Genomic DNA, 57,671 nt, shown 5'->3' with positions numbered 1-57,671 from the left:
CGCCGGGCCGAAGTTCTACAGCAGCTTTGAAGCTCAAGAGCGGGTCTTCAAGCGGATTCTGAGCGCCTGCTCAGAGCAGGGGGGCAAGATTCTGACCGTTCATAGCGTACGCACCGCAGCCAAGGTCTTGGGGCACATCGAGCGCTGCTTGCCTCCTGATAGAGGCAAAGTGGTGTTGCATTGGTTTACGGGGAGCATCTCTGAAGCAAGGCGAGCATTGGATTTAGGGTGTTACTTTTCCGTAAACGTGGAAATGCTGAAGTCCACCAAGCACCGCGCCCTGGTTGAATCCTTACCTCTTGAGCGGTTGCTCACAGAGACGGATGGCCCATTCGTGCAAGCAGGTGATCGGCCCTTGACTCCGCTCGACGTCAAAGACGCGGTTCAAGGGATTGCAGCCCTCAGGGGCCTAGACGCTGCCACGGTTGGTGCGCAGATTGTTCGTAACCTCGGGACTTTGCTGCGCGCGTGAAGATCGCAGCACCGTTCAGTCACTTTGGCAGTGATAGCCGGGGTATGCGCCCCCCAACATAGTGCGTCTTTCGCGCAGCTCAAAAGCTGCTTTTGCGGTGGCGCTCGATGATTGGATGATCCGCGGCGATCTGCCAGGCAGCATGGAGCGGCGAGGGTAGGCGCAGAAACCCATCCCACAGCGGTGCAAACTTGCACCAGAGTCCAACCTGCAAAGCCATCTGATCGGAGTGCGCGAAATCCCCCGATTGAATCATCACAAACTCCGTGACGCCCAACTGTTGCCATGAATCGCGCAGGCGCGCCTGCACCACGTCATACCGAGTCTTTTGCCGCTGAGAAAGCATGCGGCTGTAGTGCTTCGTGTAGGAGGTGAAGTAATAGACACTGGGTTGATGTTCGGCTTGATGAACACCGATCTTAGACCCTATGTAAGCCGGCGCTGTTGGAGACTTGCTATGCACGCCCGTCATCTGCGCGGTCTGGTTATCTGATCGCACAGGCAGAGCCCAGGCACCCTTGGGCAAAGGGGGGACGCCAAGGCCGGCTCCGTCATTCAGACCGGGATAGAGCCTCTTTAATCCTGCATTTCACCTGCAGCAGGGGCTGTGGTGTGTAGCCAGTGCTGCGTATCGCATCAAGCAAACCATTGATCGCTGGATAGTCGACACTTGGCTCAATGTCATCGCTAGCAGCTTGACGTTTAGCAACCAGCTTCTGAATCCGATTGCCCATCTTTCTATCCATTGCCCCGGGCGCAGGGCCCGTCGAGTCGGCAGTACCTGAGGCTGGAGTAGGGGGAATGTGCATCAGAAATTGAGTGGCTATGCCGTGCTTTGCAAACAGCGCGCGCAGGATGTGCTTAGGATCGGTGTCTGTCTTACTCGCAACGGCGGGAACGGTCTCAACAATCGCTACCGCGGCACCCATGGGCTGTACGACGGGAAGTACCTCACTCTCAAACCATTGTTTGACGTGAGCGTAGGATGTCTGCGTGGTGAGCGCCTGAAGCGCCCCAGGGCGTTGTACCTGTTGCAGGGTCAGAACAGGCTTGCGCCCTTCAAGAAATACCGGTGTGAGGTCATCCAGGTGCTCGCCGACCTCGGCGATCCTCGCCATGATATCGGTGTGAGCGGTGATCACCGCTACCTTGATCGGCGCCACTGGGATGTCGTCAGTCTGCTTGCGAACGGCAATCATCTTGCCGACACGCCGCGCCAGCATAGGTTTGGCACTCGTCACAGACCTCTGGAAGTGGAAGCTGGCCTGATCTAGAAACAGTGGGCCGGCACCGTTTCCGACCGGCCAAAACGGCGGTAGATGTGCATGGATAGGGCGCAAATTACCGGCCATTTCTAGATCGCCGTCACCGAGTTTGGGCAGCTCAAGGGAGCCCAGCTGTTTGAGCACCTTGTGAGCTACCGTGGTGTACTGGGTGGTGAACTTCCCGTCCGTCATCGGCGGGATATGGATTGCAAACTTAGAAATCCCGCGACCGGTGTTGAACCAGACCTTGTTCGTAGCGTGCCGCCACTGCGGCAATATATGGCTTAAGTGCACTCCGACTGCCGCGTAGGGCAGCTCGCGACGGTGCACCAAGACCAGCTGAGTCGTGATCGCATGCATCGCGATCGCTCGACGTCCTTCATTGGCGTAGGTCAGTGGGTGATCCCATGCAAGCAAGGTAGCATCGCTGCACAGGCTGAGCGTTAACGGCTTGGATGACTCCATGGGTTGCTCGGTCATCCGACTGGACAACATCCAAGGCACGACCTTGTACATTGACTCTGACTGCTTGGGATCCGCAAACAGGGTCGACGCATGGAGGGGCTGGGCGTCGCCAGGCCGAAGGTAGTGCGCCAACTCCTCGCCACCCTCTGCCGTCTCTTGAGCCCAGAAGCTGATCGCATTGCACAGCTGGTCGTACGAAAGGGCATTGGCTGAGGCAATGGCAGGCACATGGCCCTTCGGGTCAGGTCGATAGTTGACCCACACTGGCCCGCCAGAAACCGCACTCAATATCTCCTCAAGTCCTGCGGTCGGCAGATTTGGCTTGTCGAACAGTTTCGTGAGTTGCTTCCACCCGTGGCAGTACTCATCGGTCGCCGCAAACTGATAGACCGGCATTAGCTCCTCAGGATCGAACTGGAAAAGGTTAGTCCGCAGTTGGAGGGTCATCGTGATACCTCTGGGTCAGGTCAGGTTGCGACTGCTCTATGTACAGATTCATGGCTTCCACGAGCCCGGCGTGATGGCGAGAGAACTCCCCCCACTGGCCTGCCTCCTCCAACGTCCCGATGGTGGACTGAAGTAATTGAGCCCATGTCGTCCGGCTGTCAAAAAACGCCGCATCCGCCAGGTAGCAGGTCACCGGCGTTCCCCCTCGGCGTGCGCGGCCCACCAACTGCGTAAGGGTCACCAAGACGTTCATGATCGTGAAGTGCCGGATCGCCTTAGGCTGACGGCTGAAGTAGGGCGGTGAGGTGCGGATATCGTTGAGCGTCCTGTTTGCCATAGCCCGCTCTTCCAGCAGCGCTAGACCGGGGCTGGCGTTGGGCAGAACACGATCCCCAACGATGTAGCACAGGTGGGCCAAGTTGTTGCCAGGTTGATCAGATGAGGGCATCGGCCGCACGCAGACAACGACTCCTCCCAAGGCTGACTTACCGTCGGGCGTCACAATATTGTGACCCCTCGCCATTGGATATATGGAGCTGACAAGGAGCTCCACATCGGCAATGGCCCCGTTGGCGTAGTCGGCAAGCTCGTCGTAGGTGAGCCTGTGAGAGCGTGGCAAACGATCCTGGCGGTCGGCCTTCTTTCCGCCCCTGATCCACCCAACCTTCCTTTCACCGCCACTGATCTCGTACAGCGTCGAGGCCAATTCCTCCGCTTCGGCATCACTTCCTGTCACGAGCAGCAGGCGTGCCCGTTCCCGAGTCGTCTCGCACAGGCTTAGAGCTGCAAGCTTCGCGTTCAGCCACGGCCATATCTCCTGCCCCAGGTACCGCACACTCTCAAGGCGGTTCTCGATGTCGGTACCCGAAATGTGGACACTTACCTGAACGTTCTCAAAGCGAATATTGCCCTTGACGTCAGGAACATCCACCAAGGTCTTGGCTCTTAGATCAAAGCTGCTGGCACCTGGGAAGAATGCTGTGGCGCTGAATCCGATGAAGGTGCGATCAACACCTGCGTAAATCTGAGAGGTCAGATTAGGCAAAAATTGCAGCGTACGATGGGGATCCCCACACATCGCTACGACCTGCAGCGACCAGGTGTCCCGGCTAGTGCGTTTGCGCTTGAACCCATACACGACCCGTTGCAAGGGGCCCAACGGAGTCGGGCTAAACGGAGCAGAGCCCGCCAGATCCTGTTGAACCTTGAGGGCAGCGGGCACCTTGGCTCGCACCATCGCCGGAATATCGGCATACAACGTCCGCAGGCTCTCTTCGATGTAATGCAGGCTGGCTCGCAGGATCAGTGCGGCCTTCAGGCGTTTGAGCTTGTCTTCGTTCAGATGTCTGCCCAGTTTCTTGGCTGTGCCCAGATGATCCAGTACTGAGCCAATATTCAGGTAAATCTCATCTGGACTGGGTTGCGGGTTGTTGCGAGAGAAAGTCCTGAGCAGGGCTTGCAGCTCTAGCAAGTGCGGCGCGATGGGGTTCTCGTTGAAGCCACAGACGGCATCCAGATCGTCTGCAGGCACGCCCAAGCTTTCACTGATGAAGAGGTCATCTGCACGCTCCCAGACCGTTTCTCTATTCGGCCACTGCAGCGGCTTGCGAGCCAGGCTCAACAGGCGCGTCGTATTCATGATGACCGCCGGACAGGCCCGCTGGACTCGGAACAGCACCCTGTCGTCCAAGTCGGGAATGCTGTCCTTCCCAAAGATGGCCAGATAGAGTTCAGCAAGGCTGCTGTGCTCGCTATGGTTGCTCAACGGCAGTTCAAATTTGCTGGTATCGATAGCGCTCTGCAACAGGCCATCGATTTCATCCACCAGAAACAGCGGGGAGGAGCGAAGCAGCAGCTCCAGGATGCTTCGAGTCGCTGCGCCGTCACCCTCAACGGGAATCCGAGTCGTGCTGGAAATCAGGGCATGGTGGTTCACCACGACGATATCTGCCGCCAGGGCCTGCTCAAGCATCTGGCGCTTACCGCATTGCGAAAGCAGCGGGCAGCTACGCAGCCTCTTGACGGATTCCGGCCCGGCATCATGACTGGTTATCTGTAAATTGAAGCAGGGCTCGTCGTCCGCCTTGCTAACTGATCCATCAGTGGCGCAATAGTCCAGCAAACAGCGGTAATCGTAGGGATGATCGTCCCGCCCCAAGGCCTCGTAATGCGCTCCAGCCTTGGCAATTTTGCGCTGTGAGTGGAGCGGGGCAATCTGCAAACAGCCGGCAACAACGCCCGCCTCAAGCTTCAGCGTTTCCACGGTATTGCGGACATCCGCAAGCGTGGGAACCGCAATCACTACCCGGTGGCCGGCCATTGCGCTTGCTAAGGCGATGAGGTTCATCGCCACGCTCTTGCCTGAGCCGGTGGGTGCGTTAACCCGATAAAATTCGCCGGCACTGGCCTCGACACAGTGGTCTTTGCCCACGATGTTAGCCAGCGACGTCCTGTGGCTCGAATGCAATTTTGATCCAGGGTCGGCGGCTGCAGCATCCAACTGGGCAGCGCTATCGTGCAGCGTCTGCCAATCCCAGCGAAGGGACGGCGTATACGACGCGTGGCGTAGAGCAAGCTGAGTTCCAGGGGCGTCCAGGCGCTCACGCAAGCCCTCTGGAATCACGAAGGTGCGATACCCGTCCGAGGTGTGCTCGCGTAGCTTCAACGGGCCCTCTGGCGGCAGTACGGTCGAAGGGGATGCTACGGGCTCCTGTTTGACGGCTCCGAGCAGCTCCTCGATCATCCCGTCCAGATCAAAGCCGGGTTTGAGGCAATAGAAGTCTCTCTCCTTCAGCTTGGCCGCAACCAGGTCGTCAGTGGACTGCAGAACCTCAGCTACACGAAACGGGCATTTCGGCGACTGCAGGAGCTTGCTCGCCTGATCGATGAAGTTTCCGCTGAAATTTAGGTCATAAGGGCGGAATTTGATCAGCTGCATTATTTGCCGGCGAGCGATTGGTGTCGCCGTTTCCCAACCTAGCCACAAATGCGGGCGACCGGTAAGCAGGGCTTCCGCATCAGCCAGCATTGGCTCCTTGCTGATGTGTTTGACGGCGAGCGCCAGCGCTAAGCTGGTCGCATTTTCAGTTAGCGTCGGCATAGGCGGGTAATCCGGCTGATGCACTGGGACTCGGTGAGAATGATCCGCGACTCACATTGCTCGCGTAGGGAGCTCACGTAATCCTTCTGGTAATCGGGAATGACGATCCAGGTGCCATTTGACTCGCTGCTCGCCAGCTGATGCCCCAGAAGTGCCGGAGAACGCCACACCTTCGCATCCAACCAGATTTCCTGATCAGCGACTTCGACCTTTACATCCCCACGGTCTACGTCGGGCCACAGCGTCGGCTTGAGCCCCAGCTTGGCGAGCCGGTCGCGCAGTCTGCGCTCCAGAACACCGGGGATCAGAGTAAATTTCCAAAGAGCTGTATTGAGGCGATACCGGTTTTCTGCGCTTTGGCCCGAGATGGGCCTGCCGGTCTGGACGCTGAAGAGCTCACCATTCGTCCAGAGACACGCACCCACAGTTTTTTCGCACCACTGAGCGCCACAGCACACCTCTGCACGATGGATCTGCATCGGCCAACCGCAGCAGGGGCAAGGGTAAAACTTCCCGCCCCTTATGAGATGCGCCGGGATATCTTCGAACAGCGCTTTGAACTGCACACCCAACTCGATCAAGAAGTCGAGTGTTTGGGCGGTATGGATGTGAGGCTGTTCGCAGAGGGTCAGGCGAAAGGCGCGATACTCGACGTCGCCGCGAGGCCGGTGCCGGCATCGGTCGCGGACATCCTTTACGATCTGTTGTACACGCTCAAGGCCTTCGTTCGGGTCGTACTCAAGCGCAATGTCATCACACAGAACGCTGGGCTCGTTGTCGACCTGCAAGCAGCCCTCGAAGCCTTGGCGCAGCGAGGCGGCGATCCACTTTTCGATGGGAAGGCTGAGGTAGCGATTGAGTGTCGGAATGCTCAACGCAGGTTGGCCGGGGTTGGCCCACCACAGAATTGCGCTTCCCTGACGGAGCAGGGCGGTTCGCTCGCAGGTTAGCGTGGGGTCAAGCTTTGTGGCCGCTGCCAATACACTCAACAACCGCTGAGCGTCGCTTTCCATCGGAACCATAGGCCCTCCGAAATGCGCGCACACAACGCCAGTGGGCCATGCGCTTCAAAAAAACACCGTGAAAATGCCGACGTTGAGGCTGGTTCAATATTTGTGATAATGCAAGTTGCTCCGCCTAACGGAGCCTTGAAATCGGCCATATGTCAGCAAGGAGCAAGATAATGACGCAGCACGGAAGGCTTCGCTCTCAGGGCGATTTTCCAAATAAGCGCACCGTAGAGTACGCGACCATCCTGGTTGACCTCGCGCATTGGCTCCTGCCCGCAAATCTCAAAAATCCTCACTATGACGACGAGGACATCGTCCCGGGTTTGTACGTATCGCCTACAGGTCGGCTGACGTTCAACACCCTTTACCTGGAGGACGTTGCGCTGGCGCAACAGTTTGCAGCCCACGTCGATCGTGTCTTTTCAGCGCGAAATTACGCAGGTAGGTATGCGTTGAGGGTTGAGGTCGCGACAACCACCCAGACGGTTACAGCGACCAAGCTACGGATGCAGCACTCTGAAAAAGTTCGGCAAGCCTTAGCCGGTCAGCTATAGCGCGACGTCAAGATCGAGCCTTGGCTGCCCACAGCCGTGGAGCGGACGCAGGCGACAGTAGTGGCGATAAGCAACCTTCAAGTTGCGGCCCGCTGAGAAGTGCGGCTGAATAGACGACTTTTACAAAATTGCCCGCGGAGCCAAGGATGACCCCTACCAAACGATCACCATGCCCGGATTTTCTGCTTCGCTACCAAGCTGACACTCCGGTGGATGAGCTCTTGGCTCTATACGAAGGGGTGTCGACTAAGTCCGGGCGTGGGATGCCGGCCGTATTGGATCGTCATCGTCGGGAAATTGTGGATCTTCTAAGCAAAGCGTTCCGCGCTAGCTGCTGCTATTGCGAGACTGCTACGGACAAGGGGGAAATTGAGCGCTTCCGTCCCAGGCGCATCGGTGGACGGGGAGCCTACGCAAGCGAGCAGCCATATGCCCACTTGGCGTTCGACTGGCGCAATTTGTATTGGGCATGCCCGACCTGCAACCGTTACAAGGCTGACCGGTTCCCCGTCGACGGCGAGCATGCTCCGCCGAACCTCAGCTATGACGAGATCGTGGATTTGGAGAGCCCTCTGATCATCGACCCATGCCGAGATGATCCTGATGAACACCTCAGATTCCTAGCGGCTGGGATGGTCATGCCTCTCAGTCATGTCGGCGAGCAGACGATCAAATTGTTTGCTCTCAACCGGGTGCAACTGGTCAGCGCACGTGCCGATCAAGCAAGGCTTTTCAGCTTTTCCACACACGATGAGCGTGTGTCGCGCGCCGCTGGTGGTGGCGCACATCGCGCGGTTTGGCGTCAGTTGCTCAACACCTATAAAGCCCCCTCCGACTTTGCTGCGAAAACGGATCGACTTCTCTCGAAGGTGCCTTTAGTAAATACGGAAACGGGCGAAGGGATAGACACCTATCTGGATTTTGCGCAGTACGTGTCACGGATCCAGATAACGAATTTTGGGCCAATCGCGCACCTCGATCTAGACCTGAGCCGCTCCGAGTCTCCTCGAGCGCCATGCTTTGCGCTGCTCGGAGAAAATGGGGTTGGAAAAAGTACTGTTTTACGCGCCCTGGCGCTCTGTCTCGCTGGCAAGAGTTACGCAGGACGCATGAGGCTGTCGAGCAACGACCTCCTTTCAGAAGGCGCATTGCAAGGGGGCGTGTCTGTTTCTATCGTAGGCGCCGAGCACGACGTGTCGATAACACTGGGCCGCGACAAGCCGTTGCTGTTCAGTGAAAAGGGTTCGAGGTCTCTGGTGTTAGCCTACGGGGCCACGCGGCTCTTGCCGCGGGGAAGTCATAAGCCCAAGGCAGGTAAAGCTCACGCAAAAATCGATAACCTATTTGACCCTTTCCTTCCTTTGAGCCATCCGGCTGAGTGGTTGGAGCAGTTGTCCCCACACCGTCTCGATGAGGTTAATACGGTGCTGTCGAGTCTGATGCCTCAGGAGCACCAGGTACAGGTCGTACAGGATGGAAAGGAAGGGGACGTTCGGCTCTCAATCGGAGGATCTCGAGCCAGGCTCATCGGGGAGCTGAGTGATGGTTACCAATCGATGCTTGGCATGGCTGTGGAGATCATGAAGGTGCTATTCCGCTCGGAGACCTCCATCGAATCGGCCGAAGGCGTCGTCATAATCGACGAACTGGGAAATCATTTTCATCCAGCGTGGCGACTTCAGTGCCTAAGCGCTTTACGCCAAGCTTTTCCAAGGGCCCAATTCATCTACAGCACTCACGATCCGCTGTGCCTGAGAGGGCTCTACGACGGAGAGGTGGCTGTCTTGAAGCGCGACAAGACTGGTGCGATCTACGCTCTCGATGATCTGCCCTCCGTTGCGGGCCTGCGGGTGGATCAGCTACTTGCCTCGGAGCACTTCGGTTTGCGCAGCACGGTTGATCCGCAGATGGATCTCATCATCCAGCGCTACGAGCTCCTCATGAAGAAACGCAAGCGAACCAAGTCAGAACAGGTCGAGCTTGACTCCCTTATCGAGCGTCTGACGGACGCCCGATACCTCGGTTCCACGCGTCGCGAGCGACTGGCGCTGCAGCTCCTTGATGCCGATCAAGAGGATGAGCCCCCTGCGCATACCACAACGAGCGCTCGGGAGCTCTCTGACGCCACGGTCGCGCGGCTTAAGAGTTTGATGGCAAAGGTGGCGAAACCGACTCCGGCTGATGAGGGGGAAGGGAGATGATCAAATTGGAACGCCCCAACGGAAGCATCCCTGATGGTCTGCTGTTAGCTGGCCTTCGTGAGCGCAGAGCAAACCGCAAGGCACTAGCTGCCGGGGTTGAGTTGAGCTTTGAGGCGTATAGAGCCAAATCAGTGCGACAAAGGCTTGCCGAGATATTTGGTCGCAAATGTGTTTTTTGCGAATCATCCCTGCTCGGCACTCAGCCCGGCGACATCGAGCACTACCGCCCCAAAGGTAAAATCGCGAAAGATGTCGAGCTGCCCTTCAAGCCCAAGCCAGCGAAACGATCAAAGAGGGGGGCTATTAATAATGCGCCCGTGCACGATGGCTACTGGTGGTTGGCTGCGGAGTGGAGCAACCTCCTGATCTCCTGCGCAGATTGTAATCGCCCAAGAGAGCAAGAAGACTTTGACAACCAGAAACGAGTGATCGGCAAGTCAAACTTCTTCCCAATTGCGGCACACAGCGCCCGAGCCCAGCGGGCAGGTGCGTTGAGGGTCGAAGTCCCCTTATTGCTGAACCCCTGCTTGGACGATCCAGACGATCACCTGGTCTTTAGCGATAACGGAGCTGTCGAGCCCGTAAAAGTGAATGGTGTGGTCTGCAAGAAGGGTGAGGCGAGCATTCACTACCTCGGCTTGGCTCGGGCGGAGTTGCTGCAAGCTAGAGCACGACATGGCCGGAGCGTAATGAGCTGCATACGACACATCAAGCGTGCGTTAGGGGATCGTGTTGACCCTGGCGAGGATCTCACCGATCTAATGGCCATGTTGAACTCTGGCGAACCCTACGTTGCCTTCACACGCACCCTCGTTAAGCTTCATTTGGAGCCTCACCTGCCGACGCTTGGGCTGTAGGAGCTGCTATGGCCGGGTGGAGATCACAGTCATCAAATCACCGGGCTTCTGGGCGTTGCTCCAATTGGGCAACGCTTACATTCCCCCGTGACGCCGATTTTGCGGCCAGGCCGCCAAACGACACGCCCGAGTCGACATATCGAAGCGCCGACTTCATGTCCTTCCAGCCGACATAGCCCATCAAGCTTTTGATATCCCATCCATTGGCCGATGCCCAGGTCGCAAAGCCTCGTCGCATGGAGTGGGTGCTATACAGCTCTTCAGGCAGCCCAGCTTCCTTGAAGATGCGGCGTAACATGGGGATCAGGCTGTGTGGGCGAATGGCCTTGTCCGACAGATTGCCCCATCGATCCAAACGCCGGAACACGGGGCCTGCGGCGATTCCCGCGACAGTGATCCAGTCGATATAGGCCTCAACCGGGCATAGCATCGTTAATGCTGGCGTCTGGAAGGTTGTCCCTTCGTGCTGGCGATCACCTTTGGTGTAAGCCAGGAAGAACGTGATGCCCTCACCGCTATAGGCTTTTGTGTTCTCCACCGTGAGCCTGGCCAGCTCATCTCCGCGGAAGCCACGCCAGAAGCCAATCAGCACCATTGCAATCGAGCGTCTGTGCCGCAGGAGGGTCTTGAAGTCACCGCGATCCAGCGCGGCGGCAACCTCAGACTCCAGCCACTTTACGGATTGCTCCAGATGCTTGAGCAGGAGCGGGGCTGCTTGCTTCACTTGGGCGGGATGCACCACTCGGATGCCCTTGATCATCTGGCGCACGTCGGGTGTCTTGGTGGGATCTGGAAATCCTTGGGAGATGTGCCACTGCGCCAGCGCTGCCAGCCGTTGCTTGAGTGTGCTGATCGCGTGCTTGTCGGCGTACTCGGCCAAGTAGCGAACAATCCCATCACCCGTCGTGGGCAGGTAGCCGCCCCACGTCACTTCGAAGTGCTCGATCGCAGCCCGATAGCTCTTGCGGGTGTTCTCGCGGGTGCCCGCCTCAAGGTACCGATTTGCCTTGTCCATCGCCCTTTGCCTTCAAAATCCGCGTGATCCCAGCTTTCCACACTTTTACCGGCGCCTAAAGACCGTTTCGTCAGTGAAGAAGCCATAAGTCTCCATTATGGTCTCCTAGCTACGCGAGATCAAAGGGCGTAATATTGATGAATGGTGATACGTAAATACATGTCATGTAACACAGTACGAAATCGTAGGAGAGCCTTATGGCCCGCGGCGGAATCAACAAAGCTACTGTGCAAAAAGCACGTCAGGCTCTCCTAGCCCGAGGAGCCAACCCCAGCATTGACGCGGTGCGCGTTGAACTGGGGAATACAGGCTCCAAAACGACCATTTCTCGCTACCTGAAGGAGCTTGACCCTTTAGCTCGCGAGCCAGCGGCAGCACGCGAGCGTCTGAGTGACTCGCTCAACAGCATGGTGCAAACCCTCCTGGATCAACTGATGGAAGAGGGTCAGCAGGCCATCTCCGAAGCTACTGCGGCTTTTGAGCTGCAACGCTCGGCGCTTGAAGGCCAAGCCGAGGTACTTAGATCCGAATTGGCTGCGGCGCAGCGGCATTCCGTAACCCAAACCGCCGCGCTAGAGACACAGAGTGCAGAACTCGCAACCACTCACTCCTCACTGCAGGCCGAATTGAACCGGAATGCAGGGCTAAGTCAGCGTTGTTCCGATCTGGAGGTCTTTGTTGCCGAGAAGGACAAGCACATCCTTTCGCTTGAGGAAAAGCACGTCCAGGCCCGCGGGGCGCTTGAGCACTATCGAGAGGCGGCAAAGCAGCAGCGTGATCAAGATCAACGCAGGCACGAATCTCAACTGCACGAGATGCAGGTTGAACAACGCAAGCTGCGGGAAACCATCGCGGTAAAGCAGGACGAGTCAACGAGGCTCAACCGAGACAACGAACGTCTTCTGGCTGAAGCCAGGCAGCAAACCAAGGCCCTGCATACTCAGGAAGCCCTCGTCCAAACGCTAAGTACCCAAATTGAGGCGCTACGCCAGGATCAGGCGAAGTCCGCCGGTGTGTGCGAGCATCTCAAGGAGCAGCTCTCGGCCCAGCGTGAAGAGGCCAAGGCGCTCCACAAGTCCGCCGCTGTAGCGAATCTACGTGAGCAAGAAGCCATGACGCGGATGGCTCAGCTTCAAAGCGAGAACGATCAATTACGCCAGGCAGAGCTTGCTAGGCCGAGCCTGGGGGAGGGGGGCGATCCCCACTCAGCGGTAGAGGTTCAGGACAGTGCCGGGCCCGACAAGCCTTCGATACGACCGAGGAAATGAAGCATGGATCAGATCACCGGAAATCCGCGTCAACTTGTTGCAGGCAATTCAGCCTGGACATTCGCTCATCAGCGCCTGTCTCAGATGCTCATTGCCAGGGCTGAGCGATTCACACCATTGGCTCCGATCATGAAGCTTGATCCGATCATTGCAAGCTCTGAACGGCCGCAAGTGTCGCCCCCAGCTTACGGAGCTGCCTGAAGCCGAGCAGGGCGCCCGGACACTCGTCGGAACCGAGCGATTTTGAAACTATGGCGGCAAGCAATATGGCATCCTTGGCGCCATATTTACCGGTGACCGCGCCCTGAATTGTTAAGGAGTATGAACATGCAACGGACGCCTAATGAGCTCCTCAGCCGACTGTTCGAGTATGCGGAGGAAAGCCTCAAGGAACTTGATCCGTCGCGCTTTCAGCTCACAAGCTCTGTCAATGATGTGTATCAGCCGGCGGCGCTTCTGGATCTTCCAGGGCTGCACTTTGATCTCCAGTTTCCGGGCGACAACGTCTGGCTGCAGATCGAACGACTGGAGGAATCACGTGCTCCGACCCCCGTTGGCGGAGACTACAGCCCCCTCATCACCGTCAGCAACAACCCTGCCAAGCCACCCGTGCTAGCTGAACAGGCGCTTCATCAGCGTATTCGCGAACAGCAGGATCAAGACCCTGAAGGCGACATTGCCGTCATTGAGTCTGAGGTGCGTGCGCAAGCTTTGGCTGCGCTGACGACCTATCTGGTTCAGTGGCACGAATGGGCTGAGCACGAGAAGCCCCGTCGCAGGACAATAAGCTTTTATGGCGACATGTTCGCGTTGATGCAGCAGATGGAGACGGGAAAATCCGCTCGTGAACTGGTCTGGGGCATAGGCGTCAGCGCCTGGACGCTAACCATCAACGATGTGCAGCAGGGCTTCAATTATCCATTGCTCACGCAGGCACTCGACATATCGTTGAACGAGCAGAGCATGGCGGTCGAAGTTCGCCCGCGAGCCACCGAACCGATGATCGAGTTCGATGCGTTGATAAACGCAAATGTTCCTGGCGCCAGCGAGTGCGAAAGGGCCATCCGCGATCACCTGGGCAGACACGCCGACGCGCCCTTGAACCCATTCCTGCCATCGACTTTCGGTGATGTGCTAAAGCTCTCGGCAAGAAGCCTGGACAGCAAAGGCAAATATGCCGAGCTAATGGGGGACGGCGCCCAGCGGTTCCCTGAGCCAAGTGAAACTCTGCAGGTAAGCGATGCTTGGGTTGTGTTCGCACGGCCTAAACCGAGCAACTGGTTGATCAATGATCTGCGCAAAATTCGGGAGAAGCTCAAGGAGTGTCTTGAACTCCCCGCGGGCCCGCTTGCGTTAGTGACCCCGGCCTCGACGATCGCCCTTGATTACCAGCACGTAAACTTCCGTGGGCTATCCAGCAGAAGCATGGATGGATCGACCGCTGAGCCGAAGGAGCTGTATTTTCCGCTCCCTTACAACGATGAGCAGGTCACGATCGTACAACGCCTCGAGCACGCTCCCGGCGTAACGGTTCAAGGCCCTCCCGGTACCGGCAAGACCCATACGATCGCGAACATCATCTGCCATTACCTCGCGACGGGTAAACGCGTTCTGGTCACCTCTCGTGGCGAGCAAGCCTTGAAGGTACTCCAATCCAAGATACCCGCTGAGGTCAGGCCTCTCACGGTCGCACTGCTGACGAGTGACCGAGAGGGTATTCGGCAATTCCAAGGCTCGATCGAGGCGATCCAACATCAGGTCTCGCAAATCAATCCATCCCTGGCTCGGGGAGAGATTGATCGCCTGCACCAGTCCATCGACCTCGCTCATACCGAGCTGGTGAAACTTGATCGTCGCGTCAATGAGATTGCGCTGACTCAGCTCTCCGATATTCAGGTCGGCGATGCGAAATACCGTGCGGAGGAGCTTGCCGAGTTGCTCATGAAGGGCGCAGACCAATACGCCTGGTTTGACGACGTACTGTCATTATCCCCTGAACATTCGCTGCCCTTTGATGGTGAAGTCGGTAAGAACTTGAGACAAGCTCGCCGCGAGCTTGGAAATGACCTTGTGTACGTCGACGCCAGCTTGCCGGAAGTTGAGCAATTACCGGCAGCGGCCGACATTGGCAAACTCCACGGCTCACTCTGCAAGCTGAAGTCTCTTGAACATGCCTTGGGTCAGGGTGAGCTGAAGCCTCTAAAGTCCGACAGCGAAATCGTTATTGCAGCCGCCAGGGAGCTGGTTCTAGAACTGAGTTTGTGCGAAGAGAAACTGGAGGTCTTGCACGAGGGCGGAGAGTCCGAAATTCCTTGGTCGCTGGAGCTGCGCCTCAAGGCCGCAGGTCGCCGCTACGACAGTGAACTCTCTGTCCTGGTAGGCATGCTCCCGGTGGCACAGGCTTTGATACAACGCCGTAAGGTGATGCTGGAAAACTTTGTTGAGTTCCCAGATGAGGCTTTGGATTGCGAGAAAACGGCCGAGGCTGTCGAAAGAGCTGCCGACACAGGTAAGCCATTTGGCCTCATGAGCTTTGGAGCCTCTCAAGCCAAGGCACACATCAGTCACGTCCGTATCAATGGCTCGGCGCCAAAGTCTTCTGAGCAGTGGAAGACTGTCCTGGACTATCTGAAGCTTCACGCTGACGTGCGATCCTTCTCTGCAAGGTGGAACCCATTGGCTGAAACTCTGGGGATCCCTCGACTTCAATCGGGCATGGCTCATCTCCGGGAACTGGAGCTGACCATCATCGCAGTCCAGGCAGCCGTCGATCTCACTGCACACTACGTTGACAAGGTGCAGCCGCTCTGCGAAGCCGTCTTCGCGGATGCGCCGGATAGCATGCATCGCCTGACAATCGCAGAAATACGTGGCCTACGAGATCAGCTCAACCAGAACCTGGCGCGATTTGATCTCAGTCTCGCTGCAGCCGCGCTCGCGATTCTGCAAGCCCAAGTTGCGGGCGATAGCCCTGTTGCCCACCGACTCCGGTCGTTCGTCCTGGAGTGTTTGGGCAGCCCGGATCAGGATTCGCATCGGATCGTATCCCTGTACGTAGACCTGCTCACAGAATTGCAGCGGATCAAAGCCCTGGGGGGACATTTGAATCATGTGCGCGAAGGCGCACACCAAGTGATGAAGGCTGGGGCGCAAAAGCTGTCCGAGCGCTTGTTGACTGTCCCCGTTGAGAACGGTGCTGAAGACCTGGCCCTCCCAAGCAGTTGGAAGGAGGCGTGGCAACACGCGCGGATTCGCTCCCATCTTGAGAGCATTGAAGCGCGCCACGAGCTCGTTGAGCTCAATAGCAAACGAGTAAAACTTGAAACGGGCCTGGCTCGCATGTACCGGGAGGTCGTGAGCCGAGCAGCGTGGCTTTCCACCAAAGCCAATGCCAGTCCTATGGTGCTGCAAGCACTCGCCGGCTACTCGACGGCCATACGCAAGATTGGGCAAGGGACAGGCCCGAACGCGGAACGTTACCGCCGTGACGCCCAGCAGTGCATGCAGGACGCCGCCGGCGCTGTGCCTTGCTGGATCATGAGTCACGCCAAGATATCTGAATCCATGCCGGCAGAGATCGGCGCATTCGATCTGGTGATTGTCGATGAGGCGAGCCAGTCAGATCTATGGGCTCTGCCCGCGATCGTCAGAGCCAAGAAGGTACTGGTAGTAGGGGATGACAAGCAGGTCTCTCCCGATGGTGGTTTCAAATCGGGTAAACGGATTGGCGAACTTCGCAACCGGTATCTGAACGACCAGCCCTATGGGGCGGACATGACACCGGATAAATCACTGTACGATTTGGCGTCCCGAGTCTTCGCGGGCCACATGGTTATGCTGCGTGAGCATTTCCGCTGCGTCCCTCCCATCATTTCCTACTCCAACCAGTTCTACGGTGGCGCGATCCAGCCCCTTCGAATCCCTCGCCCGTCTGAACGTCTCGATCCACCGCTGGTGGACATCTACGTCAAGGACGGGGTGCGGAACAAGAAGGGCTGCAACAAGCTTGAGGCTGAAGCTATCGCTGAGGAAATCCAGGCGCTCATCAAGAACGACAAATATGCGGGTCGCTCGATTGGTGTGGTGACGCTGCTGGGGGGCATGGAGCAAGCAAAATTCATCGACTCACTGGTGCGCGAACGCTGCCCTGCAGCAGAGCTCCATGCCCGCGAATTTGCCTGTGGCGACGCCAGCACCTTCCAGGGAAGCGAGCGCGATATCATCTTCATTTCCCTCGTCGCTGACCCGGAGAATTGTCACCCGCTCTCGGGCAATGCTGCCGAGCAACGGTTCAACGTGGCAGCCAGCCGTGCGCGCGACAGGATGTACCTGATTCGATCGGTTACCCTTGATCACCTCTCCCAAAAAGACGTGCGCCGAACGCTCCTTGAGTACTTCAGCGAACCGCTGACTGAGGAGGAGGTCGATCAGGACGGCCTTATCAAGCTGTGCGAGTCAGGCTTTGAGCAGCAAGTGTTCACCCGATTGGTTGAGCGTGGATACCGTGTGATCCCGCAGGTGAAGAGCGGCGCATTCAGACTCGACATGGTCGTTGAGGGCGCCAACGATAATCGCTTGGCCATTGAGTGTGACGGCGACGCCTTCCATGGCCCTGATCGATGGGAGGCGGACATGAACCGCCAGCGTATCCTTGAGCGTGCAGGGTGGACGTTCTGGCGGTGCTTCGCCTCATCCTGGAGCATGCATAAAGAAGAAATCTTCGCCGAGCTCCTCCAGCGCCTGGCCGACCTCGGTATCGAACCAACGCACGCCTTGGACAAACTCCCAGCTGTCGTTGAGCTACGCGAATGGTCACCCGCAGTCGCTTCCTCCCAGGATGATGAGGATGAAGACATTGAAGTCCTGAACACTTTAACGATTGAAGGCGAGGAGCAAGCGCTGTCGCTATGACGGGTCTCTGAGCGCGCACTCTCAGCGAGTGTGCGCTTGCAGACCGTGTAGCCAGGAATCAGCTGTTGAACGTGGTACGCCGTGACCGACGAAGCCAGCGCGTGCAACGCCGGTGTTATGATCTGTACTTGGGGTTGTCAGAGCTCAGCATCCAGCCACCATTGAGCTGTCGATCCAGACGTTTGACCACAGGCTGATTGTCGATATATGCCACCACCACATTGCCAACCTGATGCGTCCGTGCCCTGTCGATGACAAGCTTGGTACCGTTCAAGATACCCGCCGGCGACATGCTGTCCCCCTCCGTTTCACCGAGCCAGACGTGTGGAGCTCTAAGGTCTACCAGGTCGTCCAGGGAGATCGGGCTTCGTAGTGATCGGCCGCTGGACTGGGAAAGCCGCCCGAGGCGCGACCTGACAGAACCTGGAGGAGGGTAGGCAGCTCGGATTCAGTGATTTGGCGTAGGGAAATGAGGTTCATAGGAGCATTTCTTGTGGTGCTGGATGCATATACAGTACACGGTAAAATCGTCACCAGCCACATTTGAACGACAGCAGGGCAAACCGGATTTTCGACTCGATCTTCCATAAAAGTGCGCTTGATCCTCGGTCGTCCACTCGTCCGCCGCCGGGATAGACAAATTCGGCCAGGGTGATACGTTCGCAATTCTGTGATGAGTGTCCAAGAAAGTCAGGCTGTGCGAGCCAAAGAGGTACCTCCAATGATTACAGCTGTTGTCTTCGACGCCTTTGGCACTGTGCTCGAACTTAGGAGCAAGCTTCATCCCTTCCGGCAATTGCTCAAGGATGGCATCGCTCATGGCCGCACGCCCTCTCCAAACGATGTGCGGGTGCTGATGAGCAACCCATGGCCGCTGGAAGAGGCTGCAAGTCAGCTGGGTATCAGCATTTCGCCCACTCGGCTAAAGGCTCTGCAAGGCGATCTGGAGCGCGAGATCGCCTCTATCAGCCCCTTTGAGGATGGGGTTGAGGCCGTAGCAATGCTGCGCGCAGACGGCGTCAGGGTGGGCATCTGCTCGAATCTTTGCGAGCCCTATGGGGCCGCGGTGCTTAAGGCCTTTCCTGACCTTGATGCATACGCCCTCAGCTATCAGGTTGGCGCGATGAAGCCTGATGCCGTGATCTACCAGTCCATCTGCAGTGCTCTAGGGGTTACACCTGGCGAAATCTTCGGCGAGCGTAGTTCGCAGATCGCAATGGTCGGCGACTCAATAAAGTGCGACAGAGATGGGCCCAGGGCCGTAGGGATGCTTGGCTTTCATCTAGATCGAGCGGGTAGAGAAGGGGTGCGGAATCTGGTTCAGTTCGCCCACTTGGTCATCGAGTCGAGGCGGGAATCAGCCACCGGTTGATGGTTAACGTCCACCGACCAAGCCACTCAGGAAGTGTTTCCCACGAGCCCCAGCAGTTCATGCGACTTGATGACCGATGGGCTCGTCGTCCACCATGCGGCTTCCATCCAAAAGCAGGGCCATGGTCATGAGGTTTCCCAGACAAATCCAACACCTCGGGCTGGCCGCGCTCCTGCTCTCTAAGATTCGGCAAGATCCTGACGACCTCAGCACAGTGCTGACTCTCCAGCGCTTTCTGCTCCGACAGATCATCACAGCTGAGCATCGGGTAAAGCGGCTCAAGAAGGCGAGAGCTCGCATGCAATCCTTGAAGCGCAAAGGTTCAACGAGGGAAAGATCAACAATCCTCAAGGCCCTAGCGTCAAAAGCTGCTAGTCGGATCCAGGATCTCCACCATTTGATCTTTTTGTGGAAATGCTTTGGTGATGGCATCGCTTGTGTCTATCAAAGCTCCTACAGCCTCAAGCACCTGTATTTTGATGGGGAGTACGAGGTGAAGAGCGACCCGGGCTTTATGCTCGGCAAGACTGGGTTCATAAACGAGTATCGCTTTCTGCGCAGGGCTTTGGCCATGAACGTGCCTGCCATCCTGTCAGACCTTACGAACGTGATCCGCCACGGTGACGTCTGCTTGATGGGCGCTGCCGATCCACTACCTTGGGAGATCAAAAGCTCTAAGAACACCAACATGCGCGTGAAGAAGCAGCAGGAACAAATTCGGGTGCTGCAGGAGTTCTTTGCAAATGACTACGCGCCGAATTTTCGAGGACTGGCCAATGCCAAGCGCGTTGAAGTCTCTGTTCCCCTCGTCAGCTACGAGGATCAGATCAACGAGTGTCTGACGAAGGCCCAGCAACATGGGACGGCGGTTGTGGCCCCTGAGCTTGGCCTGACGTACCTGTGCGGATGGAATGTTGCTGGGAGGGCCGAGGCTTTTTTAGATCTACACGGGCAATATCAAACGCCCACCACGTTGACCGTTTCTCTAACTCCTGAACCCACCTGGCAGCATCACAAATCGTTCACCGTCACACTGTCTCCCGCCAATACGGTGTTGTTCATGCAGGAACGGTTTACGTGCCTCGTCTTGATTGACTTGGCAGTGGTGAGGCAGCTGTTGGATGAGCGGGCGTTGGAACCGGTGATTCTCATGGATGGCATCAGCGCCATTCAGATCGCGCCAAGAGTAAACAAGGAGCGCGGCAACTCTGAGGGAAAGGGAATTGCCGATGACTGGGAAAACCGAGTCGGTGTTTTCAGGCTAAGCGAACAGCATTTCTTGAGAGTCGCGACCCAGTTCGAGTCACTTCAATGGTTCGCCGATAATTTGGCACAACAAATCGAAGCCATGCGCAGCGAGCGTCCGACAGAGGCGATGATGGCAGGTGACCCATCGTTGTCGGAAATACCCGAGGATTGGCTCTTCGCGAGGGATCGTTATGCCGAACCATCCGGTGACTGAGTGACGATGCATGGGTGATTTGGAGGACTGCTGGCCTGTCTGGACGTACTCCAGGCTGGGCGGGCTGCTCGTTTAGAAACGTGGCCGTCAGCGGGTTAGGCGCGGGGACAATCTAATGCGCCATGGCTTATAGAGCAGATAGTAGCTTTTCCAGCTGGGCATGTTCCCAAGTGCTAAGCAGCTCAACAGGGTCGGTACCAAATCGCTGGAATGAATCAAATCTGTAGGCGCGGCCATCAGCACAGTAGCAACTGTCGCAGTAGTCGAGCATATCGCAATCATTATAAAAGGTGATCACCCAGCTATCCACCTCGACAGTCATCAGCCCCGTATAGATTTCAGCCCAGGAATGCATGCCTAAGCGCCGCATGGTGCGAACTCCCAGCGCGATGTCGCGCATTACCTGGTAAGCCTCGCGGGCGGTAAGGGGCGTAGGGGACAAAGCAGATGCACCTTTCTCGATCTAAGTTCACGCAATGGTATACGAACGAGGGGATCGGTTGCGTGATCCGCATAGGCTTTCGCGTCTGCAAACGGCGATCAGACGCGTGCGCATCGGCCCTCCAGGAGTAGATTTTTCCGCGCACTTTGCCGAGTATGGTTGGCTCGAATTTACAAGGAGTTATCCGTGCCAGATCCTATCAGAGTCGTGTTTACCAACGATGCCTTTGATGCAGCGTTCCGATACGCAGAGAACCTTTGCAGCGACCCGAGCCACGCCATCAATGAAGTCGTGATTCTCGTTCCGGCAATGGCCAACATCAAGGTGAGCACCACGATCGGTGCCTTCCTGGGCGCGACCCGCGTCAAGGCACTGGAAAAAGGTGAGCGCACTACGGTGGTTGGAAAGCCCGCTCGGCTGATGACAAAGAGGACGCTGACATACTTTTCGCCAGGTACATTGGTCATTTGTCCGTACGCGAGCAAGGACATCATGGACAAGGTCGATGCTGCAGGTCAGGTGGCCGCGGTGATTGCCTTACCTTGGGGTGAAGACGCCGTGGCCGAGTGGATTAAATCTTGGTCGCCCATGGTAGATGGCGTGCGGCAAACTCAGCGGGCGAAACTGATAGATGACCCGGTAGTAGTCAAGGCCATGGAGTCACTCACCCGCCGTGTGAACCCGTCCAACCCGCTCTCACATCCTAATGACAAGGAGCATGCTGTTCGGACTCTCAAAATCTTGCGACGGAAGAATCACTCTCTGGACGCAGATGACATCAGGGCGTGGGCGGTGGCTCATGGATGGAAGCCAGATGCAGCGGATGAGCTTGCGGTACTCGCGATAAAGATCGCCGGACTGAAGACTAAACCGACACTGGATCGCCTTGAGGCTGCAGCAACTACCTATGCCAACTGGGTTGAAGCTGCGAAGAAATAACGGTGAAATCGCATCGAGTCGGCATGGCCAGATTTGGAGGTTGCGCCGTATAGCGCAGCACCTTGATCGGGCCACCGCACAGCCGACCATTCCTGTTATACGGGCTGCGGCGACGCCGCGCCGAGCCCGATCCCGTGACCCCGTACCCTAGGATTCAGATATGTCGTTCGCAAATGCACATCAGGCAGCGATGAAACTGCAGAGCAAGAGGGGGCGCTGCCTGCACTTCAGTGATGGCGTGCAATGCAACGAGATCATCTCGGCCCACTCCATACAGAAACGGGGACAACTGGGCCTGATTGCTGAAGATGGTCATGTGTACCGGGTCAATGCCGACCTGTCGACCTTGAAGGAAACGGGAGGCAAACCACTGCCCAAAAAAATTGGGGTAAATCGCGCGTCAACCTTTCCAGGGATGTGCAAGCAGCACGACAACAAGCTCTTCTCACCCATTGATGATCGGCCCCTGTCGATCGATCCTCACCAGGTTGCGCTGTACGCATATCGCAGTATCTGCCGAGAATATTTCGTCAAAGAGAACGCGTCGAAGTCCCTCACTGAGATGTTCAAACACCCAGGGCTCGGAGTTGAGCAACGCCAGATGCTGGCTGGCGCTGCGTATGGACAGTCCCTCGGTTTTAAGCGCCTCAAGCGTCACAAGCTCATCTACGATCACTGTCTCTCGGCCAGTGATTTCACCGGCCTGAAGTTCATTATCTTTGGTTCGACATCTCGATGCTCGCTGCAGGCCTCGGGACTGATCTTCCCCGATTTTGATTTTCAAGGCCGCCAGCTACAGGATCTGAGCCCCGAAACCAAAAATCTGGATCTCTTGGTCTTCTTCACAGCCCGCACCGAATACGGCTGGGCCTTCGTTTTGGCGTGGCATGAATCAAGCGATCTGAGTTGCGAGCGATTCGTTTATTCGTTGGCTGAATCAGGGCGCGGCGTTGGGAAAATTGAGGATATGTTGCTGCGGTTCTCGCTCGCGTGTTGCGAGAATCATGCAATCCGGATCTCCTGGTGGGACTCGCTAGATACCGTCGCGAAGAGCCAGGCTTTAGACTTCATGGCATTCATGGCGGATCCGACCTTGGGGATAAGATCGGATTACCTGGTAGCGGGCTGCGAGGGGCTGGCGGACTGGTCGTTTGATAACGTTCGAGATGTTCGTTGATTGGCACGGGCTTCTAGAGCATGCATCAGGGGTAGCCGAGCGGCCCGAACGTGATGTGATCAAACAATACGAAGTGGCGGTGCGCCGCCAGCGCGACGCCCGGGAGTGTCGCTGTGATTCCAGCTATCGATTGAGTAGCTGGAATCACAGGGCATACGGCTAATCGATGCGGCCAATAGACTGCCTGACCATCAAAGACTCAGTTTTTGCTCCCCGGAGGCTGAATCAGCCGCCGCTGGTCTTCCTCAGACCTTGAATACCAGTTTCGGTCGGGGAGGGTATCCGGCTATCTCACCGATTTTGAATTCAGAAGGCTCATCGTAGCTCGTGACGGTGGCCGCCCACTGCCTCACTTCCTCATCCCATGCAGGGTCACAGAAATCAGCATTAGGCCAGTAGTTGTGAACCTCCGTGTAATCGAGTTGCGCAGCAATGGTGCGTTCTAAGCCACCCAGCACACACCAGGCAGCGTACATACGTATCTTCCAGCTGGGAGCCGTCAATATGTGCACCGGGTCGTACCGGTCAAAACCTAATGCAGCGACCTCAGCATCGAAGGAAAACAGGGCAGTGATTGATCCTCCGATGTCAGACTCATCCTTGGCTATGTCATCTACCCAGCACAAGAGATAGCCAAGCGACTGAAATTTACTGAGCAGCCGGCTTTCCGCCTTGTCGGTGACATGGCGAGTCACCTCATGATCGCCCTTTTTGGATTTGACTGTACGGAAGCTAGAGCTTGTCTGGGACATTACGCGCGATCCTTTTTGTTATTGTTTTCTTACACGTTAACCATTGAGCGAAGCGCATCGCAAGTGTTGACCATGCTAGCCAGTGCGCTGTTGAATGCTTCTGGTCGTTGAACACCAGCCGCAAATCTCATCAGCAATCCTTAGTTCAGAGGCATTACTCAGCTACCCCAATCGCTTTACTGCGATCGCCTATGAGGAATGTGATCGGGTGCTGGGACATGGATAGCGTCTTATTGTTGTTTCATTCCATGATGCCTATGGAGCGAAAGCCGGAGCAACCAATTTAAAAAGGTTATTGATTCAAGGAAAAGCGAGCCGTTCGCGCTGTTGTGAATGGTGAGTTATGAGGCTAAGAGGCAATGGTTGGGTCGCGGCAAGCCCGAATTGCAGCAGAGAGCGTCGTTATTATTTGACCGTGCCGGATCAACACCCGGCACAGTCGCTGCAGCCTTCAGATCCTATCTAGTACTCACACATCGTCGAGCGCCGGTGGTGACTGCTCGTCAATCGTGATCTGGCTTCTACCCGGCCAAGGGGTTTCCACCGCGGTTACGCCCTCAGGGGTCGGAACAAGTGACCATATGCGTGCGTCGATTCCATCATTCTGCAGTTTGCGCATGAAGTAGCGGGCCTGAAGGGCATCGTGCGTCGCGATGACCACTTGGAAATCATGATTAATGATGTAGTCGCGAAGCACATCAAAGACGGACGCGGCATGCACCAGATCGTGATGCTGTGTGGGATCATCAAGGAGGAGCCCGCGCCACGGAGACCACTGATGTTCCAAGGCCATTGAAAGCAGGAACGTCAGTTGCAGATCCGTCAGTTGAGCCTCGCTGGCTATCGAGGGTACTGGGGCTAACCCCCCGTGGAGCGGCACAGATACCTCAGCACGTGCCTTTTGATAGGAGCTTCGGAAACTCAGATTCGTCCCGGTAAACCTTTGCTCCCTGACCACGCGTTTGAGCAATGCTTGCCACCGAGGCATCACTGCCTGAACGTTTTTCTGGACGTTCGCGATTTCGGAGGAAAGGGACTGGTTGAGCGACTCCATCGCTGCAGACAATTGCGATAGGCGCTGCACGCCCGTGCGCTTCGATTCGACCTGTTGATTCAGGTGGGTCGAGAACTCATCCTCCGACCGCTCGCCGCGCCGGCGATCAAGAAGCCCCTGAGCGAGCCGGGCCTGCTCTATCTTGCTCCACGCTCCGATCTCGATCTTGATGGTCTGAAGCGTTTCCGAGTGCCTAGTTAGCTCAGTGCTGGTGGACTGCAACTGAGCCTCATGGCTGCTCGCAACCGCGGCTGTGGGATCGCCGGCGAATGAGAGCTGACGCCAGGACGCCCTGATGGTAGCCAATCGTGCTTGCGCTTCAGACAGCTGTGTTTCCAAACCAGCTGCAGCGATCGTGGCATCGGTCAGTTGGGCCTGCTGACGATCCAAGGCAGTCTGTTCGGCAATTATCTTGGCACCTAACTCAACGAGCTGATTGGCGGTCTGGTTCTGCGCGGTAGACAGATCTTCCAAGGATTGAGCTGGCGGGGCGTCTGCGGTGATCGCTGCCAACGCCGCAGTCGCTTGCTCCAGCCGGCTACTGGCCTCTGAACGGGCCTGCCGCGCGGAGTCCACTGCGCGAACAGCGGAGTCGTATTCATTCCTTGTCTGCTCAAAGACTTCTGAGCTTACCCGCGGAGCGAGGTTGCGCTGTTTATCGTCCAGTTGAAGCTTCGCAGCGGCATTGGCATCAACGCGAAGCCGGATGGACTCTTTCGCCAAGGGAACCGTGTCGCCGCCGAGCAGATTGTTCAAGCTGATCTCGACGATATCGGCTGTCAGGTATCCCTGCTGCGACTCTAGGTCAATAATCCTGTACTGACATGCTCTGAGTTCTGCTTCAGCGTTCGTCACTGCCTCAGTAGATTCTCGGAGAACATCCGCGGCCCTTTTTACACGTCGTTCGGCTTCGACGATATTCGGGTCGATAGCCGCTAGCGCCTTGGCGACACGCTCATGTAAGCCGACCGCGCCATGTTCTTCGCCACACAGCGGGCAATCACCGCGGTCGGGAGGCAAATGGGCCGCGATGGCTGCAACAGCTTGGCGTATTGAGTCAGCCGCAGATGTCAGATTTTCATGATGGCCCTTGGCGGCCTGATCTTCTTCCTCAGCGGTCGCTCTGGCCTCTAGCGCGACACGAAGCTGTTCGCTGAGAAGCTCTTCATGTGCTGCTTCGCCGCTGATGGTGCCGGTAACTTCTGCAACTCGCTGAAGAGTCAGCTCCCAGCGATCCAGGAGTTCTTGAGCTGTGAGGAGGTCGGAGTCTATTTGCAGCAGCGTCTTGCGCTGACCATTGATCAGGTCATGTTGAACACCGAGCTGCTCGTGTCCTTCGTGCATTCTGCGCGCCGTAGAAGCTTGCGATTCAGCGATGGTTAGGGCGTCGTCGGTTGTCTTCAGAACCTGCTGGCGTTGCTCAACCGTCTCCTTGGCGTTGGTCTCATTCACGTACCGATTGAGTTGCTGAGCAATCGTGTCGCGTTCAGTTTCTGCAGCGACCAACTCTCGTTGTAGCTGCTCAAGAGCTGCCACGGCCACCGAGCGATGTTCTCTCTTCTGGTTCAGTTCCTGCGTCGCGGAGAGGAACTCGGTACTGAGCTGCTCTGAACGAGCTTGTTCAGACACAAACCGGCCTATGAGCCCGTCGACCTCAGCCAATTCCTTGATCTGTTCACGAAGTCGCTCGAGCTTGTTTTGAACCAGTTGCTCCAGTGCATCATGCACCGTCTCCAATCCATCTTGGCCCAATGGAGGTACGAGCAGCCCGGAGGGCAATTGGTCGAGGCTTTGCGCCTGTTGAGCAATGTCCGATATCGACTCAGCAATGCTTTCCCTGCTGCGCAGCGCCCCTTGGGTTTGGACAGCCGCCTGGTCTCGGTCAAGGCTCAGGCTTTGCCATTCTGCAAACTCGGCTTCGAGCGAATCCAGCGACGCTTTCGCTTGCTTGATCTGCTCTGTGAGCGCCCGCCGGATGCTCGCGAGAGCAGAGCTTACCTGGCTGCCGTCCTTGCCAATCGGCAACCGTTCCAACTGGGAGCCCGCGACCTTTGGATCTGCCTTGACCAGCCATTCACCCTCGCGCTGATCAAGCAGGTGGGTGAGCCTGAGCAGAAAGGGTATGTCGGCAGGATCTTTCGAGGGGAATAGAAGGCTCAGATCACCCGTTGTCTCAACGTCCCCACTTTTGTTGACTTGAGCGCTGGCTTGCAGATCACCGAAATCAAGGCTCACTCGAGCCATGGATTGAGAGTCTCGGATGATTGGAACGAGGTTTCCGTCGAGGCGAGAGATCTTGCCCGTCAATGCGAACTCAACCGCTTCGAAGATCGCGGTTTTCCCAGTGCCATTGGGGGCGAGCAAGATCGTGGCCCCGCGGCTGAGCTCAATCTTCGTTTCGGCGCCAAACCGGCGGATGTTCGAGAGCGTTATGGACTTTAATTGATTCATTTCTCGTCCTCCTCGCCAAACGCCGAGATCCTAAGGGCCTCAGCAATTTCGCCACCCGATTTGCCGGAAAGCAGGAGCTCGCGCCATTCATCGCGATGCGGCTTGACCCACGTATGCGCCAGGACGAGGGCGCTGAGGGAAGCTGACAATGGGTCACTAATGCTGTCGGAGCTACCGGGAATCGAAAGTGTCGCAAGGAAGCTGCGGTCGAGAAAGGAACCGGCGTCTTCGCCCTCTCTGACGACTACCTTTCTGCAGAAGCGGTCGTCCGTCTCGAGCCGAGCAGCGTCCTCAGACGCAACACCCTCAATGAGCATGAACATGTAGAGGTCAGCAGTTTGCGGCTCCGGGAGCATGTCACGGACATCTGCCGCCCACCGAAACGCTCCCTGGATTTTAGACACGTCGTAGGGAAGGGCGGCGATCAAGACAGTCCGCCAGCCCGCACCTTCCTGATTAACCCGTTTCAGCTGCATCCCTGCGCTCGCGATCTCAGCCAACGGCGATGGCAGTTCCACCGAGTCCGGATAGGCGACCTCATAGCGACCTTCGGCACGGTTCGAGATGGCTTCCACCATCTCCGAGATTGTTAGCATGTCAGATTCCTTTCGTGTTCGTGTCGATGGCGGACTGGCGCGCCACCAGTCGATCTTGCAATTGTTTACTAAAGTGTTGCCGCACTGTGGCCAGCGTGCCGAAGCGCAACTGGTTGAATACGCCAGAGCGGGTCACGAGCAGATGTGGTCGGCGTTCTGCAGCCATGCTGGTGGCCGACTCTGCATCGTCAGCCATACCTGTATTCAAGAGTTCTGAAGGGGGAGTGCTGACGCCAGACAGGATCACGACTGGGGCAGGGGACGGGCCGATAACGTTGATCAACAGATCGTCGGATATCTCACGGACTTCAGGAGCTACAGTTGCCGGGCCAGACCAGTACTTGAGGGCAATACTCAGAACCTCCCCAAACTCCGGGAAATGCTTCCAAGCGGTGCCTGCACCTCCAACCCCTACGGCGACCAGCAAAAGCAGTTCGACGGCGCTAACCAGCAGGTCTACGGTGCGAGGGCCAAGGCGAAGTGCGTGGGTAGCATTTTTCCCTTCCGTCTCCGGGTATAGAAGCTGCTCCAGAAATTGACGACGGCTCTCCGGATTCTTCGTGAATCCGTCCAACCACTCTAGCCAAATCGCTTCCATGGCATCAGCAAGGTCAGAATCTTTTACGGCGTTTAGCTTTGCAGAAACACTTTGAGTTAGCCGTTGCCACACCAAGTCGTCCATGGCACTTGCGAGCGCTACAGCTTCCGCTCGAGCAGCACTCAGGGTCTTGAACTCATGATCCAGGGAGCTCACGAGCGCCTCAGTGTTATCCATCCACGAGAGATCTTTAAGGTCGCTCTCGGCGCAACCGAGGGTGTGCCCGACTTCATGGCCAACATTGGTGCGCCAGGTTTGCGCGCCCTGCATCAGGCTTTGACTGCCGTGTGGCAGATGCAGCGCCATTCTCAATATTGCGGATGGAAGCGTAAGGTTCGCTCCTATGGGAGGCGAGTACGGTGCATACACCCTAAGCTTCCGATTCCCTGGTGCACTGCCCCAAAGGTGATTCACGACACCCTGGGCTGTTCGGGGGGAGAGCGCACCGAGATCATGGGTGCCAGAAAACGACCAGGTCTTGCCGGAAGGTTGGACTTCATCCCCTAGCAGGTATTGAGCCCAAGTTTCGATATCGGGGCGAAGCTCGTCTCTGAGCTCATGGATAATCGCATGACACCCCAGGGCCGAAACGTCAGAGACCTCGGCGGTGATCACCGAAATAAGCTGTTCGAGGGCGCGTTCCGGATTGGTGAAATGCCTGCCCAGGGATTCGACTGAGCGCTGCTGTAATGTCGCGTCGTTCCCCACGCAGACGACCGTGACACGCTTGAGGGTGTCGATGATCTGCGTCCAATCTTCAAAGCCACACCAGGTCGTAAGCCAGAGATGAGCCCGGGTTGTCGGCCCGTCGACACGCTTCGCCAAGTCGTCGGGATTGAGTCCTATCTGGCGGCACAGCTTACACAGCTCGTCCAGATGGTTAACGGTCAGCTTGTCCTTGATGCTTAGGTGTGCCCCTAAAAGCGTCAGCTGAAATCGACGTTCAGGCAATTGGGCAAATGTGCCGGCGCGAGCGTGCCTGGCTAAGCTTGAAAAGGCCGAATCAAGAACGGAAAGGCTATCCTTGGCCGCGTCAGCAGCATCGTCAGCATTTGCGGGATCGTCTACGGCAACCAGTGTGGCAACAGCTTCGTCCGCACCAATATCATCATCCGTAGCAATAGGCTTGTCCGTAACAGGCTTTTCCGTAACGAGGGGTACGGAGGCAGCCTTGCCACCCTTGGCGGCTTTAGCAGCTTTGGCGGCTTTGCTCTTTTCGCGGGCGAGTCTCTTCTCTGCGAGTTTGGCCAGATATACCCGCATATCGGGGTCTTTGGTGCAGAAGGGCGTGCTCTGGCGCTTGATTTGCAGGTGCTCGAATGAATCTCGTGAATGGACGATTACAACATCATCCCACTCTTCGATACCGCCTTGCTCAGCACCAATTTCTAGCGGAGCCCGACGCCCGTCGAGGAATTTTTCCAACATGTCCGACAAGCGCTGAGCAATGACCAGTTTCTCGTAAAGCGACTTCTGCTCCAGCCGAAACCGTCTGATCATACTGACATCCCTTTACTTCATTATCTTGTTGGCCAGCTCCGCTGGCAGTTCGCCACATCTTAACACTTGGCGGCTGGCGGTCGTACTGGCGCGCCGCGCTTAGGCAAAGAGGCAGACACGGATTATCCCACCGTACAGGCATGAGGTTGTTTCATCATGCAAGCTATGTTTACTGAACATTGTATTCAGGCCATTGCCAAGGGGAGCGGGCAGCGATGGGCATGTTGGACTGGTTGTTTGGGAAGCGTAAAGCTGTACGCGTTGAATCCCCGCCGAAGAATCCAGGCGGCCGCGACAGCTTTGAATTCGAAGGTGGACTGCTTACCGTGCCAGCCCGCGATTACTACGGGCTCTATAAATACTCACCTAAGAAGGCGTGGGCGATCTCCTGGAAGGATTCGACGCCGGATGGACGGCGTGGCGGGCACCGCGAGGAAGGTGAGGGCAGGTATGTCCTTATTGATGTCGCCAACAATGCTGTTTTGGTCGATGCCAGAATGCCCCGTCCGAACAACGGCGCAGTCGCGGACAACGGCAGCTTCTGCCTGGAAGACTGGCACTTCGGGAGCGCGCTGTCCGGCACATTTCACGTCTTCACTTCTCAGGGTCTACCGATAATCACCAAGGTGCTGAGCGCAAATATTCTGCAGAGCGGAATTTCTCGCAATGGCCTCCTGGCGTACTGCCTCACCGCAAACAGCCCGACTGAGGATGGGCGTAAGCTCGCTTTGTATGACCTCAAAGAAGGCGTGGAGCTTTTCGCGGTCACGCCGCAGCGTGCCGGCGAGCACATCGGGTTTGATGAGAAGTCGCGGCAACTGGTGGTCAAGGTCTCAGGCGGAGGCGAGTACCGTTACGGGGCTGACGGGGCTCTGGTGGATGAGGACGCCGCAGATGAAGCCGTGCTGAGCTCGACCAACTATACGGACGTCATTCTAACTGCCGAGGCCATGCTGAAGGTTGGATGCTCCACGTCTGAATTGGAGAGGATTCTGGCCGCGGTGATTGGATCTCGAGTTTTGGGGGCGGACGATAATCCAGCTTGGAAGCCGACAGCGTTGAAGGTGCAAGGGTTGGCCCATGAGGCGCTTGGTCAAGGTCGCGAGGCTATCCGGTGTTATGAGGAAGCTCTGCGCTTGAACCCAAAGATTGGGGTTAAGAGGAAGCTGGATTCGCTGCTGAAGCGGTTGTGATCCGCGAATGGTTTTGGTTGTGCGTTCTGAGACGCCAATCAAAAGCTACGTGCACGCCAGCGACCCTGTGGGCGCGCGCCTCAATGATCCGTCATTACGGCCGACGTAGAGGAGGGGGCTAGGCCAAAGCTCGGAAAGCAGGCTAGGAGGTGAACCAGTCGCTTCGGTTACCAAGCTTTGACAATTTACCCTGTACACCTCAGTGAGTCTGAAACCAGTGGGATTTTGATATGTCTTGGCGAATTCCAATATCTGGCCAAACATTGTCGTTAGCCCCGACATCCTGCGAGACGAAGCCCTTGGGAATGAGGCCTGCGCGCTTTGCCGATTCACGCAGCTCGGCAAATGTCAGTGAAGCACTGGGGTCAAGCTTGTCCGAACCTTTCCAGTGCATCCTAGCTGATGCAGGCCTAGCGCGGAGGTCTTGTAAGATGCTGGCGGTAAACTCGCTGAACTTTTCGATGAGGCTGCCGTAGCCATAAGCATCAATGCCGTGCATCAAAGGAAGCAGGTAGCTATGCGCACTCAGCAATGGATCATGCTGGTGTCTGAATTGCGCATAGCGCTGGAAGTAGGGCTGGAATGGAGCAGAAAGGTGGAACCGGCGACCAAGGTAAAGCGGACTCTCGAAGAAGCCTGGGCCCTTGGCAAATGCCAGCCGTGACGCCAAGTAAGAGCTGGCAAATTCAGTTTTTGGCTGGCTTTGGACTGGATCGGATACTTGGAAGTCTCGGGGTTTGAAGTAAGAGAAAGTGGGCTTGATGGTCTGTGTGGCAGTGAGCGCCCGCATAGGAATGTCCGAGTGGACGGCCGCTGCGACGATGAACAAAAACGGTTCCGATTTCTCACTGTAGTTTGCAAGCGACTCAGTAATCTCCATTAGGTCGGAGAGTTGCTCCGACGTGAGTATTGTCCGGCGATTTTCTGTGCGGGCTTCGAAGTCTTTAGGTGATAAGTCCCGAAAAGGATTTCCAGTCCCGATACCGGCGTCAGTGAGCAGCGAATCAGTAAAAGCGAAATATTCCCGTCCATGCGTAAGGAACCAGTTCCGATGGTGTTTAGAGCTCAGCCCTGGATCATCGCCAGAGAGAGTCTGTCGGATGATCGGACGCCATAGCGGATCAAGAGGCTTGTTTGCAAAATTCCCCCGGGTCTTTTTAGAGTACCGACTACAGCCCGGTGTCGTGACCCAAGCAATCGGCGGTCTCATGATGAACTCTATAAAAGCTCTTGCGTCGGCGCTGTCCCAATCAGCCAAGGCTATCCCTCGGATTGACCAACTCCAGTGCATCATCGACTCTATGATCGGGCAAAGCATCTTGTAGTGACGGTCTTGGAATCCAGACCGTCGAGATTGCTTCATAAGAAAGCCCATGCCAGTTTGCCAGGCTTTCAGCGCATTCAGATGCTCGGGAACTAACTCCAAGCGGCGCCGAACTTCCAGGTTTATGGGCTGCTCAACGTGGGCATGGTCGTTGAGTAAACCCAAGGGTGGGAACAGAGGATAAGGAACTGTGGGCTCAGCCATGGATTACAAGTCCTATGCGAACACGTTGACCGCTTGAGGTAAGCGGGAACTGAGCAACCGGGTCTGCTGGGTTAGCCAAGTAACCAAGTCATGGCAACCAGGTCAACCGGGTCAGTGCAGCGGGCCTAAAAACGTCACGGGGATTCATCGTTGGGACTCATGACGGAGTGGGCGCTGAACGGTCAGCCAGTTCCTCATAGAAAGCCTACACTCAAGTGTTCAGGACGACAAAGATCGCATTGGCGAGTGTCAGGCGAGGCTTAAGCGGAAATAGTTGGTGCCTTTGAGGTGAGGATTAGAAGTCTTGTTTTCAAATCTGAGGAATCGCTGACGAGAGCCAAGGAAAATCTCGAAGGCACAGGAGGTAGGGCGAGGAACTCGTTGATTTGGTTGGATTCTGGTAATTCGAGGCAAACCACGGTTTTTACTCACTGGTGACAACAGCACCACAGCCCACACCCAAATACGCGATTTAACATAATATACATTATGCGTAGTCTCACTACCTCAAGTCAGGGGCAGTCTCAGCCACATTTCAACCCACACAACCCCTGACCCAAAGACGGCCCTCAAACCTGAGCAGCCCCTCCATCAACGAACATCTCACTGCCGGTCATGAAGCTGCTCTCATCCGACGCCAGGAACAACGCCGCCGCCGCGACTTCTTCCGGTTGGCCAATACGTCCCAGTGGCACCTGCGTGGCCATGCCCTCGATAAGCACGTCCGTTTGGCCCAGGCTTGAAAGCGCGAGGTCAAGGCCCGGGGTCGAGATCGGTCCAGGTGAAAGCACATTGACGCGAATACCGGTGCCTTTCAGATCAAGCGCCCAGCTCCTGGCAAAGTTACGCAACGCGGCCTTGGTGGCGCTGTACACGCTGAACGCCGGCGTGCCCATAGTGCCCGTCGTCGACCCGGTGAGGATTATCGAGCCGCCATCGCCCATCAGTGGCAATGCTTTTTGCACAGTGAACAGCGTGCCTTTCACGTTGATGCCAAACGTGAGGTCAAATGATGCTTCGGTGATCGATCCGAGCGGCTGAAACTCTCCCAGCCCGGCGTTAGCGAACAAAACGTCGATCCTGCCTTGGGTAGCTTTGATGTCTGTGAAGATCCGGTCCAGATCTTTCAGGTTGGAGATGTCGCCCTGGATCGCGACTGCGTCAGCGCCGATCAGCACCAAGGCTTTGTCCAATTCATCCTGGCGGCGACCGATGATCACCACGCGTGCGCCTTCTGCCGCAAAGCGTATGGCGCTGGCAAGGCCGATGCCGCTGTTGCCACCGGTGATCACTGCGATTTTACCGTTGAGCCTGCTCATGAGCGTTTCCCGTAGAAAGTTGAGAACCAACTGTAGAGCTGTGCATTCTATTTGAATAGTATGCACCTTTAGGTAAGTACCCCTCTGCGAGCATCATAATGGCTAACACTCCCTGTAATTGCGGGCTCTATGCGGCCTTGGCGGTGATCGGCGGGAAATGGAAGCCGCGGTTTTGTATCATCTGTCACATGCGTACCGTCGAGCGAGTCAATGAGCGGCGCATGACCGCCCTCGCCCCGCTTGATATACGATAATTATATAACTCAACTAAATGTCTATTTAGTTGAGTTATATAATTTCAGTCGTTCACACAGCCTGAACAACTACAACAGAGGCTAACCTTATGACCCGCTCATCTCCGATACCCATCACCGAGTATCCACAGCCATGACCAAGACCCGCATTGCCATCGCCGGTGCTGGCTATATCGGCCAGGCCCACATTGATGTCCTGCTGCAAAGCTCTACCTGCGAGCTGTCGGCGGTAGTCGACCCCTCCCCGCAGGCTCCGGCCCTGGCCGCCAAAGCCGGTGTGCCGCTCTATAAATCCCTGGAGGAGTTGCTCGACAAGGACCGCCCGGACGGCGTGGTGCTTGCCACGCCTAATCAGTTTCATGTGCCCCACGCGCTCTTGTGCATGGCTGCAGGGCTGCCGATGCTGCTGGAAAAGCCCGTGGCATCGACCGTTGCCGAAGGTCGCGCCCTCGCCCGCCAGGCCGAGGAACACAACGCCCGCATCTTGATCGGCCATCACCGTGCCCACAGTCCGATCATGGCCAAGGCTTGCGAGGTCGTGCACAGCGGCGCTTTGGGGCGCCTGGTATCGGTGATGGGCAGCGCGGTGTTCTTCAAGCCCGATCAGTATTTCAGCGCTGCTCCGTGGCGCAGCCAGCCAGGCGCGGGGCCGATACTGCTGAACATGATCCACGAGGTCCACAATCTGCGAATGCTTGCGGGTGAGGTGGTCGCTGTGCAGGCGTTTGCGTCCAATGCCGTGCGTAACTTCCAGGTCGAGGACACGGTGGCGATCAACCTGCGCTTCGCCAGCGGCGCGCTGGGCAGCTTCATGCTCTCGGACAGCGCCGCCTCGCCGCGCAGTTGGGAGCAGAGCTCTCAAGAGAACAAGGCCTATGCGAGCTACGACGATGAGGACTGTTATGTGATCGCAGGCACCAACGGCAGTCTGTCGGTCCCCACCATGCGCCTGAAAACCTACCCTAGCGCGCAAGATCGCTCATGGTGGAAACCCTTTGAAGTCGGTGTGGTGGGCATGATCCGGCAGGACCCGCTCGTGCACCAGATGGAGCATTTTGGAGCGGTCGTGCGTGGTGAGGTCGAGCCTCTGGTGAGCGTGCAGGATGGGCTGGCCAATCTGCGAGTGACCGAGGCCATCGCCGAGGCCGCGAAGAGCGGGCGCGTGATCGAAATCGAAGCGCAGTAGCAGGATTTTCAAGGCCCGTAACAGGCCTTGAAAATCGCGGTGCTACAGGTTCAGCGCCGCGGCTTGCGCCCTACGAACAGGTGGCTGGGGTCGTTATACCCAGGGGTCGACGAGTGCCCGGTAACCACCAGATCGTCAATGAAGGCTTCGTCTTCAGCCGTGAACACATAGTCCAGCGTCGGCACGTAATCGTCCCACTGCGCCTCGGTACGTGGTCCGGCGATCGCCGAGGTGACCAAGGCGTTGTTGAGCACCCAGGCAAGGGCGAACTGCCCCGGCGTGATGCCACGGGCCTCGGCGTGTTGCTTGACCCGCTGAGCGATATTCAACGACTCCGGGCGCCACTCGGTCTGCTGCAGACGGGGGTCGCTGCGACCGGCGCGGGACTCTGGGGACGGCGGTTGGGATGGATCGTACTTGGCCGTCAATACGCCGCGAGCCAACGGGCTGTAAGGCACCACACCAATGCCGTAGTACTCGGCGGCCGGCAGGTGCTCGGACTCGATCTGGCGATTGGCGAGGTTGTACAGCGGCTGGGACGCCGATGGCCGTTCGATGCCGAGCAGGTCAGCGGTACGGCTGAACTCGGCGAGCTTCCAGGCGCGGTGATTGGACAGTCCGTAGGTGCGAATCTTGCCGGCGCGAATCAGGTCCGACAGCGCGCGCAGGGTTTCTTCCACGGGGGTGTCGTTGTCTTCGCGGTGCAGATAGAACAGGTCGATGTAGTCGGTATTCAGACGCTTGAGGCTGGCGTCCACCGACTGGATCACGTTGTTGCGCGAAGCGCCTTTGTTGTTGGGGCCACTGCCGCCAGGATTGGGGTTGACGAATTTGGTCGCCAGCACCCACTGGGAGCGTCGGTCGGCGATCAGGCGGCCGACCACTTCTTCGCTGGCACCGCCGTTGTAGCCGTTGGCGGTGTCGATAAAATTGATGCCCTGGGCGAAAGCCTTGTCGGTGATGCGCTTGGCAACGTCTTCAGGGGTCTGGCTGCCGAACATCATGGTGCCGAGGGTAATAGGCGAAACCTTGATGCCGTTGCGGCCAAGGTTGCGGTACTCGAGGGTGCTCATAGCCACTCCTGTGGGGTCGGGTGTGGCCGCTATTAGTACCGGAAAAAGCCCCAAGGCACACCGACGAAAATGTTCTATCGATATGTTGCGATGTGACGCGATCTGAGGGGGTGAAGCTAGGCCTGACGGGTATGAAGCCCGTCAGGCCTGTCGGGGCAAGCCGCCTCGCTAGAGGGCGGGATATCAGTGGGGTTTGCGGCGGCGCAGCCACAGCGCAAGCAGGCCGATCACCACGACGATGCCCACCACTATGGCTGGCAGGATGTACGGCTGGACCACCGCCAGCAACGGCGCTTCACCGCCATTACGGGCGACTGCCACGTCCTTGGCCGACACGCTGACCGCACCGTTGCCGTAGTGCTGCAACACGAAGTTGGCAACGTCAGCGACTTGCTGGTCGTTCAACGGCTGAACATAGGACGTGCCGTCAAAACGTGGCATCAGCACATGATGCTCGCCGTCCAGCCGATCGACCCCGTACAGGATCGCCGAGATCAAGTTGGCGGGCGTGCTCAGGCCGGTGGCCGTGTTGTTCAGCAACGAGGGATAGGCCTGATTGGCACTGCCCTTGCCTGACGGCTGGTGGCAGCTGGCGCACAGGCCGCTGTAGAGCGCCTCGCCGCTGTGCAGGCTGTCGTGCTCGTTGTATTTGCCGACACCGCGCAGCGTGCTTTCAGCCAGGCTGTTGCCATTGCCGGTGTAGCTGAACGCCGCGATTGTGGCCCCCGGCTCCCTCACCGGTTTGGTGCTCTTGAGGTAGGCGACGATAGCGGCCAGGTCCTCGCGCGGCAGGAACTGCAAGCTATTCTGCACCGCTTCCGCCATGCCGCCAGCTGCCTGGTTCTTGCCTTTGGCGCGGCCGGTGCCCAGGTATTCGATCAGTTCGTCATCGCTCCAGGCGCCGATACCGCTGACCGGATCAGAGGTGATGTTGGGCGCGTACCAGGGGCCGACCATGCCACCGGTGAGGGCCTTGCTCTTGATCTCGGCCATCAAGGGATCGCGCGGCGTGTGGCAGGCGCCACAGTGCTCCAGGGTGTTGGTCAGGTATTCGCCGCGCTGCAACTGCGCGTCGCTGGCCGCCACACTGGCCGCCGTCCTGGACGTGTCACGGCTGTCGAGAAACAACAGGTTCCAGCCGACCATCGAGAAACGCAGGTTGAACGGGAAGTTCAGCGCCGTGACCTGCGCAGGCACATCCACCGGTTTGACCGCATGCATGAAGTACGCATACAGCGCGGCGACGTCCTGATCGGTCAGGTGTACGTACGAGGTGTACGGCATGGCCGGGTACAGGCGGCTGCCGTCAGCGCGAACGCCATCGCGCACGGCGGCGGCGAACTGTTGCTCGGTGTAGTTGCCAATGCCGGCGGTTTTCGACGGCGTGATGTTGGTGGAGTAGATCGCGCCAAAAGGCGAGTTGATCGCATAACCACCGGCGAAGGGTTTGTCGCTGTCGGGGACGGTATGGCAGGCCATGCAGTCGCCGGCCACTGCCAGGCGCCTGCCCTGCTCTTCCAGGGTCGGCGCCGCCGCGACCGGGGTCGTCGCGGCATCGGGTACGGACTCCAGGGCGTAGGCCGGCAGGCTCAAGCCTGCACCGAGCAGCGTCAGGCCTAGCGCTGCCTGGAGAGATGCAGCACGTAAATGTCTGGTGATCATCGACTTATCCTCGCGCCAGGGCCTGACTCATGGAGTCGGCTGCCTTGATCGCCAGGGCGGCCATGGTCAGGGTGGTGTTGACCACGCTGGCCGACGCCATCGCGCCGCCACCGGGCAACCATAGATTGGCGTGGTCGTGGGCACGGCAATCGCCATCGACCACCGAATCCTTGGGGTTACTGCCCATGATGGTGCCGCCCATGATGTGGTTGTTGGCGTTGAGGCTGGTGGTGATGACAAACTCGGTAGCGCCAAACAGCTGGCCGATGTGCTCCAGTTGCTTGTGCGCGGCTTCGGCGCCTTTGCGCACGTAGTCACCAACGTCGTAGAAGATGTCTGGGCACGGCAGGCCGTGCGGGTCCTTGCGGGTCTTGCTCAGGGTCAGGCGGTTGTTCGGGTCCGGCAGTGGCTCGAGGCTGATCGACAGGTCGACGCCGTGGCTGGCGCGGCGGCGGATTTCGGCTTCGAGGGCCTGGCCCACCAGGCCCATGGCCAGAGCCTGCTCGGTAGCCTTGCCGACCTGGGTGATGTTGTTGAGGATCATCTTGTTGGCCGAGTACTGGCCGCGGAAATCGCCGTCGCGCGGGCCGACGATGCAGCTGCTCTGGGCCGGGCCGCGGCCGATCCACAGCGGCTCGTTGGCGATGAACGAGCAGTGGAAACCCGAGTGATCCATCATGTTGCGCCCGACCTGGTCGGACGAGTTGGCAATACCATTGGGGTTCTGCTCGTTAGCCGCGATGAGCAGCAGGCGCGGGGTTTCCAGCGCGTTGCAGGCCAAAGCGAAGACCTTGCCGGTCGCTTTGCGCGAGGAGCCATCGGGGCGTAGCCAGTGCACGGCGCTGACGCGGTTGGCCGCATCGGTATCGACCTTGTAGACCACCGCTTCGGTGATGCACACAGCGCCATGGCGCTCGGCTTCCTCGATGGTGTGGATGGCGTTGTACATCGCACCGATCGGGCAGATTGGCTGGCAGTTGTTGTTGCCACAGCAGGTCGGACGGCCTTTCCACGGCCGCGTGCTGCGCCCTTGAGGGATCGGGATGTGCTTGTAGCCGTGGGCGTTGACCACTTCGGCAAAACGCTTGTCGCCATAGGCCCAAGGCACCATGTCCATGGGGTACGGCTTGCTGCGCTCAGGCGGCGATTGCATCTGCGGGTCGCTTGGGCCGGCGACGCCCATGGCTTCTTCGGCGCGGCAGTAATAGGGTTCGAGCTCGTCATAGCTGATCGGCCAGTCGCGGCCTACGCCGTATTCGGACTGCATGCGCATGTCCACCGGCAGATGGCGCCAGCACGAGGCCGCCCAGTGCCAGGTGGTGCCGCCCAAGGTGCGCAGGTAACCCTGCTGGAAGCTGCTGCCGCTCGGGCCGTCGAGGCCCACGTAGTTGTTTTTCGGGAAATACAGCGGCGCTGGCGCGTGTTCGGCCTGCGGGTACAGCCCCTGGAAGTCCGAACCGATGCGGTTATCGAACGGCATGTTGCGCCAGTTCTCGACGGCCTGGGCGCGCTGAATGCGCAAGCCCGCTTCGAGGATGACTACCGAGTAGCCTTCGCTGACCAACTGATTGGCGATCAAGGCGCCGGCTACGCCGGAACCGACCACGATGACGTCGGCGCTGACATCGCCGTTCTCTGCAAATACGGGCGCTTTCATACGGCAGTCCTCGGTCCGGCGGCAGGTGCACTGGCATCTGGAATCGGTGCGGTCCACCACAGTGGGCCGTTGCCGCAATAGGTCGGCACGATCAAACCGTCGCTCACCGGGCGATACATGAGTGCTTCCTTGTAGGCCACCAACTGAGCGGTCTGGCCATGGCCCACGGTGCCTTTGAACCAGGCGGCGACCACGGCCAAAGCGGCATCGCCGACGCCAGCCTGTTTGGCGGCGGCCAGCAAGGCCTCGGCATTGAAAACGTTGGCCGGGACCTGCACCAGATCAGCCAGGGCGGTCAGTTGCGCAGCCATCGCCGGCTGTTGGGCGATCATGGCGGCGCTGATGCGCTGGGCGGTCAGCGCATCGAGGTTGTCATAGCCGGTCAACACTTGCGAAGCCTGGAGGAAACGCGAGGCGTTCAGGCCGGGCGCTTGTGCGGCGAAGCTCAGCCCGGGGACCGCCAGGCTGGCGAGGCCAAGGCTCAGCGCACTGGCCGTCATGCCCAGCAACACGGTACGGCGATGCATCGGCGCGGCCCACGCGCCAGCCGGAGCGCTGGTCGCCTGTTCGCACGTCAGAGGGGGAGTGTGTTTCATGTTCATCTCGTCAAGGGCTTTGAACAGCACGCCGCCCTGCTCTATCGGCAGGATCAAAGGCACTGAAACCGGTTTCATACTGAGTCTTAAAAAAACCTGCCGGGGGAGGATCCCGACAGGTTGATGTCCGCCCTGCACTGCCCAGGTTTCCTGGCAGCAGCCCAGTGTGGCGAATTGCCGCGTAGGGTCGTATGAAACAACCAGCCTAATCAAGACAAATCTTGTTACATCTTCGCAAAACACTGTTGCACAAAATAAACTAATCGCGCGTCGTTCACTGGGATGAGACGGCTCGCTTCCGATTGCTACCAAGCAACACCGCTTATCTGCCTGACCCTCATCAGGGGCGAGCTGCCTCGCCAAAGGGTTTTCTCAGGGTTATTTTGCCGCAGTGTTGCCAGTAGGGATGCTGAACCCTTGGCCAAAGGTTGATTTCGCATCAAGCGGTTTGTTGATCAACCCATGCGCCTGGTAGAAATCCGCCGTTTCCTGCTGTTGGTCGATGGTGTGGGCATCCAGGCTCTCCCAGTGCAGTTTGCGTCGCTCGAACTGCAAGCGCGCGGCGTCTTCCGGGAAACCGATGATCTTCGCCAGGCTGCGCGAATAGCTGTCGAGGTTTGCATACGCCCATACCTGCGCCTTTGCCACCCTGGCCAGATAATCCTGCAAGGCGGCACGCTTGGCTTGATCGGCCAGCGCCGTGTCGGTCGCCGCCAGGAAGCTGTTGCCGGTGGTCAGCTGGCTGCCATTGACCAGCACCCTGCCCTGTTTGGTCAGCTCCGACAGCGCGGTATAGGGTTCCCAGGTCGCCCAGGCGTCCACCGAGCCATTGGCCAGGGCCATCTTCGCGTCCACCGGGCCGAGGAAACGGAAGTCCACGTCCTTTTCACTCAAGCCGACGCTGGCGAGCGCCTTGAGGGCGACGAAGTGGCCGATCGAGCCGCGTCCGGTGGCGATGCGCTTGCCCTTGAGATCGGCCGCGGATTTGAGTGGTGAGTCCGGCGCGACCAGCACGGCGGTGCCGTAGCCGTCGGATTTGTCCACCGCGATCGCCTTGACCTGCGCCCCGGCGGCCAGAGCGAAGAGCAGCGGCGCGTCGCCGATGATGCCCGCGTCCACGGCGCCGGCATTCAGCGCTTCGGCCAGTGGCGCCGCCGCAGGGAACTCGGACCAACGAATGTCATAGGGTAAGTCGCGCAATGCATCGGCGGCTTCGAGTTGCGCGCGCATATTGCCTTTCTGGTCGCCGATGCGCAGTTCGACCCGATCAGCCGCCGCGGCCTGGTCAGCCACCAGCAGAGCGGCGCCAAGCGCCAGGAATCGTATAAAGGGAGGCATGTGCAGGTCCTTACAAGGAAGTGAAATTAGAACTAAATCGTCTTAATCTGGTTTTTTATACTGTAAATGGAATTAACACATCGGTGAAATGCATTTTATTCATATCCTAATATGCAAAATATGATCATTAGCTTAGATCCATAAAGCATTTCACACGGACCCACCGGTAGGCATAGGGTCATGGCCCCTACCCTTACGGACGAGCCGGTGAACGCTTGTTACCGATTGGCCCCATGGAGACGTGCCCGATGACCCTTTCCGCCGCCCTGTTCAGCCCCGCGCCACAATCACTGGACCTGGATGCCGTGCTGGCATCGGTTACCGAGACACTCGCCGCCACTGCCGCCGAGCAGGATCGACTGGGGACGTTCCCCGCCGCCAACTTTGCCCTGTTGCACAGCCATGGCCTGTTAAGCCTTACCGTGCCCAAAGCCTTGGGCGGTAGGGGCAGCGACTTGCCGACAGCGCGCAAGGTGATTGCTGCCGTGGCCAAAGGTGAGCCTTCGACGGCGCTGATCCTGGTCATGCAATACCTGCAGCATCTGCGTTTGCAGGATGACCAGCGCTGGCCCGCGCCACTGCGCCAGCGCCTGGGCCGCGATGCTGTGGAGAACGGCGCGCTGGTCAACGCGTTCCGCGTCGAGCCGGATCTCGGTACCCCTGCCCGAGGCGGTTTGCCGGCCACCATTGCGCGGCGCACCACCGAGGGCTGGCGCCTGAGTGGCAGCAAACAATATTGCACTGGCAGCCATGGCTTGACCTGGTACCTGGTGTGGGCGCGCAGTGATGATGCCGATCCGCTGGTGGGTGGTTTTCTGGTGCACAAAGACAGCCCGGGCGTACGCATCATCGACGAATGGGATCACCTGGGCATGCGCGCCACTTGCAGCCACCGCGTCGAGTTCGACGAGGTACTCCTGCCGCTCGATCACGCGGTGTCAGTCAATCCGGCCAGTGCGCCGCAGGCGGTCCTCGATGGCGAGGGCTTGCTGTGGATGTCGGTGCTGCTGGGCAGCCTGTACGACGCAGTCGCCCATGCGGCCCGGGACTGGCTGGTGTCGTTCCTGCAAGAACGGGTGCCGACCAACCTCGGCAAGCCGCTGTCGACGCTGCCACGCTTCCAGGAAGTGGTCGGGCGTATCGATACCCTGCTGTTTACCAACCGCCACTTGCTCGACAGCGCCGCTGCCGGGCATATGGATTCGGGGCACGCGGGCCAGCTCAAGCAACTGGTCAGTACCAACGCGATCAAGGCGGTGGAATTGGCCATCGAGGCCGCAGGCAACCCTGGCCTGTCGCGAAAAAACCCGCTGGAACGGCACTTTCGCAATGTCTTGTGTAGCCGGGTGCATACCCCGCAGGACGATGTGGTGCTGGCTGCCGCGGGGCGCAGCGCTTTTACCCAGTAGCGCAGGTACTGCGCGTGCGGTGCCGAAAACAGGCATCAAGACCTGGTCGGTGCGAAGGCACCGACGGTCGGGAGCAAGCCTCTCGCCACAGAGGGTTTAGAAATCAGTTAATTGCATGTTTTGTCGGCTATAGATGCGAACAGAGAATAATATGCATATTTCTAAATAGAATTTCACTGACATCTTTTATGCAAATATCATCGAGCGCAGACGACCGCGTCACGCCTACAAACCCACTTTAACGCTATCGAACCTGCACCCCTTCCACGGGCCAGCGTCAGACGCGATGGACTACGCTCGCTATGCTCATCCCCTTCCTGCACCGTTCCCTGGCCTGCCCCACCGCGCCCCGCACTGCACTGGCTCTGGCCATGCTGCTGGCGGGTGCCGCGGCCTTGCCTGGCTGCTCGCCCTCGCAGGCCGATGCGCAGGCTGCCAGTACCTTGAAGATCGCCTTCTTCTCGGACAACACCCAGTTGGTGAGCCTCGATCCCTTTCAGGTCTATTGGCTCGAGCACCGCGTCGTACTGCGCAACATTGCCGAATCATTGACCGACCAGGACCCGCAAACGGGCAAGATCATTCCTTGGCTCGCCGAGCGCTGGGATATCAGCGCTGATGCGCGCGAATACACCTTCCACCTGCGCAAGGGCGTGACGTTCAGTAACGGTGAAGCCTTCGATGCCCAAGCGGTAAAAACCGCCTTCGATACCGACAAAGCCTTCGCAGCCGCCCTGCCCAGCGCCTTTGGCGCCACCTATCTGGCCGGTTATGACCACGCTGAAGTGATTGATCCGCTGACCGTCAAGCTGGTGCTGGCAAAGCCCAACGCCGGATTCCTGCAGGCGACCTCGACCACCAACCTGGCGATCCTGGCCCCGGAGTCCTATCGCAAGACGGCCAAGGAGCGCTCGCTGGGTGCGATCATCGGCACTGGCCCGTTCGTCCTCGACCACTACACCCCCGAATCCGGTCTGCGCCTGACCCGGCGCAAAGGCTACGCCTGGGCGTCTGCCAACGTGCAGAACCAGGGCGAAGCGCACCTGGCCGCGGTCGATGTCACCTATGTACCGGAAGAAAGCGTACGCAACGGCCAGTTCGTACAGGGCCAAGTGGACATTCTGTGGCCGCGCGATCCGTTTTCGGAGGTCGATCTCAAGTTGTTCCAGAGCAAGGGCGCGACCATCCAGAGCCGTTCGCTGCCCGGCCCGGCGCTCAATCTGTACCCCAACACCAGCGGCACGCGCATTCTGGCGGACATCAACGTGCGCCTGGCGCTGCTCAAGGCCATCGACCGCAAGACCTACGCCAGCACCGTGTACAGCCAGGACTTCCCGGTGGTCGATGGCGTGTTCGACGTCAGCACCCCGTATTTCCGCAGTCAAGGCGCCAAACTCGGCTACGACCCGCAAGGCGCCGAACAACTGCTCGACAAGGCCGGCTGGCTCAAAGGTGCCGACGGCTACCGCGCCAAGGATGGCAAGCGTTTGACCCTGGTCGACAACCTGGCCATCAAGGAGACCCCAGGCGACGTGCTGATCCAGGACCAGCTGCGCAAGATCGGCGTCGACCTCAAGCTGCGCGTGCAGACCAAAGCCGAATGGGCGGCGGCCAACGCCTCAGGCAACTACGACCTGACGTCCACCTACATGACCCGCGCCGATCCAATCATCCTGCAAACCATCCTCGACCCACGCAGCGCCTACAGCGCAACCGTGGCCACCAACATCTACCCACCGGCGATCCTCAGCCAGGCGACCGCATTGTTCGACGCCGGCCTCACCGCGACCACCTCCGAACAACGTGCCCAGGCCTATGACGGCTTGCAGGATCTGTTGATCGACCAAGGCTCGGCGATTCCGGTCTACGAACGCGTCTGGCAGGCTGCCACCGCCAAGCGGGTGCAGAACTTCCACTGGAGCGCCGAGGGCTTCGCGTTCCTCAACGACATCGAGATCAAGCCATGAAGCGCTACCTGCTCGGTCGGATCGCCCAAGCCGGGCTGGTGCTGTGGGGCGCCTATACGGTCACCTATTTCATCCTGTACCTGCTGCCCGGCGATCCGTTGTCGATCATGCTCAGTGCGTCCGGGATGGAGGTCGACTCTCTGTCGCCCGAGCAGTTGGCCAAGGCTCGCGCCTATTACGGCCTCGACCAAGGATTGATCCAGCGCTATGTGCACTTGCTCTGGGGCGTGTTACACGGCGATCTGGGGCAATCGCTGACGCTCAATCGGCCGGTGACCTCGATCCTCGCCGAACGCCTGCCGCAGACGCTGTCGCTGGCCGGCTTCGCGATCCTCCTGTCGTTGCTCGGTGGTATCGGCCTAGCCTACCTGGCCGCCTATGTGCGCTGGCAGCCGTTGAAAACCGCGCTTGCCCGCTTGCCGGCCTTGGGCTTTTCGGTGCCGGTGTTCTGGATGGGCTTGTTGCTGATCCAGGTATTCGCCTTCGGCCTGGGCTGGTTCCCGTCCACGGGCAGCATCGGCTTTTCGAGCCTGGTCCTCCCCGCCGTGACTCTGGCGATTCCCAGCGCCGCGGTGTATGCGCAAGTGCTGCAGCGCGGCTTCGCCGATGTGTGGCGTGAACCCTACATCGTCACCGCCTACGCCAAAGGCCTGAGCCGCGCGCAAGTGCAGGCACGCCACGGCCTGCGCAACGCTGCATTGCCACTGCTGACCCTTATCGGCCTGCAGGTCGGCAACACGGTGTCCGGCGCCGTACTGGTCGAAACCATCTTCGCTCGCAACGGTGTCGGCCGTCTGGTCCAGGAAGCCGTGATGCGTCAGGACATTCCGGTGGTACTGGGGATCGTGACGGTGTCCGCCGCAGCCTTCGTACTGGTCAATCTGCTGGTCGACCTGCTGTATCCGGTGCTCGACCCGCGTATCACTCACGCCCCCAAGGTGACTTGAACCATGACCGCCTTCGATCAATTATCCAGCCGTGCCCACACCCAACCTGCCGAGTCAGCGCTGTGGCAGCCGCGCCGTCGTTGGCAGCGCCTGCTTGATGTAGCCGCGCCCCTGCTTCGCCGTCCGGGCTTCGTGCTGGCCGCAGTGCTCATCGCCTTTACCCTGTTGGCAGGGCTGATGCCGTGGTTGTTCAGCGGCCTCGATCCCTACGCCACTGCGCCCGCCGCCAAGCTGTTGGCGCCTGGCGCTGCTCATTGGTTCGGTACCGATGAACTGGGCAGGGATCTCTACACCCGCGTGCTGTATGGCTCGCGGCTGTCGGTGGAGGCCGCGCTACTGGCGGTCGGCCTGGCGCTGATCAGCGGCCTGGGCCTGGGTATCGTGTCGGGCTTTATCGGCGGGCGGGTGGATGCGGTGATCATGCGCTTCATCGACGTCATGCTGGCCCTCCCCGGCCTGCTGCTGGCGCTGGCGATCGTAACGGCCATCGGTTTCGGTACGCTGCCGGTGGCGATTGCGGTCGGCGTGGGCATCATCCCCGGTTTCGCCCGTACCACCCGCGCTGAAGTGCTGCGGGTCAAGACCCTGCCCTACGTCGAGGCCGCGCGCCTGGGCGGGGCCAGCTGGGGGCGCACGCTGCTGCGGCACGTACTGCCCAACGCCTGGGGCCCAGTGGCGGTGCTCGCCACCCTGGACTTCGGCGCGGCCATCCTCGCGACTGCCGGCTTGAGTTTCCTCGGCTTCGGCGCCGAACCACCGGCGGCCGAATGGGGCACTCTGATCGCCAACGGCCGGCAGTTCCTGATCACCGCGCCCTGGGTGTCGTTGTTGCCCGGGTTGTATGTGGTGCTGGTGGTGTTCAGCCTCAACCACATCGCCCGTACTTTCGAGGAGCTGGAACGATGAGCACCTCGACGACACACCCTTTGATCGACGTCGACAACCTCAGCGTCAGCTACCACAGCGGCGGGCGCGTGACTGCCGCGGTGCGCAACCTGTCCTTCAACTTGGTGGCCGGCGAAACCCTGGCCATCGTCGGCGAGTCCGGTTCGGGCAAGACCACCCTGGCCAGCGCGCTGATGGGCCTGCTGCCGGCAAGCGCGCGCGTCGATGGCGGCAGCTTGCGCGTCGCCGGGCACGATATCAGCCATGCCAACGACAAGCTCAAGCGCCAGTTGCGCGGCCGGGTAATCGGGCTGGTGCCCCAGGACCCGATGGTCAGCCTTAACCCGACCCTGAGCATCGGCCGGCAGATTGGCGAGAGCCTGATCCAGGCCCACGGCCGCCGTTATCCGGCGCTGGACGCCGACGTGCTGCAACTGCTTGAACAGGTGGGCCTGGACAACCCCGAGCTGCGCGCGCGGCAGTATCCGCACGAATTGTCGGGGGGCATGCGCCAGCGGGTGTTGATCGCTATCGCGCTGGCCGGCAACCCGCAAGTGATCATCGCCGACGAGCCCACCAGTGCGCTGGACGTGACCGTGCAGCGGCGCATCCTCGATCACCTCGAGCAACTGGTACAGGCCCGCGGTATCTCGTTGTTGATCATTACCCATGACCTGGGCGTGGCGGCCGATCGGGCCGACCGCGTGTTGGTGATGAAGAGCGGTGAATTGGTCGAGCAGGGGCCGGCCCGCCAGGTGCTCTCCAACCCGCGTCAACCCTATACCCGTGAACTGCTGGCCGCCGCACCGGCGTTCGGCAACCGGCCACGCCCAGTGCCGGTCGGCAACACCAGTCGCCAGCCGCTGTTGAGCCTGGAGAACATCAGCAAGCACTACCGGTTGCCCGCCCGTAAAGGCCAGGCGCAAAGCTTTAATGCGCTGCAAGGCCTCAGCCTGGAAGTGTTCCCCGGACAAACCCTGGCCATCGTCGGCGAGTCTGGCTCGGGCAAAAGCACCAGTCTGCGTATCGCCCTGGGCCTCGAGGCGCCGAGCGCGGGCCGGGTGCGCTTCGATGGCCAGGACGTCACCGACTTGAGCTGGAAGCAGTTCCGGCCCGTCCGCCAGCGCATGCAGCTGGTGCAGCAGAACCCCTTCGCCGCCCTGGATCCGCGTTTCACGATTTTCCAGAGCGTGGTCGAGCCGCTGCAGTCCTTCGGACTGGTCAAAGGCGAGGCGTTGTACCAGGCGGCACGCAAATTGATGGATCAGGTGCAGTTACCGGCCAGCTACCTGGATCGCTTGCCCCGCGAGCTGTCCGGCGGTCAACGCCAGCGGGTCGCCATCGCCCGTGCGCTGGCGCTGCAGCCCGAGCTGCTATTGCTCGACGAGCCGGTTTCGGCATTGGACGTCTCGGTGCAAGCGCAAATCCTCGACTTGTTGCGCAGCCTGCAAGCCGACCTGGGCATCGCCTACGTGCTGGTGTCCCACGACCTGGCCGTGGTCGCCAGCCTCGCTCACCAGGTAGTGGTGTTGCGCCAGGGCCAGGTGGTCGAGCGCGGCGCTGCCAGTGAGGTGCTCGACACCCCGCAACACCCCTATACCCGCGAACTGCTGGACGCGATCCCCGGGCGCCGCCCACCGCAGGCCGCCACCCCACTCAAACAAGGAGTCCCCGCATGAGCACACGACAACTGCACCTGGGCGCGATGATTCACGGCGTCGGTCACGGCTGGGGCGAATGGCGCCATCCCGATGCACTGGCCGATGCCAGCACCAATTTCGCGTTCTACAAGCAGGAGGCACAAACCGCAGAGGCCGCCTTCTTCGACTTCGCCTTTATCGCCGACAGCCTGCATATTCACGCCAAGTCCAGCCCGCATTACCTCAATCGGTTCGAGCCGCTGACCATTCTTTCGGCGCTGGCGGCGGTGACGGAACACATCGGCCTGGTGGCGACCATTACCGTCAGCTACACCGAGCCCTTCCAGGTGGCCCGGCAGCTCTCGTCGCTGGACCACATCAGCGGCGGTCGCGCCGGCTGGAATGTGGTGACCTCGTGGCTTTCCGGCACCGCCGACAACTTCGGCAAGGCCGAGCATCCGCCCCACGCGCAGCGCTATCGCATCGCCCGCGAGCACGTGCAGGTGGTCAAGGGCCTATGGGATTCGTGGGAAGACGACGCCTTTGTGCGCAACAAGGCCAGCGGCGAGTTCTTCAGCCCTGACAAGCTGCACACCCTCAATCACCAGGGCGAGTTCTTCAAGGTCAAGGGCCCACTGAACATTGCGCGTTCGCGTCAGGGCCAGCCGCTGATCTTCCAGGCTGGGGTGTCTGAAGACGGGCGTAACTTCGCCGCGCAGAATGCCGATGCCATTTTCGCCAGCCCTGAGACCTTCGAAGAGGCCCATGCCTACTACAAGGACCTCAAGGCGCGCGCCCAAGGCTTCGGTCGCGATCCGCAGCAGCTGTTCCTGCTGCCTGGCATCCGCCCCATCGTCGGCCGCGATGCCGCCGACGCCGAATCCCGCTACCAACAGGCCGTGGCGCTGGTCAGCATCGAGGACGCGATTGTTGCCCTCGGCCGTCCCTTCAACGATTACGACTTCAGCCCCCACGACCTGGACGCGCCTTTCCCTGACCTCGGCGAGCTGGGCAGTAACAGCCACAAAGGCACCAGCGATGCGATCAAGCGCCTGGCGCAGGAAGAAAGCCTCACACTGCGCCAGGTCGCGCTGCGTTTCTCGCAACCGAACCGTGATTTCACCGGCACCGCCGAGCAGGTCGCCGATGCCATCCAGCACTGGTTCGAAAATGGCGCTGCCGATGGCTTCATCATCCGCTCGCTGCTGCCGGATGGGCTGGCGCGGTTCACCGAGCTGGTCGTGCCGGTGCTGCAGAAACGTGGTTTGTGGCGCAAGGAGTACTCAGGCCAAACCCTGCGGGACAACTTCGGCCTGGCGGTGCCGGTCAATCGGCATACGCAGCATCGGGTGTCCTGACTGACACTTGCCGCCTGTACCTCCAGGGGAGTGATACGTCCATTGACCCACATGGCTGATCCGGACTTACCGCTCCCAATGCGCCTGATACAGGCGTAATTCGTTATCACCCACCTTGCGATCCTCAAGCAATTGCCATTGGGCCGGAATCGCATAGAAGTCGTCCGGTGGCTGCGCACTGCCTACCAGCCAGATACGATGGTCCTGGCGCGGCAGCTGGGTCAGCTCATCGACATAGATATGCGGTCCCTGCGCATCCACCAAGGTGCCGAAGCCATAGGCATTGGGCCGGCCGGCGCCGCCTTCGGACTTGGGCAACGTCAGCAGTTGGGGCACCACCGGTGTGGTGTTGTAGTAGACATAGGTGAAGTACCAGAACAGGTCGCTTATCACCACGGTATCGCCGGGCTGGTAATGCTGGTTGACGTAATCGACCAATTGATCGAACTGGGGCTCGTCGATCCGATAGATCTCGTTGAGCCCTACCCTGTCCACGGCCAGCGTGGCGACCAGTACTGCCATCGCCAGCAGCCTGGATTTACGCCACAGCTGCGCGATGGCCAGCGCTACCAGCATCGGCAGCCCAATGGCCGCGAACATCAGATAACGCTCGACCAGCAGCGGCGAAATCAATGACAACAGCAACACCGCGACCATGGGCGCAAAGGTGTAGAGCACCAGGAAACGCGCAGAGCGCTGGGGGCTGCGGTCGGTGCGGACCACCACGCTGGCAAGGGCGATAACCGTCAACGGCAGCAGGAAATACACCGCTCTGGGCATGGACTGGCCGTCGCTCAGGGTCCAGAACTCCCACATCGATGTGGCCAGCGACCACAACGTGACCGGAGCAATCCAACCCACATCCCCGCCGGCTTCCAACTGGGGCAGATGGGTCAGTTGATCGTACAGCTTGGGCACCCACGGCATGAACAGCAGCGCAATGGTGATATTGGCCAGCCACCAGGGGGCTCGCCTTAGCGGTCTATACGTCGCTGGGCGCTGGCCCTCGTGCCGCAGGCTGAGCGCGCCGACGTGCAGCCAGTGCACCAGCGCGCAGAAGATCGTGAAGTAGTGGGTATAGAGACTCGCTGTCATCAACAGCACGTAAAGGGCGAGCCACCCCTTGCGCTCGGGGTTGCGCAGCCAGTGCATCAGCGCTAGGGTGGCACTGAGCAACAGCAAGGTGAGCCACGAGTACATGCGTACTTCCTGGCTGTAGCGCACGGCAAACGGGAACAACGCCAGTAGCAGGCCGGCCAGCAGTGCGGTTTTCGGCGACGCCACCTGACGCACCAGCAGCGCCCCGACCAGCACGGTGGCTATACCGGGAATGGCACTGAGCAGGCGGATCGAGAACAGTCCCTCGCCGAACATCGCCATCCACAGGTGCAACAGCACGTAATAGAACGGCGGGTGAACATCGTGGGCAGCGTGGAACCACAGGTCCGGCAGCGGGTAGCGGCTGGTGATGATGCTGGAAGCCTCGTCGCACCAGATGGCCACCGCCGTCAAACCGTGCAAGCGCACTATCGTGGCCAAGATCAGTACGGCGCCCATGGCGAGAATGAAAGCCAGGCGCGAGCGCCGCGTCCGGTCAACGGTCGGCGACGGAGGTAGAGATTTCATTGCAGTCAATTCAGCTTCCCGGTCGACCCGTCCAGAGGGCATCGATGTCGCCAAGATTCCAGTCCTTGGCCGATTCGATGCGGATGATCTTGTCTTCCTCACCAAAGCGCGACAGGTCGACCACCTTGCGCTCCAGCGGCATTTTCGTGCGCGCGGACAATAGCATCATTACCTTGGGTTTGAGCAGGGATTTGTCGTCCTGATCGACGACCACCCCGATCCGCTGGCTTTGCAGACGGACCAGCGCGCCGATCGGATAAATGCCCACTGTGCGGACGAACGCCTGGAAGACGTGTTCATCGAAATGCCCCCCCCAACTGGCCATCTCGCGGATCGAGTGCGCTGGGCCCCAGGCTTTCTTGTAAGGCCGCTCAGAGGTGATGGCGTCATACACATCGCAGATCGCCGCCATCCGCGACAAGACGCTGATCTGCTCCCCTTGCAGCCCGAACGGATAACCGCTGCCATCGAACTTTTCGTGGTGATGCAGGCACACGTCGTACGCCGAGGCATGCTGCACCCCGCCTTGCTGCAGGATCCTGACGCCGCCCTCGGGGTGCAGGCGCATGGCGGCGAACTCGGGATCAGTCAGACGGCCGGGCTTGTTGAGGATGTCCGAGCCAATGGTCATCTTGCCGATGTCGTGCATCAGGCCGGCAATGCCGGCTTCACGCACCCAGTCCTGGGGCAGGTCCATCTGGCGCGCCAGGGCCATCATCAAGGCGCAGACCGCTACCGAATGCATGTAAGTGTATTCGTCACTGCTCTTGAGCCGGGACAGGCTGATCAGCGCATGGGGATTGCGAATCACCGAGTTGGCGATCTCTTCGACCAGCGCCTCGGATTCTTCGGTATTGATGGCGTGTCCCATGCGCGCGTCGTTGAACATGCTGGCGACGGCTGCCTTGGCGCGATTGCACAGGATGAATGCCTTGGACATCTCCATGTCCATGGACACGCGCTTGAGCGGCGCGGGGCCGGTCTCCACGAGGGGCGCAGGTGCTTCGATGGACGATTGCACAGTGACATCGCGGCCTTTGTCGGTGTCGATCATCACCGCCTCGATTGCCGATTGCCTGATGCGCGCGATGTCCTGGGGGTCGCTTAACAAAAAGCGTTCCTTCCAGAACGGGTGGTCAATCCAGTTACCGCACAATGCATGGATGTACATGCCGACAATCAAGTCTGATGTCGCAATTTTCTTGATCATTCAACCGCCCCGCCACGCTACTCGCGCACGATTCCATCTTGCCACTATTCCCGCCAACCTCGATAACAAAATTAGGTGTATCTACGCTTAAAAGCCCGGTTTGTGCGACCGGTGGCCGGGCTGTGACCGAAATATGGACTGGTCCTGATATTTCGGTCACTCCCCGATCGGCTCAAGGCAATGAAGTACTTACCACCCGCAGTGCCAAGCCTTCATATGGGTCCAGGGTAATGGTGAATTCGCCCTGCTCGGTCAGATCGCCTTCAACCCGTTCATTAATGATATCGACCACCGGCCCCGGTGCTACACCCGGCAATTGCAACGTCTCGACCAAAGGCTCGGCCGAAAAATTCAGTGCGGTGATCTGGGTGCCCTTGCCCGCCGGGAGTTCATGCACCATCACCAGCAGCCCAGGATGCTGAACGTCGGGGATCAGGATCTGCTTGCTCGCGGCGATATCGTAGGCGCGGCGCACTGCGAGGATCTTCTTCAACTGCGAAGCGAACGAGTCGGGACGCTGCAACTGGTCTGGCAAGCTGCCATACAGGGCGCGGGCCTTGGGCATCTGCCCGGTCGAGATCTCGGCGCTCGGATCGAGGTCGACCAGGTCGTAGGCGCCCCGGTGGATCCAGCGCGTGTCACCATCGGCCATCAGGTGCGCAACCTGCTCGGCGGGCAGTGGCAACGCCCCCACCAGGTCCCAGCCAGACAGCGCGAACACCCCGGGCTGCATGGCGTTGTACATGGCCAGCAGCAAGTGGATGTGCTGGATGCGCGCGATATCCTCGGCGGTCAAGCTATCGAGCTCACGAATACCCAGCGCTGCGGTGATGATGCTGGCGGTGGTGCACGACACGCCATTAGTGACGAACTTGAGGTTGTAGGGCGCGTGTTCACCGGCCAGGCGTTCGTACATTTCCTCGCGAATGTGCTCGCGCAGGATATTGCCGGGGAAGGTCTGGCCTTGGTACAGGTAGGTGTCGTGGGCGTGCAGTGTCCAGAAGTGCACCAGCTCGAGGGTCAATTCGTCGTGATTCTGCAGGGCATGGATCAACGAGGCCGGGTCGATGCCAAACTGGTGTGTCTGGCGCAGCATCAGGCGCAGGAACTCGGTGTTACCGGTGAGCAGCGCGTGTTGATAGGCCGGACGCGTGATGAAGTCATAGGACAGATCAGCACCACCATGGGACATGCTGGCGATGTCGTCGATGGTCAGGTTCAGCTCCTGGAAGCTGAAACCGCCGGCCTTGCGAATGGCACCGCCAAGCAGCTGGTTGCCGACCACCGACAACGGGTGGCTCTCGGACCAGGCGTTACCTTCGGGGCGGCGTTCCACGCCCAGAAAACCGTTGGCGTCCAGGCGCAGAATCCGCGCGCCGACCACGTCGATCGCATGCAGGGCGTCGCCGATGATCATCTGCTGGGCGGCGAAGCTGGGGTCGAGCCAGTTGAGCGACGGCTGGCCTTCCTTGAAATAGTGCAGGTACACCCAGCGCCGCGGTTTACCGTCGACGCCAACCACCACTGGCGTGGTACTCCAGTCGGTTTCCTTGACTCCGGGCTCGAAGAAAATCACCCGTTGCAACTGGCCGACGATGTAGTGCCTGTCGCGCAATTGGTCGACCACGTCGGGCGTCAAATTGCAGGCATCGCGCCCGGCCGCCACGTCGGGTAGCAGTGGCCAGTCTTCTTCCTTGATTTCGACCATGTGATACAGGCCGGGATACTGCCCGTAGGCCATTTCCGCCAGGCGAAAGTCCGCGCCCTTGCCAGTGTGCGAGGGGATCGTGTCTTCGATGACCACGGCGTTGTGGGCGGCGGCGATACGGCTGAGCGCGCTGAGTTCGGCCTCGGTGCCCAGGCTCGGGTCGATGTCGAAGCTGATGCGGTCGAAGTTGCCGTCGATCGTTGGCGTGTAGTTCGTACCTTGCAAGCCGCCGGAGCGTTTCAGCGGCCCGTTGTGGATGCCCTGGATGCCGATCTCCGAGAGCGCGTGCCACAGCGCCTCATCGCCCAGCGCCTGGAGCACCGAGCCGCCTTCGCGGGTGATGATCGAGGCAGGATAGGCGGTGAACCAGACCGAGGCGATAGCCGAGGCGTCGCGCGGTCGGGCCTGGGCGAAGGGCCGTTGCCACAGTCGGGCCTGGCCTGAGTACAAGGTGGCGCGCTGTTGCGCGGCATGCAGCATCGACTGGTCGACCAGCCATTGCACGTGTTCCGGTGTCGGTTTGCTCATGGGGCAAGTTCGTCCATCTGGGTGGCTGCTGTCCCCCTTTATGATTGCCGTGGACGCTAACAGTTGCATCGCGCCTGCGGATTGCGCCGGTTACTTCGGCCTGTCAGGCGCAAGCGATGGGCGCGGGCCACCAGTTGGGCAGCAACGCCTGCACCTTGGCCTCGGCGAAACGATCGTCGATCAGCACGACCACGCCTTGGTCGTGCACGCCGCGGATCACCCGCCCGGCGGCCTGCACGACCTTTTGCAGGCCGGGATACAGATAGGTGTAGTCGTAACCCGCGCCAAAGCGCAGTTGCAGGCGCTGCTTGAGTTGTTCGTTGACCGGGTTGACTTGCGCCAGCCCCAAGGTCGCAACAAAGGCGCCAATCAGGCGACTGCCAGGCAGATCGATACCCTCGCCAAAGGCCCCGCCCAGTACGGCAAAGCCGATGCCCTGGCCGCCAGCCTGGAAGCGCTCGATAAAAGCCCCGCGCCGCGCCTCGTCCATTTGCCGTTCCTGCAACCACAGCGCCAGCTGTGGATAGCGTTCGGCGACCAATGCCGCGACCTGTTGCAGATAGTCGAAGCTGCTGAAAAACGCCAGATAGTTGCCGGGCCGCTGGGAGAACTGCCGGGCGATCAGCTCGGCAATCGGTACCAGGGAAGCCTGGCGATGGCTGTAGCGCGTGGAGATATGCGCCGCCAACTGGACCTCCAACTGCTCGGCGGCAAACGGCGATTGCACGTCGAGCCAGGCATAGTCGGCCGGCATGCCCAGCAGATCGGCGAAGTAGTGCCGCGGGCTCAGGGTGGCCGAGAACAGCACGCAACTGCGTGCTGCCGCCAGCCGCGGGCCTAGCAGGCGCGCGGGCACCGCGTTGCGCAGGCACAGGCGCGAATGGCTGCTCTGCCTGGGGCCCTGCTGCAGGCTGATATCGAAGACATAGCCATCGTCGAACAACTCGGCCACCTTGGTGAACTGCAGCGCCGTGAAGTAAAAGTCCATCAGTTCGGGGGCCAGGCCTTCGGGCTGTTCGTTGAGCAGGTCGCCGATCTTGGCGACGCAACGCTGCAACGCCAGTAACAGCAGGGTCGGCGGCGTGTCATAGGCCTGATACACCGCGATCTGGTCCCTGTGCAGCGCGTTCCACTCGCGATTAACCCGCTGCAGCACCGTCTTCAGCACCGCCGGGGCCTGCTTGCGCAGTGTCTGCAGCGTGCGCTGGTCGAGGCTGGCGCTGTACATCTGACGCCCGCGCTCGACCAGGTTATGGGCTTCGTCCACCAGCACCGCCAGGCGCCATTGATGTTCCTGGGCCAGGCCGAACAACAAGGCGCTCTGGTCGAAGTAATAGTTGTAATCGCCCACTACCACGTCGACCCAGCGCGCCATTTCCTGGGACAGGTAATAAGGGCACACGTCATGGCTCAGGGCGATGTCGCGCAGGTGGGCGCGGTCGAGCAGCGGCGCCTTGGCAGCCTCGGCTCTGGCCGCCGGCAGTCGGTCATAAAAGCCCTTGGCCAAGGGGCAGGCATCGCCATGACAGGCCTTGTCGGGGTGTTCGCACGCCTTGTCGCGGGCCACCAGTTCGAGCACTCGCAAGGGCAAGTCCGGTTGTGCGCTGTGCACTTGACGCAGGGCATCGAGTGCCAGCTGCCGGCCTGGGGTCTTGGCGGTAAGGAAAAAAATCTTGTCCAGTTGCTGCGGGACCATGGCCTTGAGCATCGGGAACAGCGTGCCCAGGGTCTTGCCGATGCCCGTGGTGGCTTGCGCCATCAGGCAGCGCCCGGTGCTGACCGCCTTGTAGACGGTTTCGGCCAACTGCCGCTGGCCGCTGCGAAAGCTGCCATGGGGGAACGCCAGCGCTTGCAGGCCGGTATTGCGCAGTGCCGTGCGCAGCATCTCCTGCCGTGCCCAGCCGAGGAACTGCCGGCACAAGCGCTCGAAATACTCGCGCAGATCCTCCGCCTGCCAGGTCTGTTCGAAGCGGGTCTGGCGATCGCTGTCGACATCCAGATAAACCAGGGCCAACTCGATCTGCGCCAGCTGGCGCTGTTCGCATAGCATCCAGCCGTAAAGGCGCGCCTGGGCCCAGTGCAATTGCCGGTGGTTGTCGGGCTGGCGGCTCAGGTCGCCGCGGTGAGTCTTGATCTCTTCCAGGCAATGGGTGCTGGCGTCATAACCGTCAGCGCGCCCACGCACCTGCAGGTCTTCGAAATCGAGGCTGAGGCTGACTTCCCGTTCGTAGCTGGCCGGGCGCCCGGCAGTCACACGCAGATGCCCCTGGATGCCTTCCAGCGCCGTCGGCGAAGGGGTGAAGCGCAAGTCGAGGTCACCGACCTTGGCGGTGAATTCGCACAGCGCGCGAACCGAAATACGGTAGCTCACGCATCGGCCTGCTGCGCCATGGCTGCGATCGCGGTGTCGATCAATGTGTCATCGGCGCTGGATTGCCAAGTCACATAGCAGACCTCCACGGGCATGCGATGTTCGGCGCAGAAGGCCAGCCAGCGCACCTGGTTGTCCTGCAGCCGATCGCCCGGCCCCTTGACCTCGATCATCCGGTAGCTGCGGCGCTCGGGCCAGAACTGGATGAGGTCAGGCATGCCGGCGCAGTTGGCCTTGAGGTCTTCGAGCATGCGCCGGAAACAGTGCGACAGGTGCGCAGCGGGCAGGCACTTGAGGGCCAGATCGAG

General features: G+C 59.3%; 41 protein-coding genes and 1 pseudogene (2 of these 42 running past the window's edge). 19 read left to right on the top strand and 23 right to left on the bottom strand.

The window, feature by feature from the left end; translation table 11 throughout:
- Positions 1–472, top strand: partial view of a Qat anti-phage system TatD family nuclease QatD gene (gene qatD, locus LIX93_RS03955; RefSeq protein WP_122677828.1) — the 3' portion only. The gene continues 293 nt to the left of window position 1, outside the view; only the last 472 of its 765 coding nucleotides appear in the window; the start codon falls outside the window, past its left edge; it ends in the stop codon at positions 470–472.
- A gap of 79 nt (positions 473–551) precedes the next feature.
- On the opposite strand, the gene LIX93_RS03950 is transcribed toward qatD, so the two are convergent.
- Genes LIX93_RS03950 through LIX93_RS03935 form a run of 4 tightly spaced genes read right to left on the bottom strand, consistent with a single transcriptional unit; the run spans position 552 to position 6,771 of the window.
- Positions 552–998 (bottom strand): RNaseH domain-containing protein, encoded by a 447-nt coding sequence (locus LIX93_RS03950; protein ID WP_346015212.1) that lies wholly within the window; start codon positions 996–998, stop codon positions 552–554.
- Between the two features lie 25 nt (positions 999–1,023).
- On the bottom strand, positions 1,024–2,649 hold the full coding sequence (locus LIX93_RS03945) for a DUF3962 domain-containing protein (protein ID WP_226502689.1): 1,626 nt from the start codon (positions 2,647–2,649) through the stop codon (positions 1,024–1,026).
- On the bottom strand, positions 2,627–5,749 hold the full coding sequence (locus tag LIX93_RS03940; protein ID WP_226502688.1) for a hypothetical protein: 3,123 nt from the start codon (positions 5,747–5,749) through the stop codon (positions 2,627–2,629). The genes LIX93_RS03945 and LIX93_RS03940 overlap by 23 nt, the downstream gene beginning before the upstream one ends.
- Positions 5,737–6,771 carry a hypothetical protein gene (locus LIX93_RS03935; protein WP_226502687.1) on the bottom strand — a complete coding sequence of 345 codons (1,035 nt, stop codon included), beginning with the start codon at positions 6,769–6,771 and terminating at the stop codon, positions 5,737–5,739. The genes LIX93_RS03940 and LIX93_RS03935 overlap by 13 nt, the downstream gene beginning before the upstream one ends.
- 161 nt (positions 6,772–6,932) lie before the next feature.
- On the opposite strand from LIX93_RS03935, the gene LIX93_RS03930 reads away from it, so the two are divergent.
- The 3 genes from LIX93_RS03930 to LIX93_RS03920 all read left to right on the top strand — a co-directional run bounded on the left by LIX93_RS03930 (position 6,933) and on the right by LIX93_RS03920 (position 10,371).
- On the top strand, positions 6,933–7,313 hold the full coding sequence (locus tag LIX93_RS03930) for a hypothetical protein (RefSeq protein WP_122677824.1): 381 nt from the start codon (positions 6,933–6,935) through the stop codon (positions 7,311–7,313).
- Between the two features lie 146 nt (positions 7,314–7,459).
- Positions 7,460–9,514, top strand: coding sequence for an AAA family ATPase (locus tag LIX93_RS03925; protein ID WP_226502686.1), 2,055 nt, complete (start codon positions 7,460–7,462; stop codon positions 9,512–9,514).
- Positions 9,511–10,371: a hypothetical protein gene (locus tag LIX93_RS03920; RefSeq protein WP_122677822.1), complete on the top strand. Its 861-nt coding sequence runs from the start codon at positions 9,511–9,513 to the stop codon at positions 10,369–10,371. The genes LIX93_RS03925 and LIX93_RS03920 overlap by 4 nt, the downstream gene beginning before the upstream one ends.
- Positions 10,372–10,408: 37 nt before the next feature.
- Here the strand turns inward: LIX93_RS03920 and LIX93_RS03915 are convergent, their stop codons facing one another.
- Entirely contained in the window at positions 10,409–11,386 is a 978-nt protein-coding gene (locus LIX93_RS03915) for a tyrosine-type recombinase/integrase (protein ID WP_226502685.1), read from the bottom strand.
- 197 nt (positions 11,387–11,583) lie between these two features.
- On the opposite strand from LIX93_RS03915, the gene LIX93_RS03910 reads away from it, so the two are divergent.
- The 3 genes from LIX93_RS03910 (at position 11,584) to LIX93_RS03900 (ending at position 17,565) form a co-directional block, all read left to right on the top strand.
- Positions 11,584–12,654, top strand: coding sequence for a DNA-binding protein (locus LIX93_RS03910; RefSeq protein WP_226502684.1), 1,071 nt, complete (start codon positions 11,584–11,586; stop codon positions 12,652–12,654).
- A gap of 3 nt (positions 12,655–12,657) precedes the next feature.
- A complete protein-coding gene (locus LIX93_RS03905; protein ID WP_005886868.1) occupies positions 12,658–12,855 on the top strand; it encodes a hypothetical protein in 198 nt (65 codons plus the stop codon).
- A gap of 126 nt (positions 12,856–12,981) precedes the next feature.
- Positions 12,982–17,565 carry an AAA domain-containing protein gene (locus tag LIX93_RS03900; protein WP_226502683.1) on the top strand — a complete coding sequence of 1,528 codons (4,584 nt, stop codon included), beginning with the start codon at positions 12,982–12,984 and terminating at the stop codon, positions 17,563–17,565.
- 124 nt (positions 17,566–17,689) lie between these two features.
- Here LIX93_RS03900 and LIX93_RS29690 read toward each other — a convergent pair.
- Positions 17,690–18,045: pseudogene (locus tag LIX93_RS29690) on the bottom strand (S24 family peptidase); the annotation flags it as partial.
- Between the two features lie 241 nt (positions 18,046–18,286).
- Here LIX93_RS29690 and LIX93_RS03890 point away from each other — a divergent pair.
- Together LIX93_RS03890 and LIX93_RS03885 are read left to right on the top strand one after the other, a co-directional pair.
- On the top strand, positions 18,287–18,937 hold the full coding sequence (locus tag LIX93_RS03890) for an HAD family hydrolase (protein ID WP_005886860.1): 651 nt from the start codon (positions 18,287–18,289) through the stop codon (positions 18,935–18,937).
- Positions 18,938–19,235: 298 nt separating this feature from the next.
- Positions 19,236–20,399 (top strand): hypothetical protein, encoded by a 1,164-nt coding sequence (locus LIX93_RS03885; protein WP_226502682.1) that lies wholly within the window; start codon positions 19,236–19,238, stop codon positions 20,397–20,399.
- A 127-nt stretch (positions 20,400–20,526) separates the two neighbouring features.
- On the opposite strand, the gene LIX93_RS03880 is transcribed toward LIX93_RS03885, so the two are convergent.
- Complete coding sequence (locus LIX93_RS03880) at positions 20,527–20,841, bottom strand: hypothetical protein (RefSeq protein WP_226502681.1); 315 nt, start codon at positions 20,839–20,841, stop codon at positions 20,527–20,529.
- Positions 20,842–21,027: 186 nt separating this feature from the next.
- Between LIX93_RS03880 and LIX93_RS03875 the strand changes: the two genes are divergently transcribed.
- Together LIX93_RS03875 and LIX93_RS03870 are read left to right on the top strand one after the other, a co-directional pair.
- Positions 21,028–21,780 carry a hypothetical protein gene (locus tag LIX93_RS03875; RefSeq protein ID WP_099978856.1) on the top strand — a complete coding sequence of 251 codons (753 nt, stop codon included), beginning with the start codon at positions 21,028–21,030 and terminating at the stop codon, positions 21,778–21,780.
- 160 nt (positions 21,781–21,940) lie between these two features.
- Entirely contained in the window at positions 21,941–22,957 is a 1,017-nt protein-coding gene (locus LIX93_RS03870) for a hypothetical protein (protein WP_226502680.1), read from the top strand.
- 245 nt (positions 22,958–23,202) lie between these two features.
- On the opposite strand, the gene LIX93_RS03865 is transcribed toward LIX93_RS03870, so the two are convergent.
- The 4 genes from LIX93_RS03865 to LIX93_RS03850 form a co-directional block, all read right to left on the bottom strand.
- Entirely contained in the window at positions 23,203–23,709 is a 507-nt protein-coding gene (locus LIX93_RS03865) for a hypothetical protein (RefSeq protein WP_005886851.1), read from the bottom strand.
- Positions 23,710–24,178: 469 nt separating this feature from the next.
- Positions 24,179–27,214: an AAA family ATPase gene (locus tag LIX93_RS03860; RefSeq protein ID WP_226502679.1), complete on the bottom strand. Its 3,036-nt coding sequence runs from the start codon at positions 27,212–27,214 to the stop codon at positions 24,179–24,181.
- Complete coding sequence (locus LIX93_RS03855; RefSeq protein WP_005886847.1) at positions 27,211–27,810, bottom strand: ABC-three component system middle component 1; 600 nt, start codon at positions 27,808–27,810, stop codon at positions 27,211–27,213. Before LIX93_RS03855 ends, LIX93_RS03860 begins: the two co-directional genes overlap by 4 nt.
- A gap of 1 nt (position 27,811) precedes the next feature.
- A complete protein-coding gene (locus LIX93_RS03850) occupies positions 27,812–29,908 on the bottom strand; it encodes an ABC-three component system protein (RefSeq protein WP_226502678.1) in 2,097 nt (698 codons plus the stop codon).
- Between the two features lie 215 nt (positions 29,909–30,123).
- Between LIX93_RS03850 and LIX93_RS03845 the strand changes: the two genes are divergently transcribed.
- Complete coding sequence (locus tag LIX93_RS03845; protein WP_226502677.1) at positions 30,124–31,101, top strand: tetratricopeptide repeat protein; 978 nt, start codon at positions 30,124–30,126, stop codon at positions 31,099–31,101.
- A gap of 199 nt (positions 31,102–31,300) precedes the next feature.
- Here the strand turns inward: LIX93_RS03845 and LIX93_RS03840 are convergent, their stop codons facing one another.
- Together LIX93_RS03840 and LIX93_RS03835 are read right to left on the bottom strand one after the other, a co-directional pair.
- Entirely contained in the window at positions 31,301–32,629 is a 1,329-nt protein-coding gene (locus LIX93_RS03840) for a hypothetical protein (protein ID WP_226502676.1), read from the bottom strand.
- Positions 32,630–33,198: 569 nt separating this feature from the next.
- Complete coding sequence (locus tag LIX93_RS03835) at positions 33,199–33,948, bottom strand: SDR family oxidoreductase (protein WP_226502675.1); 750 nt, start codon at positions 33,946–33,948, stop codon at positions 33,199–33,201.
- Between the two features lie 387 nt (positions 33,949–34,335).
- Here LIX93_RS03835 and LIX93_RS03830 point away from each other — a divergent pair, with 387 nt between their 5' ends.
- Positions 34,336–35,388: a Gfo/Idh/MocA family oxidoreductase gene (locus LIX93_RS03830; protein WP_226502674.1), complete on the top strand. Its 1,053-nt coding sequence runs from the start codon at positions 34,336–34,338 to the stop codon at positions 35,386–35,388.
- Between the two features lie 50 nt (positions 35,389–35,438).
- On the opposite strand, the gene LIX93_RS03825 is transcribed toward LIX93_RS03830, so the two are convergent.
- The 5 genes from LIX93_RS03825 to LIX93_RS03805 form a co-directional block, all read right to left on the bottom strand.
- Positions 35,439–36,461, bottom strand: coding sequence for an aldo/keto reductase (locus tag LIX93_RS03825; protein WP_226502673.1), 1,023 nt, complete (start codon positions 36,459–36,461; stop codon positions 35,439–35,441).
- A gap of 183 nt (positions 36,462–36,644) precedes the next feature.
- Complete coding sequence (locus LIX93_RS03820) at positions 36,645–38,123, bottom strand: cytochrome c (RefSeq protein WP_226502672.1); 1,479 nt, start codon at positions 38,121–38,123, stop codon at positions 36,645–36,647.
- A 4-nt stretch (positions 38,124–38,127) separates the two neighbouring features.
- Complete coding sequence (locus LIX93_RS03815; protein ID WP_226502671.1) at positions 38,128–39,780, bottom strand: GMC family oxidoreductase; 1,653 nt, start codon at positions 39,778–39,780, stop codon at positions 38,128–38,130.
- Entirely contained in the window at positions 39,777–40,454 is a 678-nt protein-coding gene (locus LIX93_RS03810) for a sorbitol dehydrogenase family protein (RefSeq protein WP_226502670.1), read from the bottom strand. The genes LIX93_RS03815 and LIX93_RS03810 overlap by 4 nt, the downstream gene beginning before the upstream one ends.
- A gap of 300 nt (positions 40,455–40,754) precedes the next feature.
- Positions 40,755–41,714: an ABC transporter substrate-binding protein gene (locus tag LIX93_RS03805; protein WP_226502669.1), complete on the bottom strand. Its 960-nt coding sequence runs from the start codon at positions 41,712–41,714 to the stop codon at positions 40,755–40,757.
- 248 nt (positions 41,715–41,962) lie between these two features.
- On the opposite strand from LIX93_RS03805, the gene LIX93_RS03800 reads away from it, so the two are divergent.
- The 6 genes from LIX93_RS03800 (at position 41,963) to LIX93_RS03775 (ending at position 49,920) form a co-directional block, all read left to right on the top strand.
- Entirely contained in the window at positions 41,963–43,123 is a 1,161-nt protein-coding gene (locus LIX93_RS03800; protein WP_226502668.1) for an acyl-CoA dehydrogenase family protein, read from the top strand.
- Positions 43,124–43,494: 371 nt separating this feature from the next.
- Complete coding sequence (locus tag LIX93_RS03795; RefSeq protein ID WP_226502856.1) at positions 43,495–45,090, top strand: ABC transporter substrate-binding protein; 1,596 nt, start codon at positions 43,495–43,497, stop codon at positions 45,088–45,090.
- Positions 45,087–46,037: an ABC transporter permease gene (locus LIX93_RS03790; protein WP_226502667.1), complete on the top strand. Its 951-nt coding sequence runs from the start codon at positions 45,087–45,089 to the stop codon at positions 46,035–46,037. Before LIX93_RS03795 ends, LIX93_RS03790 begins: the two co-directional genes overlap by 4 nt.
- Before the next feature lie 3 nt (positions 46,038–46,040).
- A complete protein-coding gene (locus LIX93_RS03785) occupies positions 46,041–46,943 on the top strand; it encodes an ABC transporter permease (RefSeq protein WP_226502666.1) in 903 nt (300 codons plus the stop codon).
- Positions 46,940–48,601, top strand: a complete 1,662-nt coding sequence (locus tag LIX93_RS03780) for an ABC transporter ATP-binding protein (RefSeq protein ID WP_226502665.1) — start codon at positions 46,940–46,942, stop codon at positions 48,599–48,601. Before LIX93_RS03785 ends, LIX93_RS03780 begins: the two co-directional genes overlap by 4 nt.
- Entirely contained in the window at positions 48,598–49,920 is a 1,323-nt protein-coding gene (locus LIX93_RS03775) for an LLM class flavin-dependent oxidoreductase (protein WP_226502664.1), read from the top strand. Before LIX93_RS03780 ends, LIX93_RS03775 begins: the two co-directional genes overlap by 4 nt.
- A 66-nt stretch (positions 49,921–49,986) precedes the next feature.
- Here LIX93_RS03775 and LIX93_RS03770 read toward each other — a convergent pair whose 3' ends face one another.
- The 5 genes from LIX93_RS03770 to LIX93_RS03750 all read right to left on the bottom strand — a co-directional run.
- Complete coding sequence (locus LIX93_RS03770; RefSeq protein WP_226502663.1) at positions 49,987–51,546, bottom strand: glycosyltransferase family 39 protein; 1,560 nt, start codon at positions 51,544–51,546, stop codon at positions 49,987–49,989.
- A gap of 10 nt (positions 51,547–51,556) precedes the next feature.
- Positions 51,557–52,756, bottom strand: a complete 1,200-nt coding sequence (locus LIX93_RS03765; protein ID WP_226502662.1) for an HD-GYP domain-containing protein — start codon at positions 52,754–52,756, stop codon at positions 51,557–51,559.
- A 172-nt stretch (positions 52,757–52,928) separates the two neighbouring features.
- Positions 52,929–54,992 (bottom strand): maltose alpha-D-glucosyltransferase, encoded by a 2,064-nt coding sequence (gene treS, locus LIX93_RS03760; RefSeq protein WP_226502661.1) that lies wholly within the window; start codon positions 54,990–54,992, stop codon positions 52,929–52,931.
- A 103-nt stretch (positions 54,993–55,095) separates the two neighbouring features.
- Complete coding sequence (locus LIX93_RS03755; protein ID WP_226502660.1) at positions 55,096–57,363, bottom strand: ATP-dependent DNA helicase; 2,268 nt, start codon at positions 57,361–57,363, stop codon at positions 55,096–55,098.
- Positions 57,360–57,671, bottom strand: the end of a protein-coding gene (locus tag LIX93_RS03750) for a VRR-NUC domain-containing protein (protein WP_346015211.1). 1,419 nt of this gene lie beyond the right edge of the window; only the last 312 of its 1,731 coding nucleotides appear in the window; its start codon lies beyond the right edge, outside the window — the gene reads right to left on this strand; its stop codon occupies positions 57,360–57,362. Before LIX93_RS03750 ends, LIX93_RS03755 begins: the two co-directional genes overlap by 4 nt.

The sequence above is a fragment of the Pseudomonas sp. MWU16-30317 genome, assembly GCF_020515695.1.
Classification (GTDB): Bacteria; Pseudomonadota; Gammaproteobacteria; order Pseudomonadales; family Pseudomonadaceae; genus Aquipseudomonas.
This window is presented reverse-complemented; position numbering and strand designations above follow the sequence as displayed.

Coding starts and splice junctions, on each gene's coding strand:
- LIX93_RS03945 (WP_226502689.1), bottom strand. CDS start 2,649: ATGACCCTCCAACTGCGGACTAACCTTTTCCAGTTCGATCCTGAGGAG.
- LIX93_RS03940 (WP_226502688.1), bottom strand. CDS start 5,749: ATGCCGACGCTAACTGAAAATGCGACCAGCTTAGCGCTGGCGCTCGCC.
- LIX93_RS03935 (WP_226502687.1), bottom strand. CDS start 6,771: ATGGTTCCGATGGAAAGCGACGCTCAGCGGTTGTTGAGTGTATTGGCA.
- LIX93_RS03930 (WP_122677824.1), top strand. CDS start 6,933: ATGACGCAGCACGGAAGGCTTCGCTCTCAGGGCGATTTTCCAAATAAG.
- LIX93_RS03925 (WP_226502686.1), top strand. CDS start 7,460: ATGACCCCTACCAAACGATCACCATGCCCGGATTTTCTGCTTCGCTAC.
- LIX93_RS03920 (WP_122677822.1), top strand. CDS start 9,511: ATGATCAAATTGGAACGCCCCAACGGAAGCATCCCTGATGGTCTGCTG.
- LIX93_RS03915 (WP_226502685.1), bottom strand. CDS start 11,386: ATGGACAAGGCAAATCGGTACCTTGAGGCGGGCACCCGCGAGAACACC.
- LIX93_RS03910 (WP_226502684.1), top strand. CDS start 11,584: ATGGCCCGCGGCGGAATCAACAAAGCTACTGTGCAAAAAGCACGTCAG.
- LIX93_RS03905 (WP_005886868.1), top strand. CDS start 12,658: ATGGATCAGATCACCGGAAATCCGCGTCAACTTGTTGCAGGCAATTCA.
- LIX93_RS03900 (WP_226502683.1), top strand. CDS start 12,982: ATGCAACGGACGCCTAATGAGCTCCTCAGCCGACTGTTCGAGTATGCG.
- LIX93_RS03890 (WP_005886860.1), top strand. CDS start 18,287: ATGATTACAGCTGTTGTCTTCGACGCCTTTGGCACTGTGCTCGAACTT.
- LIX93_RS03885 (WP_226502682.1), top strand. CDS start 19,236: ATGCAATCCTTGAAGCGCAAAGGTTCAACGAGGGAAAGATCAACAATC.
- LIX93_RS03870 (WP_226502680.1), top strand. CDS start 21,941: ATGTCGTTCGCAAATGCACATCAGGCAGCGATGAAACTGCAGAGCAAG.
- LIX93_RS03865 (WP_005886851.1), bottom strand. CDS start 23,709: ATGTCCCAGACAAGCTCTAGCTTCCGTACAGTCAAATCCAAAAAGGGC.
- LIX93_RS03860 (WP_226502679.1), bottom strand. CDS start 27,214: ATGAATCAATTAAAGTCCATAACGCTCTCGAACATCCGCCGGTTTGGC.
- LIX93_RS03855 (WP_005886847.1), bottom strand. CDS start 27,810: ATGCTAACAATCTCGGAGATGGTGGAAGCCATCTCGAACCGTGCCGAA.
- LIX93_RS03850 (WP_226502678.1), bottom strand. CDS start 29,908: ATGATCAGACGGTTTCGGCTGGAGCAGAAGTCGCTTTACGAGAAACTG.
- LIX93_RS03845 (WP_226502677.1), top strand. CDS start 30,124: ATGGGCATGTTGGACTGGTTGTTTGGGAAGCGTAAAGCTGTACGCGTT.
- LIX93_RS03840 (WP_226502676.1), bottom strand. CDS start 32,629: ATGGCTGAGCCCACAGTTCCTTATCCTCTGTTCCCACCCTTGGGTTTA.
- LIX93_RS03835 (WP_226502675.1), bottom strand. CDS start 33,948: ATGAGCAGGCTCAACGGTAAAATCGCAGTGATCACCGGTGGCAACAGC.
- LIX93_RS03830 (WP_226502674.1), top strand. CDS start 34,336: ATGACCAAGACCCGCATTGCCATCGCCGGTGCTGGCTATATCGGCCAG.
- LIX93_RS03825 (WP_226502673.1), bottom strand. CDS start 36,461: ATGAGCACCCTCGAGTACCGCAACCTTGGCCGCAACGGCATCAAGGTT.
- LIX93_RS03820 (WP_226502672.1), bottom strand. CDS start 38,123: ATGATCACCAGACATTTACGTGCTGCATCTCTCCAGGCAGCGCTAGGC.
- LIX93_RS03815 (WP_226502671.1), bottom strand. CDS start 39,780: ATGAAAGCGCCCGTATTTGCAGAGAACGGCGATGTCAGCGCCGACGTC.
- LIX93_RS03810 (WP_226502670.1), bottom strand. CDS start 40,454: ATGAAACCGGTTTCAGTGCCTTTGATCCTGCCGATAGAGCAGGGCGGC.
- LIX93_RS03805 (WP_226502669.1), bottom strand. CDS start 41,714: ATGCCTCCCTTTATACGATTCCTGGCGCTTGGCGCCGCTCTGCTGGTG.
- LIX93_RS03800 (WP_226502668.1), top strand. CDS start 41,963: ATGACCCTTTCCGCCGCCCTGTTCAGCCCCGCGCCACAATCACTGGAC.
- LIX93_RS03795 (WP_226502856.1), top strand. CDS start 43,495: ATGCTGCTGGCGGGTGCCGCGGCCTTGCCTGGCTGCTCGCCCTCGCAG.
- LIX93_RS03790 (WP_226502667.1), top strand. CDS start 45,087: ATGAAGCGCTACCTGCTCGGTCGGATCGCCCAAGCCGGGCTGGTGCTG.
- LIX93_RS03785 (WP_226502666.1), top strand. CDS start 46,041: ATGACCGCCTTCGATCAATTATCCAGCCGTGCCCACACCCAACCTGCC.
- LIX93_RS03780 (WP_226502665.1), top strand. CDS start 46,940: ATGAGCACCTCGACGACACACCCTTTGATCGACGTCGACAACCTCAGC.
- LIX93_RS03775 (WP_226502664.1), top strand. CDS start 48,598: ATGAGCACACGACAACTGCACCTGGGCGCGATGATTCACGGCGTCGGT.
- LIX93_RS03770 (WP_226502663.1), bottom strand. CDS start 51,546: ATGAAATCTCTACCTCCGTCGCCGACCGTTGACCGGACGCGGCGCTCG.
- LIX93_RS03765 (WP_226502662.1), bottom strand. CDS start 52,756: ATGATCAAGAAAATTGCGACATCAGACTTGATTGTCGGCATGTACATC.
- treS (WP_226502661.1), bottom strand. CDS start 54,992: ATGAGCAAACCGACACCGGAACACGTGCAATGGCTGGTCGACCAGTCG.